The organism is Arthrobacter sp. 35/47, from assembly GCF_000520475.1.
Lineage (GTDB): Bacteria > Actinomycetota > Actinomycetes > Actinomycetales > Micrococcaceae > Arthrobacter_D > Arthrobacter_D subterraneus.
In genome coordinates this window covers 136792-194462 of the sequence record NZ_KI914582.1, presented here as the reverse complement: position 1 = coordinate 194462, position 57671 = coordinate 136792, and the positions used below count along the sequence as shown (strand labels likewise).

The following is a 57671-nucleotide window of genomic DNA, read 5'->3' as shown; positions in this document are numbered from 1 at the left end:
TCCGCCAGGAGCTTCGCCGAATGAATCGAACAGTGACGGCTCAGCTGACCGCCCGCACACGAGCCGGTACGTCAATGGCTTTCTCGGTGGCGGTTGCGCGCAATGACGGGTATACGGCGCTTGCTGAAACGCTGGAGATCACAGCGAATGGCGAGGCGGTGGAACCGGCAGTAGTCGAGGACCTGCACGGCGGGCTTCTCCATACGCTGACGCTGGAGGAACCGGCCACGCTTGAGCTGAACTACCGAGCCGAGGTCTCAGGGACAGCCACCGCAGCCGAGCGAACCGAGGCTGATCTCATCCGGTACGTGCGCCCCAGCCGGTACTGCGAATCGGACAGGCTGCTGCCGACCTCGTACGGGCTGTTCGGCAGCCTGCAGGGTACAGAGTTGCTGCAGGCCGTCCGCGAATGGGTGAGCGGAAACATCAGTTATGTGTCCGGATCTTCCCGCCATACCGACGGCGCCACGGACACGCTGCTGGCCCGCCGGGGCGTCTGCCGGGACTATGCCCACCTGGTCATTTCGCTGCTGCGCGCCAAGGACGTCCCGGCACGCCTGGTGTCGGTGTATGCGCCGGGCCTGACGCCGATGGATTTCCATGCAGTAGTGGAGGCGTGGGTGGACGGCGCCTGGCATGTCGTGGACGCAACCGGCCTGGCTCCGCGGACCAACCTGCTGCGCATCGCCACCGGGCGTGACGCCTCGGACACGGCGTTCCTTTCCACGGTCGGCGGTAGCCTCACCCTGGACACGATCAAGGTCACCGCCACCGCAGATATCCTGCACGACGACGACGGCACCTCACCGGTGCAGCTCGGCTAGCGTCTGGCGGAGCGGCCAGTAGGAGGAGAGACGGCACCTCACCGGTCCAGCTCGGCTAGCGTCCGGCGGAGGGACAGCTACATCGAGGGGTGAGTACCGCCGTCGTCCTCCAGACCAGCCCTGATTTTCGAGGTCAGGGCAAGCAGCTGCTCCATTTCTTCCTCGTTCAGGAGCGGGCCCAGCAGGGCGTGGATGCTGCGGACGTGAGCCGAACCGATTTCGCGCTGCAGGCGGCGCCCTTCGTCGGTCAAAGCGAGAAGGACGCCGCGCTGGTCATCGGGAGCCTGCCTGCGTTGAATCAGCCCTTTGTGCTCCAGGCGTTCCGCCATACGGCTCAGGCTCGGCTGGCTGATCAACAGGTGGCTGTTCAGTTCATTCAACCGGGTCCAGCCGGTGGGACAGCGGCTGAGGTTGAAGAGGACGTCGTACTCGCCGATCGCAAGCGCCGCGAAGGAGGGGTCCCGGCGCAGCCTGCGCATCACCGCCACCTGCGCCCGGAAGAGAGACTCCCAGGCATCGGCGGTGAGACGCAGCGGCGTGGCTGGAGACTCAGGCATTGGCGGACACCGCAGCCTTCCGGTTCTCGAACGTCGGGGGAGCAGGCACTGAAGCGGGAGTGCGCTCGGCGAACTCCTTGCGCAGGGTCGGCAGGACGTCGGATCCGAACAGGTCCAGCTGTTCCAGCACCGTCTTCAGGGGAAGGCCTGCGTGGTCCACCAGGAAGAGCTGACGCTGATAATCGCCGAAGAACTCACGGAAAGTCAGCGTCTTGTCGATCAGCTCCTGCGGGCTGCCCACCGTCAGCGGGGTCTGCGAGGTGAAGTCCTCCAGCGACGGACCGTGACCGTAGACCGGCGCGTTGTCGAAGTAGGGACGGAACTCGTTGACGGCGTCCTGTGAGTTGGGGCGGATGAAGAACTGGCCTCCCAGCCCGACGATGGCCTGCTCAGACGTCCCGTGGCCGTAGTGCGCATACCGTTCACGGTAGAGCGAAATGAGCTGCTGGTAGTGCTCCTTGGGCCAGAAGATGTTGTTGGCGAAGTATCCGTCCCCGTAGTAGGCGGCGATTTCCGCGACCTGTGGAGTGCGGATGGAACCGTGCCAGACAAATGGTGCAACGCCGTCGAGCGGTCGCGGCGTGGAGGTGAAGTTGTTCAGGGGAGTGCGGTGCTTGCCTTCCCAGGTGACCACGTCCTCGTCCCAGAGCCGGCGCAGCAGGTGGTAGTTCTCCACAGTGAGGTCAACGCTGTCCTGCGGGTTCTTGCCGAACCAGGGATAGACAGGCGCCGTGTTCCCGCGCCCCAGGATCAGGTCCACACGGCCGTCGGCGAGATGCTGCAGCATCGCGTAGTCTTCTGCGATCTTGACGGGGTCATTGGTGGTGATCAGCGTCGTCGAAGTGGAGAGGATGATGCGGGAGGTCTGCGCCGCAACGTATCCCAGCATGGTGGTCGGGGAGCTGGGCACAAACGGGCGGTTGTGGTGCTCGCCTGTTGCGAAGACATCCATTCCGACGTCCTCGGCGTGCTTGGCGATGGTCACCATGGCCTTGATGCGTTCGTGTTCCGTGGGTGCTGTGCCGGTGGTGGGGTCAACAGTTACGTCGCCGACGCTGAAGATACCGATCTGCATGGGATTCCTCCTCCTAGAAGTACATGCATTTGCATCTACTGTACTCCGTAACCAACCTTCTCGGGGATTTGTTCCCACGTTTCCGGTGCCTCATTGCGCTTCTCCCGCCGTCCCTCGACCAGCCGGTACAGTACCGGAACCAGCACCAGCGTCAGCAGTGTGGAGGAAACAAGACCGCCGATAACGACGACGGCAAGCGGCTGGGAGATGAACCCGCCTTCTCCGGTCAGCCCCAAGGCCATCGGCGTGAGCGCGAAGACCGTCGCCAGCGCCGTCATGAGAATGGGACGGAGGCGTTGCCGGGCGCCGCGTGTAATTGCCTCCGCGACGCTGAGCCCGGGCGAACCGTTCCGGGGTTGCCGGTACTGGTTGATCAGGTCAATCAGGACGATCGCGTTGGTCACCACAATCCCCACCAGCATGAGCATCCCGATCAGTGACGGCAGCCCCAGCGGAATCCCGGTGATCACCAGCAGTGCGATCGCGCCGGTCGCGGCAAACGGCACCGAGACCAGGAGGATCAGCGGCTGGATCAGGCTCTTGAACGTTGCCACCATGATGACGTACACAATCGCAACCGCCGCCCAGAGGGCAAGGAACAGCTGCCCGAAGGAGTCGGCCTGCTGTTCGGCAGCGCCCCCGAGCGTGGCGGTTGCACCGGCGGGCAGGCTTACGCCGTCCAGCCGTTCCGTGACCGCGGCGGTCAGGGCGCCAAGATTGTCGCCCGACGGCGTGATCGAGACCTGCGCGGTCCGCTCGCCGTTGGAGCTTGTGATCGTCAGGGGAACCTGCACCTCCTCCACGGTCGCGACATCCGTGAGCGGAACCGGCCCTGCCGGGGTGGGCAGCGAAAGATCCCGCAGCTGCTCCAGGCTGGAGATTTCGGTTCCTTCACCGATCAGGATGGGGTAGTCGGTGGCTTCAAGCCGCACGGTGCCGCCGGGAATGGCGCTGACGTTTCCTCCCAGCAGCGCGCCGATCTGCCCCTCGCTCAGGCCCGCGCGCACGGCGGCGGCACGGTCCACGCTCACCTGGACCTGCGGCTGCGCCGCGGCCAGATTGGATGTGACATCCCGAGCGCCGGGGACACCCTGCAGGGCAGCGACGACGGCGTCAGTTGCTTCGGCGAGGATGTCCGGCTCCGGAGCGGTGATGTTAATATCCACGGTGCTCGACGTGCCGAACCCGCCCTGCTGAGTGGACAGGGAGATCTCTCCTGCCTCCTCAAGTTGATTGAGCGCCGCGCGGACCTCGTTCTGCAGCTCCTGCTGGTCGGCGTCTTCCTCGGTGGTCACCGTGAACTGTGCCGTGGCGGCGCCGGCGGAGAAACGCGCTCCAAGTGCACCCGATGCGTTACCGACAGTCACCTGGACGTCGCGGATGTCCTCGAAACGGGCGAGGACCGCTTCCACCCGTTCCGCTTCGGCAACAGTGTTCTCCAGGCTTGAGCCGGGCTGCTGGCGCTGGCTGATGCTGAAACTGTTCTGCCCGGTGTTGCCCAACAGATTTGTCTGCATGAACGGCACCAGCGCCACAGTGCCCGCCAGCACCAGGACTCCCGCCACGACGGTCCAGACCGGACGGTGCTGGGTCACGCGAAGGATGGGAAGGTACCCGCGCTGCAGCCAGGACCGCTGCTCCTTCTCCTCCGCCAGGTAGCGCTGCCCGGCGGCACCGGCGGCACCGGCGGCACCGGCGGCACCTGCGGCACCTGCGGCACCGGTTGCCGGGTCCGAGGGGTCGGCCGCAGGAATCGTCCGGGGGAGGAACCAGTACGCCAGCACCGGGACGATGGTCAGCGAAACGGCCAGCGACGCGAGCAGCGCGATGGTGACCGTCAGGGCAAACGGACGGAACAGCTCGCCGGCGAGGTCCCCGACAAAGGCGATCGGAGCGAAGACAGCCACCGTCGTGAGGGTGGAGGCGGTGATCGCACCGGCGACCTCGCGGATGGCGGTCAGGATTGCGGAGCGTTTGTCTTCCCCGTAACTGAGGTGCCGCTTGATGTTCTCGATGACCACGATGGAATCGTCCACCACGCGGCCGATCGCAATGGTGAGCGCACCCAGCGTCAGGATGTTGAGGGAGTAGCCGGTTGCCCACAGCCCGATGAACGTGATCAGCAGCGACAGCGGTATGGACACCGCCGTCACCAGGGTGGAGCGGGCGGAGAGGAGGAACACCAGAATGACGACGACGGCGAATCCCAGTCCCAGCAGGCCCTCAGTGGTGAGGTCGGCAATGGAACGTTCGATGAACGGCGCCTGGTCAAAAATGACTGTAATGGCCGCGCCGTTCCCCAACTCGGCCTCAAGCTCGGGAAGGAGGGCCGTGACCGCGTTGGAGAGCGTCACCGTATCTGCCGAGGGGACCTTCGTCACGGTGAGGGCCAGCGTCTCGACGCCGTTGGTGCGTGTGACCGAGGTGGCGTCATCGTCGGCTATGGACACCTCGGCGATGGAGCCAAGAGTGACCGCGCCGCCGGAACCGGATCCGGGATCGGGATCGGACGGGAGGATAGGCAGGGCACGGATGTCATCGAGCGACGTGATGGGGCTGCCCGCCTGGATCGTCAGGGACCGTTCGCCTTCTTCCAGTGTGCCGATCGGGAACAGTTCGCCGTTGTTTTCCAGGGCGTCGACGATGTCGCCGGTTGCGAGCCCTTCTGCCACGAGGTCATCCTCTCGGGGCAGGATGGAAATATGCTGCCCGGCGCCGCCGGTGACCTCGGCGCTGCGAACCCCCTCGACCTTCTGGAGCCGCGGCACGGTAAGCCGGCTCAGCTCCTCGCCCAGCTCACTCAGCGGCTGGTCGGAAGAGACGGCCATGAAGACGACAGGCAGGTCATTGATGCTGCCGGCCAGCGACTGGGGTTCAACGTCCTCCGGAAGCAGGGGCCGCACCGTCGAGATGGCGCGGTCCACCTGGCCGCGGGCACGGTCCAGATCCGTGCCGTACGCGAACATGAGACTGACGGTCGAGACGCCGCTGCGCGAGGTTGCGGAGGACGACTCCAGTCCTTCAACCCCGCTCAGCGCACTCTCCAGCGGCTCGCTGACCTGCTTGTCCAGATACTCCGGGCTGGCACCGGGGAGCGAGGACACGACGGTGATCTGCGGGAACTCCAGCGACGGGATGAGCTCCTGTTTCAGGGAACCCATGGTGATGACACCGAACACCGCCGCGAAGACGGTGATGAGAGCAATCAGTGCACGGTTCCCCAGGGACAGCTGAGCCAAACGGAACATCAGTTCTGCCTTCTGCGGGCAGCCAGTCCTGGCGGCGCCGCGGTCTATGTGAGTCCGAGTACCCTGTCAGTCATTGACTGGATGTCATCGGCAAGGGACTCGTTCTCGTTGAGCTTGGTGCCGTAGCCGGGAATCATTTCCTTCAGCTTCGGCTCCCAGGCAGCGATCTGCCCGGGGAAGCAGCGACGCATCAGCTCGATCATGATCGGTGCTGCTGTCGACGCTCCCGGGGAGGCTCCCAGCAGGGCACCGACCGTGCCGTCTGCCGAGGTGATCACCTCGGTGCCGAACTGGAGGACGCCGCCCTTGCCGGGAGCTTTCTTGATGACCTGTACACGCTGTCCCGCGGTGATCAGTTCCCACCGGTTCCCGTCAGCTGACGGGACAAACTCGTTGAGGTATTCATTCTTCGCCTCCCGCTTCTTGAGCACCTCGCTGATGAGGTACCTCGTGAGCGGGATGTTGTCCTTGCCGACGGCGAGCATGGGCAGGAGGTTGGACGGACGGATTGTCATCGGGAGGTCCAGCAGCGAGCCGCGCTTCAGGAACTTGGTTGAGAAACCCGCATACGGACCGAACAGGAGGGACCGCTCACCGTTGACGTAGCGGGTGTCCAGGTGCGGGACGGACATGGGAGGGGCACCCACTGAAGCCTGTCCATAGACCTTGGCGTTGTGCTGGCTCACTGTGTCCGGGTTGGTGCAGCGCAGGAACTGGCCCGACACCGGGAATCCGGCGAAACCGCGGCCCTCGGGAATGCCGCTCTTCTGGAGGAGATGCAGCGCCCCGCCGCCTGCGCCGATGAACACGAAGCGCGTGTTCACGGTGTGTTCCTGGCCGGTGGCCCGGTTGCGGACGGTGACATCCCAGCGGTTCTGGGATGTCTTGGAGAGGTCGGTGACGTCGTGTCCGTAGCGCAGGTCGACGTCGTTCTCGCCGAGGTAGGTTGTGAGACCGCGGGTGAGTGCACCGAAGTCCACGTCGGTGCCTCCAGCGACCCGCGACGCGGCGACAGGCTGCGAGGCAGGCCGCTCCTTCATCAGCAGCGGCGCCCATCCGGCGATCGCGGAGTGGTCGGTAGCGAATTCGATCGACTTGAAGAGCGGCTGCGCGCGAAGAGCCTCGTAGCGGCGCCGCAGGTACTCCACGTTGCCCTCGCCCCACACAAAGCTCATGTGCGGGACGGCGTTGATGAAGCTGCCCGGATCGCCGAGATGGCCGTTGGACACCATGTGCGCCCAGAACTGCCGTGAGACCTGGAACTGTTCGTTGATGGCAACCGCCTTGGCGGGATCCACCGAACCGTCCTTGGCCGCCGGCGAGTAGTTCAGTTCGCAGAGTGCGGCATGCCCGGTCCCGGCGTTGTTCCAGGGGTCCGAGCTTTCCAGCCCTGCACGGTCCAGACGCTCGAAGAGGGCGATGCTCCAGTCAGGCTGCAGCTGCTTGAGGAACGCCCCGAGGGTGGCGCTCATGATTCCGCCGCCAATTAGAACGACGTCGGTGTGGTTCGCGGGCTTTCCCGCCTGGCTGTCAGCAGTCACGATGGTCTCCAATAGCAAGGGCGCTAGCCCTAGAAGCGTAGCCTCTGGGGCAGACGTTCCGTAAATTGGAAGACCTTGCCGGAGGGGTGATTCTGGTCCCACTGGAGAACCGCCACGCGGACGGTTCAGCTTCCGGCAGGGGCGGTGGGCTGCTCGACGTCGGCAAGGTCAATATGGTTGAACACTTCGTGCATGACGGGGCTTACGGGGTAGCTGAGCACCCGCGGAGACACCACCGCAGCGGAGATCGGGAAGGCCAGCGGAACCGCCGGAATGTCGACGGAGATGCTCTCGCTGATGTCCCGGTAGGCGGCCGCGCGCTCGTCACCGTTGGGCAGGGTGACAGCGCGGGCGATCTTGCTGAAGAGCTGGTTGTCGCGGTAGGCGAATTCCTCGCTGTAACCGCCGAACAGGGCACCGGCGAAGTTGTCCGGATCCTGGTAGCTTCCGCTCCATCCAAGAAGGTGGAACGCGCGGTTGTCATCCTGCTGGACGGTTTGGAGGTAGCCGTCCGACCATGCGGTGGGCACGGGCTGGATATTGAAACCGGCTGCTGTGAGCTGGCGGCTCAGTTCGGCGTATACCTTCTCCGGTGACGAAAGGTACGGCCGCGCCACGTTGCGCGGATAGTGGAAGGGGAGGGGTTCGCCGTCGTATCCGGCCTCCTCCAGGAGGTCCCGCGCGATCTCGGGGCTGTACTCATACTCTGCAACCTCCTCGCTGGTTACCCCCAGTTTGGGAGGCAGGAACTGGTTGGCCGGACTGGTTCCGTTGAGGAAGCGCCCCTCGATGAGTGCAGGCTTGTCGATCGCGTGGGCGACCGCCTGCCGGAAGAGCTCATCGTCGACGCCGGGGAAGTCCTGGTTCATGCCGAGGTAGAGGACCGAGTAGGGATCCCGTTGCAGGATCTGCTGCCCCTCGCGCGCGAGCTCCGCGGCGTTGTCCACCGTCACCAGATCGTAGCCGTCGATTTCTCCGCTGAGCAGGGCGCGCAGCCGTGCATCGGTATGGGGAATGGTACGGAACGTCACCGTCTGGATTTCACCGGGAACGCCCCAATAGTCCTCGAACGCGCTGAGGGTCACTTCGCCGTCGGACCACGTTTCGAAAGTGAACGGACCGGTTCCCACCGGGCTCAGCGCGAATTCGGACAGGTTCCGGCCGTCCCGTTCCACCGTCAGCTCGTTGGCGTTGAGCTCCGCGAGGGCCTTCGGAGACGCCATGCCGAACGCGGGCAGCGCGAGCGCGGGGATGAACGACGTCATGACTCCGGACAGCCGGATGAGGACCTCGTGCTCGCCAAGCGGCTGGCAGGATTCATACACGGACTCCTCCGGTGAATCGGAGAAGGCGTTGAAGACGGACTCGAAGGCGATGGTCGAATCCAGGACCCTGGTGTCGGCAGGCATGGTGTACCAGCGCTCGAAGTTGGCGCAGACGGCCTCGGCGTTGAAAGGCTCGCCGTCGTGGAAAAGAACGTCCTCGCGCAGCTGGAAGGCGTAGGCCCGGCCCTCATTGCGTTCCTCCCAGGAGGTCGCGAGGAGCGGTGCGGGCTCGGATGTGAGCGGGTCGATCCCGACCAGGCCCTCGAGCATCTGCCGGGTGATCCGGTATGACTCGGTGTCAGCCACCAGAGCCGGATCAAGACCGGTGGGATTGGCCGCTGTCCCAAAGGTGAACGTACCGGTGGTGGTATCTCCCACGGGCACAGGTGATTCGGCTGCTGTGGTGGGCGCCGGCGTCGTCGCTGTGGGCATCGGTGTGGCCGCGCTGCATGCGGTGAGTCCAAGGACAGCTGTCGCAGCAACCGCCCGGAGGGCAAGCCCCGTCAGCGGACGACGGCGGTGCGTGGGGCTCGCTGGCATGGTCTCCTCGGGGCGCGCCTGGAGTAGGCAGGAACTGCGGACGGAAGCTTCAGTCTAAGCCACGAGGCTGGACGGACGCTGATGACGGTTCCGGAGCGGGCAGTGGGAGAACGAGAAAAAAGGCGGGTATCCGCACCTGGGTGCAGATACCCGCCCGTGTCCCTGATTCCGATTAGAGGAGTCGAATCAAGGAGCCTGTTGGCCTGATGGGGCCGATATGGACCGTATTACTGGGCCGGGGGCATCAGGATGGAGTCGATGAGGTAGACCGTGGCGTTGGCGGTCTGGACGCCGCCGCAGATCACAGCAGCGTTCTCTTCGCCGACGGTGATGGAATCGCCTTCGCCCTCAACAGTTACCTCGGCTCCATTGACCGTGGTGTGGGTGCCGGCGACCTCGTCAGGGCTCAGCTGGCCGGGAACCACGTGGTAGGTGAGGATGCCGGTGAGGAGGTCGGCGTCGGTCTGGAGGGCCTCGACGGTTGCGGCATCGAGGGCGCCGAACGCTTCGTCGACCGGTGCAAAGACGGTGAACTCGTCACCGTTCAGGGTGTCCACGAGGTCAACATCTGGGTTCAGCTCGCCGGAGACAGCCGCGGTCAGCTGGGTCAGGAGCGGGTTGTTGGACGCGGCCACAGCTACCGGATCCTGGGCCATGCCGGCCACTGAGCCGTCGCCGTCGGGAACCTGCTCGGCGTAGCCTTCGCAACCGGGGCCGACGAGGTTGGCGGCGGGGTCCATGGCCTCGTCCGTCATCTCTTCGGTCATCTCGGGAGCCGAGGACTCCGTGGTGCTCGACTCTGTGGTTTCCGCTGCACCCGGTGCTGCTTCCTCGCCACCGCCGCATGCTGCCAGGCCAAACATGGCGACAGTTGCGACACCGAGTACGGAAAGGTTCCTGCGCTTCAGAAGTTCCATTTCATTTCTCCTTCAAACAATTCGACCCCCACGGCGAACGCGATGGTCTTTTACCGGACGAACACATCGTGTCGATGTCTCACGGTTAGTTCGGGTGGGAAATGGGAGTGGATTGGTGGAGTTTGAAAAAAGATTGCTGCAGACCCGATACGGCCTGAAACAGAATGGCTCCCGGCCAGGGCCGGGAGCCATTCTGATGGTGCGCAAGGGGGGACTCGAACCCCCACGTCCGAAGACACTGGAACCTAAATCCAGCGCGTCTGCCAATTTCGCCACTCGCGCGTGGGGTACGCCTGCAGGCTGGGCCGTGCGACGCACCCTCCATTGTACTCAGGTCGCTGAAGCCCCCGCGCTGGATTACTTCAGTGAGTTTCGACGGTCAGACGGTCAGCTGATCCCCAGGTCGCGGCGCAGTTTAGCGACGTGGCCGGTCGCCCTGACGTTGTACTGGGCAAGCGCTACGTGCCCGGCGCCGTCCACCACCACCGTGGAGCGGATCAGGCCCTCATAGGTTTTGCCGTAATTCTTCTTCTCTCCCCAGGCACCCCAGGCGTCAGCCACTGCGTGGTCCGGGTCGGAAAGCAGCGGGAAGGTAAGAGTTTCCTTGTCGCTGAACGAGCGGAGCTTTGCCTCCGCGTCAGGCGAGATGCCGATGACCCGGTACCCGGCAGCGGCGAGCGAGGCAAGACTGTCCCGGAAATCGCAGGCCTGAGTGGTGCAGCCAGGGGTGGCAGCCGCCGGATAGAAGTAGACGACCACGTTCTCGCCCGCAAAGTCACCAAGCGAAACTGCGGAACCATCAGCGGAGGTGAGTGTGAAGTCCGGTGCGCGGTCTCCGGGCTGGAGTCGTTCAGACATGGGCGCCTCTCTGTCAGGTCGAATGTGTGGGTCTGAGCCGGAACTTCGACACTTCGACGAAGCTACGGATCGAGCCGTAGCAATCATATGGGGATTGATGTCACGGCCCCCACGGGACTCCACGGGATTCCACGCGTCCACTGGACTGCACGGCCTCTACGGGGTTCCACAGCACCAAGGGGACCCCACGGGACTTCACCAGTGGTGCGGTTCCCGCAGCTGGAAGTATCCCGCCAACGGAGTGAGCGGGGTGCCGCTGAAGATAGGTCCAGCAACCGGCGGGCAAAGAAAAACTCCCGCCGGGCCAGTGCCTGACGGGAGTTGTTTCTTCAGAAGTGCACCCCCCGGGACTCGAACCCGGAACCCATTGATTAAGAGTCAATTGCTCTGCCAGTTGAGCTAGAGGTGCCTGCGGAAATCCGGCCTGACCGCCTTCCGCAACAGCACTAAACTCTACCAGCAGTCTGACGGAAAATTGAAATCGGGGCACCGCATGTGAGCTACTGCATTTCGACGCGAAGAATCCGCGAACCGCCAGTCTCATTGGTGGCGATCAACAGCCCGCCGTCCTCGCCGGCGATGGTGTCCCGCAGGCGGCCATAGGCGCCGTCGAAAAAGCTTGCGGGCTCTCCTGCAGACCCGTCAGCCAGCGGGACCCGCCAGAGCCGCTCTCCGCGAAGACCGCCGATATAGGCGACGTCCCCGACAATGGCCATCCCACTGGGAGACGACGTTGCCGTGGATGGCCAGACAACCCGCGCGTCAAGGAATCGCTCCTCACCCGGAGCCCCGGTGACAAGAGGCCACCCATAGTTCCCTCCGGGCACAATGAGGTTCAGTTCGTCGTCCCGGTCCGGGCCGAACTCGCTTGCCCAGAGACGGCCTGTGGAGTCCCATGCCAGACCCTGCACGTTCCGGTGCCCCAGTGAGTACACGGCGGAATCGAAGGGATTCCCGGGTGCGGGTGCGCCGTCCGCAGTCACGCGAAGGATCTTTCCGCCGAGGCTTGCGGGATCCTGGGCAAGCGAGGCGTTGGATGCATCACCGGTGCCGATGTAGAGGTACCCGTCCGGACCGAATTTGATGCGCCCTCCATTGTGGATGTTCGCCCGCGGAATGCCGGTCAGCACCGCTGCTGTTTCACCCAGCCCGTTCCCGTCGTAGGACATGCTCACTACACGGTTGTCGGTGGGACTTGTGTAGTAGAGATACAGCCTCGGAACATCGGAAAAATCGGGCGGTACCGCCACTCCGAGCAGCCCGCCCTCGCCGCCCGAAGACAGCGCATCCTCCACCACGCCGATGACTTCCACCCGGCCGTCGACGAGACGCTTCACCTCGGCAGTGTCCCGCTCGGTGATGATGAGTGTTCCGTCCGGCAGCAGCGCCATCGCCCACGGGACTCCGAGGCCTGCCGCCGATTCTGCCGTCACGGCCGGATCAGGCAGTTCGGACGGTTCCGGTGCAGGAGTAGGCGCGGCCGGACCGGACCCGTCCGTTGCGGATGGGGCGGCATCGGGCTGCTCAACGACGGGGGCAGGTTCAGGACCGCCTTCGCAACCGGTCACACCGGCGAGAAGGCAAAAAATTGCCGCCATACCCGCGCAGCGCCGACCGGCTGAGCGATATCGACGCCGGATGACGGCCCGCACCCCAGGAGGGCCGGCGGACATCGGAGGGAGAGGAAGCAACGCCCCTTGTGATGAGCCCCTGCCGCCGTCCCGCTTTCCGTGCCCCGCGGCCCGCATGACCGACACGTTACGACGACGGAATACAGCTGTCCATAGGCGTTGACTCGTGGATGATGCGCGTAGGAGGTACAAAAGAGTCATTTGGTGATGCGCGCGTAGCAGTGTGTGAAGCCTGGACGCGGGTCCCGCTACGCTGATCGCATGACAGCTCCTGCCATCCGAACCGTGACAGTGCCCGACCACGACCTTCTTCAGGCCCTGCAGCCGGCCCCGGAAGGGATCACCCTCGCTGTGTGGGACTTCAAAAGTGCACCCGACGGCGCCGATCTTCAGGACGTCGAGATGGCGGTGCTGCCGTATATGGACAGGGGTGATCTCACCGAGCCGCTGCAGTCAGCACCGTCGCTGAAGCTGGTGCAGACACAGTCAACCGGCTACGAAGGAGTGCCCCAGATGGCGGGGGAAGGGGTCGCCGTGTGCAGCGCGGCGGGAGTCCATGCCGCTGCCACCGCCGAGATGGCCGTGGGACTCGCCATCGCATCGCTTCGCGGTATCGATGTGGCAGTGCTCAATCAGCGCGAGGGCGTATGGAAGCCTGCACGCTTCAAGGGGCTTGCGGACCGCCGGGTACTGCTGCTCGGAGTAGGCGGAATCGGTGAGGAAATCGCAAAGCGGCTGGACGCGTTCGAGGTGGAGCTCACCAGGGTCGGGAGCACCGCCCGCAGCGATGAGCGCGGACACGTGCACAGCAGTGATGACCTGGTTGAACTGGCCGCCCGTCATGACGTCCTCATCATCATCACGCCGCTGTCGGACTCCACACGCGGGCTGGTCGGCAGGGAAGTGCTCGCGGCGCTGCCGGATGGTGCGCTGGTGATCAACGTGGCAAGGGGCCCGGTCGTGGACTCGGACGCGCTGACCGCTGAAGTGGTCAGCGGGCGGCTGCACGCCGCCGTCGACGTCTTTGACCCGGAACCGATCCCTGCCGGCCATCCGCTCTGGACGGCGAAGAACGCAATCATCACCCCTCACAATGGCGGCAATACCGGAGCGTTCTGGCCGCGTATCGTGCGGCTGCTGCGGCGGCAGCTGGAGGCGCTCGCCGAAGGACGGGAGCCGGAGAATCTGGTAGTGCGCGGAGCCTGGGGCGACGGACGCACCGACGGCTAGCTGTGATGTCCGGGGAGGTTGTCCCGCCGGGAAGCGGCCCCGGTTAGGCCATGGCGACGAAGGCCTGCATGAACAGTTTGAAGTCGGTGTAGTCGTCCGATTGTTCGAGGTGCAGCTCCCTGCCGGGCGTGGGACTGAAAGTCACCTCCGGCTGGACTCCGAAACGGAATGTCCTGCCCGTATTGGTGCCCACCTCGTAATCTCCGTCCGCGAGCTGAACGGCATGGGAGAGGTTGGTCATGTTCAGCTCCACGGGTACTCCGCCGCCTGTGAGGGTCTGCCCGTTGACGGGGGCCACCATGATCTCGGCCGGTTGCCAGCGGTAGCCGATGACGTAGTACTTGGGCCTGTTGACCCGGACACCCGCGGCGTCCCGGCCCTCCCGGCGTTCGTTCGAGGCGAAGATCAGGTTGTAGTCGCCGTAATTGAGGATCTGCGAATCGAAAATTCCCCGCAGAATGTTTTTCAGGGCGTCGCTTCCAGGCTCGTCGGGGTGAGCGTGCGACAACTGGGGGGTCATGTTCCGGCCTGGGTAGGGAATGTGCCCGCGGGAGGCTGGTTGGTGTGCAGCTGCCGAGGCGGCCGCAGGTCCGCGCCGACTACCCTACCCGAAAGAGGCGGCGGCAGTCCCTCCAGCAATGTGCCGCCCGTAACGTGGTGGTGTGAGGCACCGAACACGCCACGAGGGTTGTAACAGGTGGGTCACACGCACGGGGCGCTGCTGCGGCGGGCCTAGACTTTCACCCATGAGCGTGGATAGCGAAGCCAAAGCAACACCAGACATCAAGCCGAGAAGCCGTGCCGTCACAGACGGTATGGAGCGAGCGCCTGCCCGCGGCATGCTGCGGGCAGTGGGGATGGGGGATGACGATTTCGTCAAGCCCCAGATCGGCGTCGCCAGTTCGTGGAATGAGATCACCCCCTGCAATCTCTCCCTGAACCGTCTCGCCCAGGGCGCCAAGGAAGGCGTACACGCGGCCGGGGGTTTCCCGATGCAGTTCGGCACCATTTCGGTCTCCGACGGCATCTCCATGGGCCATGAAGGCATGCACTTTTCCCTGGTCTCCCGTGAAGTGATCGCCGACTCGGTGGAGACCGTCATGGAAGCCGAGCGAATTGACGGCTCGGTCCTGCTGGCAGGCTGCGACAAGTCCTTGCCGGGCATGCTGATGGCGGCGGCCCGCCTGGATTTGGCGAGTGTCTTCCTGTACGCCGGATCCATCATGCCCGGGTGGGTGAAACTGGAAGACGGCACCGAGAAGGAAGTCACGCTCATCGACGCCTTCGAAGCCGTCGGAGCGTGCGCAGCGGGAAAGATGTCCCGCGGGGACCTGGACCGCATCGAACGTGCAATCTGTCCCGGTGAGGGCGCCTGCGGCGGCATGTACACCGCCAACACCATGGCCTGCATCGGGGAAGCCCTCGGGATGTCGCTGCCCGGCTCTGCCGCACCGCCGTCAGCTGACCGGCGTCGTGACGAATTCGCCCGGAAGTCCGGCGAGGCCGTGGTCAACCTGCTGCGCCTCGGCATCACGGCGCGCGACATCATGACCAAAAAGGCCTTCGAGAACGCCATCGCCGTCACCATGGCATTCGGCGGTTCGACGAACGCCGTCCTGCACCTGCTCGCGATTGCGCGTGAGGCCGACGTCGACCTCACGCTCGACGACTTCAACCGCATCGGCGACCGCGTCCCGCATCTGGGGGATCTGAAGCCCTTCGGTCGTTATGTCATGACTGACGTGGACAAGATCGGCGGCGTGCCCGTCATCATGCGTGCGCTTCTTGACGCCGGTCTCCTCCATGGGGACGTTCTCACCGTCACGGGCAAGACCCTCGCCGAGAACCTGGAGTCCATCAATCCGCCGGACCTCGACGGCAAGATTCTGCGGGCAATGGACAACCCGATCCACAAGACCGGCGGCCTGACCATCCTGCGCGGTTCACTTGCTCCCGAGGGAGCAGTCGTGAAGTCCGCCGGCTTTGACGCCGAGGTCTTCGAGGGCACGGCCCGGGTCTATGAGCGGGAGCAGGGGGCCCTCCAGGCGCTCGCCGCCGGTGAAGTGAAGGCTGGCGACGTCGTCGTCATCCGCTATGAGGGGCCCAAGGGTGGTCCGGGCATGCGCGAGATGCTGGCCATCACCGGCGCGATCAAGGGCGCCGGCCTCGGCAAGGATGTACTCCTGCTGACGGACGGCCGGTTCTCCGGTGGTACCACCGGCCTGTGTATCGGGCACGTCGCTCCGGAAGCCGTGGACGCCGGTCCGATCGCGTTTGTCCAGGACGGCGACCGCATCCGCGTGGACATCCCGAACAAGACCTTCGACCTGCTGGTGGAGCCGGAGGAACTTGAGCGCCGCAAGATCGGCTGGGAGCCGCTTCCTGCTCGCTACACCAGGGGAGTCCTGGCAAAGTACGCGAAGCTGGTGCACTCAGCGTCTGAGGGTGCCTACTGCGGGTAGTTCTTTCCGCATCACCGCAGATGACGACGGCGGCGCCCAGCCGCCGTCGTCCGCTTCAGTTAGTGTCCAATAACTGGAACTGCTGTCTCATATAATGAGACAGCACGCGGTCCGGTTGACACTCTTCGCGGGGGAGTGAAAACTACAGGTATGCAGCTCGTATCCGTAGTCCTAGTTACCAAGCGCGTGGCCTAAAAGCCCCGACTGGTACGTCTACGTCACGCGCAAACCCCTCGCAGAGCCCACCAGGCTGAGGGGTTTTTTTGTTCCCACCGAACAATCCCGCGCAGAACATTTTGTGCAGCGAATACGCTGTGCCGGATACAAAGGAAGTTCAAGGATGTCCAAGGGATCGCCCATCAGCCCAGCGCTGATGGCAGCCAAGCAGCCCACTCCGGCGGCACCGGTCCACCAGTCGGGCAGGGACGCGGCAGCTTCTGCCGCCCACCCCAACCCCGTCCTGGGACCGAACCGGGTGGTTCCACCCACCCAGATGACCGGTTCCGAAGCGATCGTCCGGTCCCTTGAGGAACTTGGCGTGGATGACATCTTCGGTCTTCCGGGGGGTGCAATCCTTCCCACCTATGACCCGCTGATGGCCTCGAGCAAGCTCCGGCACATCCTCGTCCGCCACGAGCAGGGCGCCGGCCATGCAGCTCAGGGATACGCGATGGTGACCGGCCGCCCGGGTGTGTGCATCGCGACTTCCGGACCCGGCGCCACCAACCTGGTCACAGCGATTGCCGATGCGCACATGGACTCGGTGCCCATGGTCGCCATCACCGGTCAGGTTTCCAGTGCAGTCATCGGGTCGGACGCTTTCCAGGAAGCGGACATCGTCGGTATCACCATGCCGATCACCAAGCATTCCTACCTTGTGACCAAGTCCCAGGACATCCCGCGCGTCCTGGCCGAGGCTTTCCATATTGCATCCACGGGACGGCCCGGGCCTGTGCTGGTGGACATCGCCAAGGACGCCCAAGTGGGCCCCATGACCTTCTCCTGGCCGCCGAAAATCGATATTCCTGGCTACCGCACGGTGGTGCGCGGGCACTCCAAGCAGGTACGTGAAGCGGCCCGGCTCATCATGGCCTCGGAGCGTCCGGTGTTCTACGTGGGCGGCGGAGTCATCAAGGCACACGCCTCCGCTGAGCTGTTGGAACTGGCCGAGCTCCTCGGCGCGCCGGTGGTCACCACCCTGATGGCGCGCGGCGTCTTCCCGGACTCGCATCCGCAGCACGTCGGTATGCCGGGCATGCACGGTTCGGTCTCCGCTGTGACCGCGCTTCAGCAGTCAGACCTCCTGATCACACTGGGTGCGCGATTCGATGACCGGGTCACCGGCGTCCTGTCGAGCTTTGCACCCGGGGCCAAGGTCATCCACGCGGACATTGACCCGGCTGAGATCTCCAAGAACCGCACCGCTGACGTGCCGATCGTCGGGTCGGTGAAGGAAATCATCCCGGAGTTCACGGCTGCCCTGAGCGAGCAGTTCGCCGCCAACGGCGCACCGGATTTCAGTGCATGGTGGACCGTGCTGAACCGCCTCCGCGAAAGCTACCCGATCGGGTTCACCCAGCCCGAGGACGGACTCTCCGCTCCGCAGCACGTCATCCAGCGCATCGGTGAACTGACAGGTCCGGAAGCGGTGTACGCCGCCGGCGTCGGCCAGCACCAGATGTGGGCAGCCCAGTTCATCAAGTACGAGCGACCCCACGCCTGGCTGAACTCAGGAGGCCTGGGCACCATGGGTTACGCCGTTCCGGCAGCCATGGGCGCGAAGGTCGGCAACCCGGACCGCGTGGTGTGGGCGATCGACGGCGACGGCTGCTTCCAGATGACCAATCAGGAACTCGCCACCTGCGTCATCAACAACATCCCCATCAAGGTCGCGGTGATCAACAATTCATCCCTCGGGATGGTGCGGCAGTGGCAGACGCTCTTCTATGAGGGCCGCTACTCCAACACTGACCTGAACACGGGCCACAACACGGTCCGGGTTCCCGACTTCGTCAAGCTGGCCGACGCCTACGGCTGCGCCGGGCTGCGGTGCGAGCGGGACGAGGACATCGATGCCACAATCCAGCAGGCTCTCGAGATCAACGACCGCCCCGTCGTCGTCGATTTTGTGGTCAGCCGTGACTCGATGGTCTGGCCGATGGTGCCCTCAGGCGTCAGCAACGACCTCATCCAGATTGCCCGCAACATGACCCCGGACTGGGAGCAGGAGGACTAACAATGGCCCGTCATACCCTTTCCGTCCTGGTCGAGGACGTCCCCGGCGTTCTGACCCGCGTCGCGAGCCTTTTCGCGCGGCGCGCCTTCAACATCAACTCACTTGCCGTCGGCCCCACCGAAGTGACCGGAATGTCCCGGATCACCGTTGTGGTCGAGGCTGAGGGTGACCTGCTGGAGCAGGTCACCAAACAACTGAACAAGCTCATCAACGTCATCAAGATCGTCGAGCTCGTTCCCGAATCGTCCGTGCAGCGCGACCACATCCTGGTCAAGGTCCGCGCGGACGCCGCAACACGGCTGCAGGTAACCCAGGCAGCAGATTTGTTCCGTGCTTCAGTGGTTGACGTGTCCACCGACTCGCTGATCATCGAAGCCACCGGCACCGCCGAAAAGCTCTCCGCACTCCTGTCAGTGCTGGAGCCGTTCGGTGTCCGGGAGATAGTGCAGTCAGGGACGCTGGCAATCAGCCGCGGCGCAAAGTCCATGAGTGACCGGGCGCTGCGCAGCGCCTAGCCCGCCGCGCAAAGACCCATTCAGTACCCGAAATCCAAGCTTGTTCACGACCGGTGAGCAGCAGAATCACATCACAGGAGAAACACAAGTGACCGAGTTGTTTTACGACGACGATGCAGACCTTTCGATCATCCAGGGCCGCACCGTGGCTGTCATCGGGTACGGCAGCCAGGGCCACGCTCACGCGCTGAGCCTTCGCGATTCCGGCGTCGACGTCCGCGTCGGCCTGAAGGAGGGCTCCAAGTCCCGTGCCAAGGCAGAAGCCGAGGGCCTCCGGGTCCTGAACGTTGCCGACGCCGTAGCGGAGTCGGACCTCGTCATGGTGCTGACCCCCGACCAGGTCCAGCGGCACGTCTACGCCGAGGACATTGCTCCCAACCTGCAGGCCGGCGACGCGCTCTTCTTCGGCCACGGGTTCAACATCCGCTACGGCTACATCCAGCCGCCGGCCGATGTTGATGTTGCGCTTGTTGCGCCCAAGGGACCGGGCCACATCGTGCGCCGCGAGTTCGAAGCCGGCCGCGGCGTTCCGGACCTCATCGCCGTTGAGCAGAACCCGTCCGGCAAGGCACGTGAACTGGCCCTGTCCTACGCCAAGGCCATCGGCGGAACCCGCGCCGGCGTCATCGAGACCACCTTCACCGAGGAGACCGAGACCGACCTGTTCGGTGAGCAGGCAGTCCTCTGCGGCGGCGCATCCCAGCTCATCCAGTACGGCTTCGAAACCCTCACCGAGGCCGGTTACAAGCCTGAGGTCGCCTACTTCGAGGTGCTCCACGAGCTCAAGCTGATCGTCGACCTGATGGTTGAGGGCGGCATCGCCAAGCAGCGCTGGAGTGTCTCGGATACCGCGGAGTACGGCGATTATGTCTCCGGCCCGCGCGTCATCGACCCGAGCGTGAAGGAGAACATGAAGGCGGTCCTGGCTGACATCCAGTCCGGTGCCTTCGCGAAGCGCTTCATTGATGACCAGGACGCCGGAGCACCGGAGTTCGCCGAGCTTCGCAAGAAGGGTGAAGACCACCCGATCGAGGCCACCGGCCGCGAACTGCGCAAGCTGTTCTCCTGGATCAAGACCAACGACGACTACACCGAGGGCTCGGTAGCGCGCTAGCACCGCCATACCTTCACCCACCGGCCGAGGTCACCCCTGAAGTCTGGTCATCCCCTTGCGGGGTGGCCCGGGCGGGCGGGGTGGCTTCGGCCGCTATAGGTTGTGGCACCAGTCTCACCTGTGCCCGGATAACGGGTAACAAAGTGGGCGTCCCGGCAGGCCAAACTAGACTTGCAGAGACCCGACCAAACCGCTCGACCGATACTCTGCCCAACGCATCGCGAAGGATCACCCGTGCAAAAACCAGTAGTTCTCCTTGCTGAGGAACTCTCGCCCGCAACCGTGGATGCCCTCGGACCCGACTTTGAGATCCGTCAGACCGACGGAGCCGACCGGTCCAGACTGCTGGGAGCCCTCGCGGATGTGGACGCGATCCTCGTGCGATCGGCAACCCAGGTGGACGCTGAGGCTATTGCTGCAGCCCCCAATCTTAAGGTCATCGCCCGTGCGGGCGTAGGCCTGGATAACGTTGACATCAAGGCGGCCACGCAGGCCGGCGTGATGGTTGTCAACGCCCCGACCTCGAACATCATTTCCGCTGCCGAGCTGACGGTCGGCCACATCCTGAGCCTCGCGCGTCACATCCCGCAGGCCAGCGGGGCACTCAAGGGCGGCGAGTGGAAGCGCTCAAAGTACTCGGGTACCGAACTCTACGAGAAGAAGATCGGAATCATCGGCCTGGGCCGGATCGGCGCGCTGGTTGCGGCACGCCTCCAGGGGTTCGGCACCGACATTCTGGCCTATGACCCGTACGTGACCTCCGCGCGCGCTGCCCAGCTCGGCGTGCAGCTTGTCACGCTCGACGAGCTGTACGCCGAATCCGATTTCATCACCATCCACATGCCTAAGACGCCGGAGACCGTCGGCATGCTCGGCGCTGCCGCCTTCCAGAAGATGAAAAGCAGCGCCTACGTGGTGAATGTGGCCCGTGGTGGGCTCGTCGATGAGGAAGCGCTCTACACCGCGCTGAAGGAAGGGCAGATTGCGGGCGCAGGCGTGGACGTCTTCGTCAAGGAACCCAGCACCGACCTTCCGTTCTTCGACATGGACAACGTTGTGGTGACCCCCCACCTCGGAGCCTCCACCGCCGAAGCGCAGGAAAAGGCTGGCATTTCCGTCGCCAAGTCTGTCCGCCTTGCACTGGCCGGTGAACTTGTGCCCGACGCCGTCAACGTGGCCGGCGGTGTGATCGCATCTGATGTGCGTCCCGGCATCCCGCTGATGGAGAAGCTGGGCCGGATCTTCACCGCGCTGACTCATGATTCGCTCACCCAGATCGAGGTCGAGGTTGCGGGAGAGATCGCCTCACTCGATGTGAAGGCGCTGGAGCTGGCGGCGCTGAAGGGAGTGTTCACCGACGTCGTGTCCGAGCAGGTCTCCTACGTCAACGCTCCGGTCCTTGCAGAACAGCGGGGCATCAACACGCGCCTCGTGACAACAGACCAGTCAGATGAGTACCGCAATGTCCTGACCATTCGCGGCGCTCTGTCCGACGGCTCGCAGATCTCGGTTGCAGGCACGCTCACGGGGCCAAAGCAGATCCAGAAGCTCGTGGGGGTCAACGGCTACGACCTGGAGATCCCCATCAGCGAGCACCTCGTGGTGATCCTCTACCAGGACCGCCCCGGTGTGATCGGCACGCTCGGCCGGGTGCTGGGGGAGCACGGCATCAACATTGCGGGCATGCAGGTCGCGCGCAACAAGGAGGGCGGCCAGGCGCTGTCCCTGCTCACCGTCGACAGCTCGGTCCCGCAGGAAGTCCTCGAAAGCCTGAAGGAAGCCATCGGCGCCTCCGTTGCGCGGGAGGTGGACCTGCAGGACTAGTTCTGCCTCCGTCGTGAAGGGCGGCGGCCGTGAAGGGCGGCGGCCGCACCAGGTGTGCGGGCGCCGTCGTTCGTTTAACGACGACGACGGTGGCAGGCGGTCATTCTGAGGGCGCCGTGGGCCACACCACGGTGGCCCGGATCTCGTCGGCGGGCAGGGGCCCGAACTCCCGGGAATCAATGGAGGCCGCGCGGTTGTCGCCCATCACGAAGACGTGCCCGTCCGGCACCGTGACGGGGCCGAAGTAGGTCCCGTCGATGCGGGAGTGATCAACAAACGGTTCGGGTACAGCCACGCCGTCGACGACAAGGCGGGCGTCCTCAATGGCGACTGTCTGCCCGCCCACAGCCACGACCCGCTTGAGCACCGTTCCAGGCCCCGCCGGATTGGCGAATGAGACGAGGGAGCCCGAAACAGGTTCGGCGTGCCGGTAGAGCAGCACCACGCTCCCCTCGGGAATGGTCGGCTCCATGCTCGACGATGAGACCCAGAGAGGCTCAAGAACCCAGAGCCGGAGCACCACCAGCACCGCCGACACCGCAAGAACGGCGATCACTGATAGATGCCGCCGACGCCGGGAAGCCAGCGGCGGCACGGCAGCCGTTCCGGTGCCGCTAGCCATACGATCGCTCGCCCATGGTCCGCCTCTCCATCTCTTTGTTACTTGATCCTCCGCCCGCCTGCTTGGGGAAACCATGAACCCTCCAAGGAATTCATAACGCTCGTACGGGACTCTTGCGGCACCGGCGGAAGTCCGTCGGATTCGGTCTTGGGAGGAATTATGGGAAGGGCGCACCACTCGTCGGAGGAGTACCGGGCTGCACAGACGCAGCCGTCAGGGTTCCGATTCCGGCGCACACTCGCAGCACTCACATCACTGGTAATGCTCACAGGCGTCGGCCTGCCCCTTGTCGCGGCTCCCGCGCAGGCGGCGCCGGTGGGGCAGGGATTTGACGTCACACCATCGGACCTGGCGTTCATCCTGAAGCAGATCAAGATTGCCGAGGCACACGTACGCAACACCACTTCGGAGACCGGTCCCTGTGGGGCGCTTGTGGGGTCCGGACCTGACCAGGTTCCAGGTCCGCTAGTGTCCTGGGGCTTGCGCACCGTGGACGGATCCTGCAACAACCTCCAGCCCGAACGGGAAGACTTCGGCGCATCCAACCGGGCATTTCCACGCATGACCAATCCCGAGTTCCACGCGGCCGAAGATGGCACAATCATTCGTCAGCCGGGTCAGACCACCTACGACGGCACGGGGCACGTGGTTGATTCGCAGCCACGGGTGATCAGCAACCTCATCGTGGACCAGACATCCACGAATCCCGCCGCCGTAGCCGCCGCACAGTATCCCGTCCGCAGCCAGGGCAACGAAGGCGTTGTCCCCTGTGACGCAGATGGGCTTCCCGAGGGATGCGTGCCGGCCGGCGAGACGCTGTTCATTCCCAACATCACCACTGACGTGGGTCTTTCACCCCCGTACAACTCCCTTTTCACCATCTTCGGCCAGTTCTTCGACCATGGTCTCGACCTAGTGAACAAGTCAGGAAGCTCCGTATTTATCCCACTCAAGGCGGACGACCCACTGATCGCCGGCCCTGACGGCGTCATCGGAACGGACGACGACGTTCCCGCCCAGCAGCGTTTCATGGTCCTGACCCGCGCTACCAACCAGCCCGGTCCCGACGGGGTGCTCGGCACCGCCGACGACATCCGCGAGGCAACCAACCGCACCAATCCCTACATCGATCAGTCCCAGACCTACAGCTCCGACCCCTCGCATCAGGTGTTCCTGAGGGAGTACGCAAACAACGCGGAAGGTAAGCCGGTATCCACCGGGCGGCTCCTGGAGTCCGCCGACGGCGGCATGGGAACCTGGGCAATGCTGAAGGCACAGGCGGAAACAAAGTTGGGCCTGAAGCTCGCTGACTCAGATGCGCTGAGCATCCCGATGATCGCCGTTGACCCGTACGGGAAGTTCATCCCGGGGCCGGCCCACGGCCTGCCCCAGTACGTCACTGCTGAAGGCCTTGTCGAAGGCAACGTGGCCGTACCGGTGCCGGTACCCAGCAACGGACTGCGCATCAACGAGGCCTTCCTCGATGACATTGCCCACAACGCCGTGCCGAAGCCGGGTCTTCTTCCTGACGAGGACACTGTGATCAATCCGCCGGGTGCCCCGTCAAAAACTCACTATGACGATGAGATGCTGAACGTGCATGTGGTCGCCGGCGATGGCCGCGCAAACGAGAACGTCGCGCTCACCATGATCCACCAGGTGTTTCACTCCGAACATAACCGCCTCGTTGACGACATCAAGCAAACGCTTGAATCGGACACCTCTTCCCGTGGCGTCGCAGCTCTGGCCGAATGGAAGAGCGTTGCAGGCGCTGCCGGCTGGAACGGCGAGCGCGTTTTCCAGGCCGCCCGGTTCGTGACAGAAATGGAATACCAGCACCTGGCGGTCGAGGAGTTCGCACGGAAAGTGCAGCCGCTCATCGAACCATTCGGTACCTATCACGATGATGTGGATCCGGCCATCACCGCAGAGTTCGCCCACTCTGTCTACCGCTTTGGGCACTCGATGCTGACTGACACCGTCTCGCGGACCAATGCCGACGGCTCAACAAACGACATTCCACTGCTGCAGGCCTTCCTCAACCCTCCGGAATATTTCAACGGCGGCACGGCAGGCAAGCTGACCTCCAAGGATGCGGCAGGTGCAATCGCGATGGGAATGTCTGACCAGGTCGGCAACGAACTTGATGAATTCACTACGGATACACTGCGCAACGCCCTGCTGGGACTGCCGCTGGACCTGGCCGCAATCAACATCGCACGAGGCCGCGAAACCGGCATACCGTCACTGAACAACCTGCGCAAGCAGCTGTACAACACCACCAATGACAGTCAGCTGAAGCCCTACACCAACTGGATTGACTTCGGGCTGAACCTGAAGCATCCTCAGTCACTGATCAACTTCGTCGCTGCGTACGGTCTGCACCCCACCATCACCGGAGCGAGTACTGCTGCTGACAAGCGGGCCGCGGCCACGTTGCTGGTCAACCCGCCCATTGACGCCGCCGAAGGATCCATACCGGCCGATGCACAGGATTTCATGGGTTCTACCGGCACATGGGCCAATGACGGGGGAGCATCGAAGACTGGTCTCGACAGGGTGGACCTGTGGGTGGGCGGACTCGCCGAGCGCACCAACCTGTTCGGTGGGCTGCTCGGATCGACCTTCAATTACGTCTTCGAGCAGCAGATGCTCGATCTCCAGAACGGTGACCGTTTCTACTACCTGATCCGTACAGGAGGAATGAACCTTCTGGGTCAGCTGGAAGGCAATTCCTTCGCGGAAATCATCATGCGCAACACCAATGCGCACAGCTTGAAGGCGGACGTGTTCTCTACGTCGGACTGCAAATTTGAGCTGAGCCGGCTGCAGTTCTCCGGAACGACGGTCCTGGATGACCCGCTGTCGGAATGCAACGAGGAAGCTCTCCTGATCCGCATGCCCGACGGTACGATCCGTTACCGGACGATGAATACGGTGGACCCGGCGGGGCTCAACGGTCAAAGTGTCTATAACGGAACCGCGGAAGCCGACCGCATCTGGGCCGGCGTCGACAATGACACGATTTTCGGTAACGGCGGCAATGACATCCTCGAAGGCAACGACGGCGCGGATACCATTTTCGGCGGCGAGGGTGACGACATCATCACCGATTCCGCCGGTGACGATGTTCTCCTCGGCGGTCCCGGCCACGACGCCCTGGACGGGGGCCCGGGGCTCGACCTGATCCTGGGCGGGGCAGGAAAAGATTTCATCAACGGCGGAGCCAACACCAACGACGTCTTCGGCGGCGAAGGTGACGACTTCATCATCGCCGGCGGCGGCAACGACATGGCGCGCGGTGACGCAGGAAGCGACTGGATCCAGGGCGGAGAGGGTGCAGACCTGCTCATGGGTGACAGTGGAGCTCCGTTCTTCGACGATCCGAACGATCCTGGCCATGACGTCCTGATCGGTGGGAACGGCGACGATGACTACGACGCTGAGGGCGGTGACGACATTATGCTCGCCGACGCCGGCATCGAGCGGAACGCCGGCGCAGCCGGGTTCGACTGGTCAATCCACCAGCTTGATCCGCTAGCTGCGGACGCCGACCTGACACTCAACCTGCTGGGCGTCCCGCTCCCCGCAGCCGTCCTTCGGGACAGGTATTCCGAGGTGGAGGCACTGTCCGGCGCACACCGCAACGACATACTCCGCGGGGACAACGCAGTGCCGCGGCTGGTCGAGGGCGAAGGGTTCTCCGGCCACAACTGGCTCGACGCCGACGGCGTAGACCGCATCCAGGGGCTCGCAGAGCTGCTCCCGGCAGGTGCCACAGACAACGGCAAGGTCTGGGGTGAGGGAAACATCATCCTGGGCGGCGGCGGTAGCGACATCCTTGAAGGCCGCGGGGGCAACGATATCCTCGACGGTGACAAGGAACTGCGGGTGCGGCTGAGCGTCCGGAGCGACGTGAATGATCCCGCTACCGAGATCGGCACAACCACCGGAATGGACAAGCCCTACCTGGCGGGGAGCTCACGCACGCTTCAGGCTGCGGTCTTCGCCGGTGAAGTGAACCCCGGAAACATCGTCATTGTCCGGGAGATCGTCGACGGTGGGAAACCGGGCGACGTGGACGCGGCCATCTTCTCGGATCTCGAGCAGAACTACACGGTGACCACCGTCCCCACCGGCGCTGTCCTGGGCTCCCCGGGCAGTGTGACCACCGTGACCCACCTCGGCGACGATCCGGACGCCCTGCCGGCGCTCGGCGTCGGCGATGGTGTGGACACCCTTCGGAACATCGAAAAGCTGCTCTTCGCGGACTCCCAGGCACCCGGAGTGCCCGAGGTCGCTGCGGCAACGGCCGGTGACCGCTCGGCCACAGTGGAGTGGGGTGCGCCGATTTCTCCGGTCACCACCTACGAGGTCCGTACCGTGGATGCCAACGGCGCAACGGTCGGCACGCTTCGCCAGGTGTCCGGCAATGAAACCAGCACGGTGGTGACGGGCCTGGTCAACGGGCAGGCATACCGGTTCCAGGTGCGCGCAGCCAATGAACTGGGAACCAGCGCCTTCTCGCCGCTGTCCGCAGCGGTGACTCCCGACGTCGTCCCCGCCGCTCCGACTAATGTCGCCGGCGCGGGAGGCGACGGGACGGTCAGCCTCTCCTGGTCGGCTCCGGCCGCCAACGGAGGCACGGCAGTCACCGGGTACAAGGTGCAGGTGCTCGTCGGAGAAGCCCTGGTTCAAACCATTCCTCTCACCGGGACGGCAACAACGACGGACATCTCCGGACTTGCCAACGGCACGGCCTACACCTTCAGGATGCTGGCGGTCAATGCACATGGCGAGGGTGCACTTTCGGCTCTGTCCGCTCCCGTGACGCCACAGGGCGTTCCGGGCACTCCCGCAATCGGCGAGCTTACGCCGGGTGATGCATCGGTGACCGTCCGCTGGACGCCGCCCGAGTCCGACGGCGGCTCGCCCATCACCGGATATGCGGTCCAGGTGGTCGGTCCCGACGGTCAGCCGGTCGGCGCACTGAGGACGGCCGGCGCAAGCGCGACCAGCCTTGTAGTCACCGGCCTGGGCAACGGCACCGCCTACCGGTTCCAGGTGCGCGCAGCCAACGCACTGGGCAGCGGCGGTTTCTCGCCCCTGTCCGGCCCGGTAACGCCCACCCGGGCGGAGTTGAAGGAGGATTTCAACGGTGACGGCGTCGCTGACCTGGTTGCCCGTGACAGCAACGGAAGGCTGTGGCTGTACCCCGGGAACGGGACGGGAAGCCTGCAAGCCCGGTCGCTGATGGGAACGGGCTGGCAGGGGATGCGCAGCATCATCGCCACCCGCGACTTCAACGGTGACGGTCGCGCAGACGTCATCGCCTATGACTCCAGCGGGCGGCTGTGGCTCTACCGCGGCAATAACGCCGGCGGGCTGCTGAACGGACTCCAGATCGGCAACGGCTGGGCAGGCTTCACGCTGACCGCTCCCGGTGACTTCAACGGTGACGGCAGGTCCGACCTGCTGGCCCGGGACTCCTCGGGCAGGTTGTGGCTGTACCCCGGAAACGGAGTCGGCGGGTTCGCCTCGCGCAGCCAGGCCGGCAGCGGCTGGAGCGGATTCCAGATGACCAGCACCGGTGACTTCAACGGAGACAGCCGCTCTGACCTCATCGCCTCCGACAGTGGCGGCCGGCTGTGGCTGTACCCGGGGAACGGAACCGGCGGGTTCGGATCCCGGTCGCAGTTCGGCAACGGCTGGACCGGCTACACCCTGGTCGGCATCGGTGACCTCACCGGCGACTCGCAGTCCGACCTGGTGGCCCGCGACTCCGCGGGCGGGCTGTGGCTCTACCCGGGCACGGGTACGGGGAGGGTTGGCACCCGCGCACAGATCGGCAACGGGTGGAGCAGCTACCTGATCGCCTGATCCCGTAGGGAATTGCACAGGGGAAGGACCATGGCGGATTACCCGCCATGGTCCTTCCCCTGTGGGTGGGGAGCAGGTACACAATGCAGCAATGCCGCGATGCAGCAATGCCGCGTTCCGGAGGGGATAAATCGGTGCTGACAAAAAAGGGTTCCTGCCCCATGAGGCAGGAACCCGGTGAAAGGTCATCCAACCCGCCGTCCCTATCAGCCGGCGGGTGGCACTCCTACGCTGCGGACATCGCCCGGAGCAGGAACGAGTTGATGACGTGGGTGGCTTCCCGAAGGGACTGGCGGACAATCTGCGGTGCTGCTTCGGCCGCCGGTGTTGGCGTCCTGCTGAGCTGGCCGTGGAGAACAAGCAGTGCAGAGAGAACGTCGGAGAGTTCTCCTTCATTCTCCGCGGTAGCCTGCAGGAGCCGCGCGTGTGCTGCCTTCAGCCCCGGACCCGGCGCACAGCCAAGTTCCCGGACCATGGCCCTGCGGCACTTCTCATAGCACTGCAGGCCCTCGGCGTACCGTCCCGTACGCTCGAGGCCGGCAATCCGGGCCTCCCAGGCACGTTCGTTCAGAGGATCCATCGTCAGGGCCTTCTGGGCCCAGTCGATGGACTCGGAGACGGCTCCCAGCGCTGCCGCCGTTTCTGCCGCAAGAACCGTCGCTTCGAGCACGCGGGAATTGTGAAGCTCGCGCTCATCCTCCGCCCACGCCGGCAGCAGCTCGTCGCCGAGCAGCGGGGCCGTTGCGAAGCCCAGCGCTTCCTGAAGAAGCTGCAGCGCGGTTTCCGGTGCGCTCTGCTGGGCCAGGCGCAGAAGCTGGTCAAAGCGGAAGACATCAAGATCCACCATGGCCCCGTCCATCACATAACCGCCGGTGGTGGTACGCAGGGGGCCGAGTTTGCCGCTGCCCGGCTGGATGTTCCGGCGCAGGACGCTGACGTAGCTTTCAAGCGTCGGGAGAGCCTCTGCCGGCGCATGTCCCTCCCAGAGGACCTCGATGAGGCGATCCTTGGAGACAGGGGTACCCAGGCTCAGGAGGAGGATCTCCAGAATCTGGCGCGGCTTTGGTCCACCGAGGGTCCGGGCGTTGAGTACGGTATCGCCGCGCCGGATCCGCAGCGAGCCGATCAGCTGGACCGTCAGGAAGGCAGGCACACCCGGTGCGTCCACAGGGGACCCGGAATGTGAGGGTGAGAAGGTATCTGACTGCAACATGGCGAGACCTCGTCCTTTGTGCTTCGAATGATGAGATCAACGCTAGGGACGTCCGAAACACCGATCACGAGTAGGGTCTACCCGAAAATATGCCCCCGAACCTTCCGGATTCAGGGGCACTACTCGAATGTTCACAGGTATTGGTCCGGGTAGGTACCTGAGTAGCGTGCGGCGCTACTCAGGTGCGCTCATTGACCCGCGGTGTGGTGTTCGGTTCCGAGAGAGAGGCGGGTTTCGCCGCCGTCACTGAGTACCAGCGCAAGCGCCTGGTTCGGAATCTCGAAGACCAGGGTGGCGTCAATGCTTTCGCCCTGCTGCGCCGTATGGCTGGACGGCGATGCCCAGACGACCCGGGGTTCGCCGGTGCCCAGGCCGTCAATGAAGTAGTCGGAGGCCCGGAAGCTGATGCCGTCCGGTTCGAGGGCGGTCAGTTCGAGGAGCACACGGACGCGGTGTGCGCCGTCGGGCACCGCAGCTTCCAGGGCGGCGCCGTTGGCCGGAGGCTCCCAGCCGTCCGATTCCAGGGGCAGGATTCCATTGATGCGGGCGATTCCTCCGTCGACAGTGTCAGAGGCGCCGAGCAGGACGGGCGGTTCCTCCTCCACGCTGTTGGTCAGCAGCCATGCCGCCCCGCCCGCCATCCCCGCAACCAGCACGGCGGGGACCAGAATCCGGTGGCGGGGAACGGTGCGGCGGGGGATGACGCGGCGGTCGTCAAGTTGCTGTGCCATGCAAGTAGTGTTGTCGGACCACCATGGGAAAACCATGATTGCCTGGCCTGGAACGCAATGATGCGACAACCAACCGGTGGCAGGGTAACTTTCTAGGGTGAGTTCTGCGCAGAAGCCCCCGTTCTACATCACCACAGCCATCACCTATCCCAACGGCGTGCCCCATATCGGGCATGCGTACGAGTATGTGGCCACAGACGCCATCGCGCGGTTCAAGCGCCTGGACGGATACGACGTCATGTTCCTGACGGGCACCGATGAACACGGCATGAAGATCGCCCAGACCGCCGAAAAAGAGGGCATCACCCCCAAGGAACTGGTGGACCGGAATGCGGCCGTCTACCAGGCGGCGCACGCTGACCTCGCCATCACCTACGACCGCTTCATCCGCACCACCGATGAGGACCACTACGCCGCGTCGCAGGACCTCTGGCGCCGCATGGAAGCCAACGGGGACATCTATCTCGACAAGTACGCAGGCTGGTACTCGGTGCGGGACGAGGCGTATTACACGGAGGAAGAGACGGAACTCCGCGAGGACGGCATCCGCTACTCGACCGATACCGACACCGAGGTGACGTGGACGGAGGAAGAGAGCTACTTCTTCCGCCTTTCCAGCTACCAGGACCGCCTGCTCGCCCTCTATGCTGACCAGCCCGAGTTCGGCGCACCGCAGTCCCGCTTCAACGAGGTCATCAGCTTTGTGAAGCGCGGCCTCGATGACCTCTCGATCAGCCGCACCACGTTCGACTGGGGAGTGCCTGTACCCGGCAACCCCAAACACGTCATGTACGTGTGGGTGGACGCGCTGACCAACTATCTTACCGGCGTCGGATATCCGGACACGGAATCGGAGCAGTTCCGCAAGTACTGGCCCGCGGACGTGCACGTGATCGGCAAGGACATTTCCCGTTTCCACGCCATCTACTGGCCCGCCTTCCTGATGTCCGCGGGAATCGAACTGCCGAAACGCATCATGATTCACGGTTTCCTGCATAACAAGGGTGTCAAGATGTCGAAGTCGCTCGGCAACGTCATCGCGCCCAAGGACTGGATGGATCAGTACGGCCGGGACCAGATCCGCTTCTTCCTGCTGCGCGAGGTGCCTTTCGGCGCGGACGGATCCTACAGCCATGAGGCGATCGTCTCCCGCATGAACTCGGACCTGGCGAACAACCTGGGGAACCTTGCGCAGCGGTCGCTGTCAATGGTGGCGAAGAACTGCGATGGACTGGTGCCTGCGCCGTCGTCGTTGTCCGACGCCGACCAGCAGATGCTGGCGGCCGCCAACACACTCCTGGATTCCTGCAGGGCCGCGTTCGGGAAGCAGGAGCTGTCCCGCGCGCTCGAGGCGATCTGGACGGTACTGGGTGATACCAATGCCTATTTCGCCGAGCAGCAGCCGTGGGTCCTGCGGAAGACGGACCTGGACCGGATGAACACGGTGCTCTACGTGACCCTTGAGGTCCTGCGGATTGTGTCCATCCTGGTGCAGCCAGTGATGCCCGACGGCGCCGCGAAGCTCCTCACTGCACTGGGGCAGGGGACAGGCGATGACGACGACGCCCGGCGCTTCAGTGCAATCACCACGCCGTTGGTGCCCGGAATCGCGCTGCCGGCGCCGACGCCGATCTTCCCGAAGTACGAGGAGCCTGCCGACGCGTGACCGATGTGGCAGGACACGCCGGTTTAGGTCTACCAAACGGGGTGTGTCCTGCCGAATCACCGGGTGGAACGGTGCAGGTCAGGCGCGGAAACGCTCCGCAGCAGTGGAACACATGATGGCCGCGATCTCCTGCTGCTGGCCCCGGGCACGCTCCGCAAGGTGGGAAAGGCGTTCCCGGTCGTACTTGGGGAATGACCAGCCGTCATCAAGCAGCGCCAGCAGCGTTTCCCACAGAGCCTCCTTGCCGCGAACCAGGCTCTGAAGCGCTTCGAGCTCCAGCTGGGCGCCCGGGCCGTTCTCGCCTCCGCGTATATTGAGCGGATTTATCCGGGCGACGGCCGCACCCGCCTGGGCGAGGAGCATTTTCGCTGCGTTCGGCGTGTGCCCCTGCGCTTCGAGTGAAGCCAGCAGTTCCGAGCGCTCACCGGAAATCTCCTCATGCAGATGTGTGAGGGTTTCCCCATGGGGCGTACCCTCCCAGGTGTCCGCGGCTTCTTTGAAGAGCCGAACACCGCTGGTTGCGCCGAGCAGATGGTCCTCAAGGTAGCGGAACAGCCATTGCCGTTCTTCCTTGGTGGGTGTCCTCACATGGCCTCCTGGTTTCACTACAGTCCACGTCCGCGGACCGTGAAGTAATCTTTGCAGGTCAGGGCGGTCGGGCCAACGTTCCCACGCGCAGGCTACCGCCGGCGTCTCAATATACGAAACGGAATTGTCCGGGATGCGGGATGGTTGCCTAGGCTGATCCCATGACTTCAAAAAGCATCAATGTGGCAGTGATTCCCGGGGACGGCATCGGACCGGAGGTCATCGCCGAGGCAGTGAAAGTACTCCGGGCAGCGACGGCCGCTGTGGACACCGAACTCAGCCTCACCGAATACAAACTCGGAGCCGAGCACTGGCTGGCAACGGGTGAAACGCTGTCAGCCGAAACGCTGGAACAGCTGCGCAGCCATGACGCCATCCTCTTCGGCGCAGTGGGAGCGGCCCCGGGGGATACCCGCATTCCCTCGGGCCTCATCGAGCGCGAGATGCTGCTGAAGCTGCGCTTCAGCCTCGACCACTACGTCAACCTCCGCCCCTCGAAGCTCTATCCCGGCGTGCCGAGTCCCCTGGCGAATCCGGGTGCAATCGACTTTGTGGTGGTGCGCGAAGGCACCGAAGGCCCGTACGTCGGTAACGGCGGGGCGCTGCGCACGGGAACACCGCATGAGATCGCCACGGAAGTTTCGGTGAACACGGCCCACGGTGTCGAGCGGCTGGTCAGGGACGGATTCCGCCGGGCGAACGAGCGCAGCAGGAAGCATCTCACGCTTGTCCACAAGCACAACGTACTGGTGCACGCCGGGCACCTCTGGAAGCGCACCGTCGAAGCTGTGGCAGCGGAGTACCCCGAGGTCACCCACGACTACCTCCATGTCGATGCGGCCATGATCTTCCTGGTCACGGACCCCTCCCGGTTCGACGTCATTGTCACCGACAACCTGTTCGGCGACATCATCACCGATCTCGCCGCGGCAGTGACCGGCGGCATCGGTCTTGCCGCGTCCGGGAACATCAACATGGACCATACCGCGCCGTCGATGTTCGAACCGGTCCACGGCTCGGCACCGGATATCGCCGGGCAGCAGAAGGCGGATCCGACGGCAGCGATTCTCTCTGCCGCGCTGCTGCTTCAGCATCTGGGTCTGGCCGGGCAGGCGGCACGCATCGAACAGGCGGTGGAACACGACGTCGCTACCAGGGCGGGCGCGACTCGCACCACCGCGGAAATCGGCGATGCCATTGCGGCGGCGATATCCTAAGCTGGTTAGGACCCATTAACTCGACCAACCGTCAGAGTGCATCCCGGAAGGGACCACCGTAGGCGCCCCTGTCCGTCGTTTGAGGCGACGGCAAGGTAACCGTGGAGGAATCATGACAGCTACGCAGCTGGAATTTGCCCAGTACCCATCCGCGAACCCCACCTCGGAGGCTGACCGGGCGGCAATTCTCGCCAACCCCGGCTTCGGCAACCACTTCACCGACCACACCGTGGTGGTCGACTTCACCGTCGATGCACAGGGCGAGGGCGGCTGGGGTAACGCCCGGCTGGAAGCTTACGGGCCCATCTCCATGGACCCGGCCGCCGCAGTACTGCACTACGGCCAGGAAATCTTCGAGGGCATGAAGGCATACCGCCATGCCGATGGTTCCATCTGGACCTTCCGTCCGGAGGCCAACGCCGCGCGGCTCAACCGCTCGGCCGCCCGGCTTGCGTTGCCGCAGCTGCCTGAAGAAGTCTTTCTGGAGTCGTTGCGCCAGCTCGTGGGAGCTGACCGCGAGTGGGTCCCGAGCCGCGACGGTGAGAGCCTCTACCTGCGTCCGTTCATGATCGCCACCGAAGCCTTCCTCGGTGTCCGCCCTGCACGCGAGGTGTCCTACCGCGTCATTGCCTCACCCGCGGCGAACTACTTCGGCGGTGAACTGGCTCCGGTCTCCATCTGGGTCTCCAGGAACTACGCCCGCGCAGGCCGCGGCGGCACCGGCGCGGCGAAGTGCGGCGGCAACTATGCGGCTTCGCTCGCAGCGCAGCTGGAGGCGGAGGCGCACAACTGCAAGCAGGTGCTCTTCCTCGACCAGTTCAACAACAACGCCGTGGAGGAACTCGGCGGGATGAACGTCTTCTTCGTCTTCAGGGACGGCACGCTGGTGACGCCCGCACTGAGTGGAACCATTCTTGAAGGCATCACCCGCTCCTCGATCATCCAGCTTGCCAGGGACCGCGGACTGGATGTGCAGGAACGGGTCATCACCCTGGATGAGTGGCGTGACGGCGTGGGCAGCGGCGACATCACCGAGGTCTTTGCCTGCGGTACTGCGGCGGTGATCACCCCGATCGGCGAGCTCAAGGACGGCGACGAGGTGATCAGCGCGCCTGATCCTTCGGCCGGTGAGGTCACCATGTCCCTCCGGGAGCAGCTGCTTGGAATCCAGACGGGCAAGGTTGAGGATCCCCACGGCTGGATGACCCGTCTCGTGTAGCGGCACCCCCCGCCAAAAGCCCGCTACGGTTGCCCGGTTCCTTCGGTGGAGCCGGGCAACAGTCGTCTCAGCTGTCGCTTCCCGCGGTGCCGTCGTTGGCCTGACCGCCCGAGAGTACGTCGTCCTGACCTAGGGGGAGCGCACTGCGGGAGCGCAGCAGTGCAGTGATGTCGGGCTCGGGAAGCGGCTTGCTGAAGTAGAAGCCCTGCCCGCTCAGTTCGCCCAGTGACCGAAGGAACTGTGCCTGTTCCCGCGTCTCGATCCCTTCGAAGACGGCACCCAGACCGGCCGCCTGGATGAGCTGGTACACGGCTGCCACGAACCGCGGCTGCCACGTCCCTTCGGCCGGCTCCTGCAGGATGGAACGGTCAACCTTCACCATGTCGACCGGCAGCTTGCGCAGGTAACTGATCGATGAGTATCCCGTTCCAAAGTCGTCGATCTCGATCGACACTCCGAGCTGCTTGAAGCTGAGCAGGGAGTAGGTTTCCACCTCACCACCGCTGACCAGCGCCGATTCCGTGATCTCGATGACCAGGGCAGGCGGCGGCACGGACATCCGCTTGAGCAGGCTGCGGACGAAGTCGACCATGTCGAGCTGGCGCAGCTCGACCGCCGAGATGTTGACCCGCATCTGGAAGTCGTCCGGGACAAGCAGCGCAGCCCGCCAGATCGCGAACTGCTGGAGCGCCGTCGTCATGACCCACCGGTCGAGTTCCGAAATGGCTCCGATCTCTTCGGCGAGTGGGATGAAGGATTCGGGAGAGATCATTCCCCGGCTCGGGTGCTCCCACCGGACGAGGACCTCCACGCCGTTGACCGACCCGTCGCTCAGGTTGACCACCGGCTGGTAGTGAACGCAGAGCTGGTCGGTTCCGATGGCGTCGCGCAGTTCCGAGGCCATGAGGGTACGAAGCTGCCGTTCATAGAGCATGACCGGTTCGAAGGTCCGAATGGTGCTGCGGCCCTCGTTCTTTGCCGCATACATGGCCGTATCGGCCTCATGCAGCAGCGCGTCGGCGGTATGTTCACCGGTGGCAAGGCGGAGCCCGATGCTTGCGCGCGGCTGCACGCTGAACTCCTCAACGTCGATACTCTGGGCGAGAACCTCGAGCGCCCGGTTGGCCACGCCGAGGGCGATCTCCATGGTGGCCTCCGTCACCAGGATGGCGAACTCGTCCCCTCCGAGCCGCGCCACGGTGTCCGTGGCCCGGACCACGCTCCGGAGGCGCTCCGCAACCTCGCGCAGGACGTCGTCACCGGCGTCGTGGCCGAACCGGTCATTGATGTTCTTGAAGGAATCCAGGTCAAGCAGGAGGAGCGCCGGCGGGGCTGAGCCGCTGCGCTGCGCGTTCAGCGACTTCTCGATGTCCTCAATGAGGTCCACCCGGTTGGACAGCCCGGTGAGCGCGTCCGTCATGGCCATGCGCTTCATGTCCAGGTGCGCCTGGTGAAGCATTGCGGTGCGGTTTTCCACGCGCTTTTCGAACTGCCGGTAGACCAGCTCAAGCTCTTCTGCGAGAAGGTTGACTCCGGTGATGACGGCGTCCACGTCATCGCGCGCAGCGGAGGGAGTCATCCGGCTGCTGAGGTCTCCCCGCGACAGGCGAACGATGCCGTCAACCAGCATCGCCAGGCGGGGATCACCGTCCTCAGCCGTCATGCGCGGGTCCAAGCAGCCAGGCGAGAGCAGCGTCTTCATTCCCGAAGTAGCGGGTAGGGCAGGGTGCCGGCTCACCACCGATGAGGAAGTTCGCAAGGACCCTGTCCACCGCGCTGCCGCCCACCACTGCAATCGAGGAGGCCGTGCGGGAACGGCTCAGGACGGCGCGGGCTCCGCGGCTGAGCGAGGCTACGCCGGTGATGACAAGGAGGATGGGCTGCGGGACGCCCCCTGCTTCTGCGCGGGCCTGGGCCGCGAACCGGTCCGCGATGTCCGCGGTGATGTGCTCGCCCTGCGGGAGGACCAGGCGGATGACCGAAACGGGCGCAGGCGCATCCGGTGCCTCTGTGGGCGTCAGCCAGCCTGCATTCATACCGAGCGTCGCTTTCCTTGCAGTGAGCGCCGCATTGGAGCCCAGATCCCGTTCACGAAAACTGCTTCGAAACTACCGTACAGAGATACGACGACGACGGTCATTGCCCTGGCGCATGTCGCGGTTCAAACGGCGGTCGCCGTGGTACAGGATCGCCTCCCAGTCAGCTTCCTCGGGCCGCTTCTCGATGACGGGCGACCGCCGTTGCCTCGGTTTCCGCGGTGGGACGTAGAGCCAGTTCAGGATGCCCAGCACTATGTCCACGACCGAGTTCTTCAGACCGATGTAGGCGCGGATCGCGTAGAACGCCAGCAGGGCGTTCAGCATTGCGAAGGCAGCGTTGCCCCAGTTTTCGCTGAGGAGATCACGCCAGAAGGTGAACAGGGAGTACGCCACGATCAGGAACGGAACCACAACGTAGAGGGCAGGAGCGGCTGTCCGGTCCTTGACCTTCGGCGTCCGTACGAACGGGATCTTCTCACCGGTGAATGCCTGCTGTACGGATTTCAGCACACCGGCCAGGTTCACAGGCAGGAGCACGATGTTGAAACCGTAAATCCTGAAGATGTCACTGAAACGGTGGCCGCAATCGCGAAGGTCGCTGCCCATGGCGAGGAAGTACGGTAGCGCCGTGATGAAGACCAACGGGCTCAGGAGCCGGCTGTCGTAGGGGTAGCCCAGGAGGAACAGAAGGCCGAAACTCGCCCACGCAATCGAGGCCATGTAGTTCACGCGAAGAATGATCTCGCGGACGAGGATGCGTTCCCGCCGGTGCTTCCGCTCCCGCAGCTGGTTCCAGAGTTTGGGGAGGATGAGCAGCCCGCCGTTTGCCCACCGCCGTCGCTGAACCACCAGGGAACCGAAATCGGGCGGCGTGGCGCTGTAACTGAGGCGCTCGGGATAGTTGACCAGGGTCCAGCCATGTGTGCCGAGGTCGACGCTGGATTCGGTGTCCTCAATGACGGTGCGGTCCTGGATATAGGTCTTGATATCAAACCCGCCGACGTTCTCAACCTCGACGATGTCTTCGATCGCCCGCTTGCGGATCACAGCGTTTGCTCCCACCCAGAAGGTGGCCCCGAAATAGGTCATGCCCTGGTGGAGGATGTGCTGAATGTCCGTGGTGGCGCCCGCAACCCGTTCAATGCGGGTCGGTGCTCCGCGGAACGACGAGTACGGGGTTTGGGTTACGGCGACCCGCTCGTTTCCCGGGGCTTCCAGCAGATGGACCAGCCGGAGGCAATAGTCGCGCAGGAGGAGGGAGTCGGCGTCGAGCGTGAGGAGGTACGTCGAATCCGGAACCACCAGGTCATCGACGTGGTGTTGTACTGCGGGGCGCAGTACAACACCGTTGGCTGCCTTCTCCTTATGCCAGCGGCTGCCCATGAGGGAGATGTAGGCATTGAGGTTCATCGCCTTGTTTGCCTCGTGCGAGAGCGAGGAGTAAAGCTTGCGCTCGAACGTGTTCATGGATGCGGTGAAGATGCGGGCAAGGCGCTGGTAGAGCTCGACCATGCGGTCAGGCTCGGGAGCACTGTGCTGGGACAGCGCGGCGCCCAGCGCCAGGATCGTCAGCCGCAGTTCCCGAGCGAGGCCCATCAGTACAAGATCCACGAAGAACTCGTCCACGTGGTCGTCGACTGCCTCGTTTTCGGCCATCGTTTCCAGCCATACGGCTGCGGCCTCGTACTCGGCGATCAGCCGTGGGAGTTCATCACCTGCCGGGGCATTCGCTGCAATGCGGCCCCGGTAGTCGTCGAGGGCAGTGTTGAACCGCATCGACGGTTCGAGCAACGTGCTCTCTATTTCGGCTGCCAGGGCTCGTGTGGCTTCCAGCCGCGCCAGAATCGCCGGGTCAGTCGGGTGAGGCGGGTCATCGAGCAGGAGGGTCACCCGCAGATTCGGAAATTCCTGCAGGGCGGCGGACCAGAGGGTTGCGCGGACCACGTCGGGTTCTTCGGCGTAGGAGGGCACCAGGACCGTGATGCTCTCCTCGTACCGGGCGAAGTGCCTATCCAGTTCACCGCGGGGGACGCGACGGTGGTCGCGGAAACGATAGAGCGCTCCCTGCCGCGCGAGCAGGTACATCAGCGCGGAAAACGTCAGGAAGGTGACCACCACGAGGTAGAAGATGGCCTCCAGCTGGAACCGGAAGCCGAGCGACGGATTCTCGGAGAGCTCCCGAAGGATTGTCGAGACAACATAGGCTACCCAGCCGAGGATGGTGACAACGATGCCAAGGCGTCCCAGCGCGATCTTCCGCCGTGTTGGCTGTGGATGGACGATCGACAGCGGCTCGGACCTTTTCTCCGATCCCCACTGCCGGCGCCGCGTCGCTGTGCCCGACGTTGTGGCTGTTCCTACCGGTGATTCCGGTAGGGCAACTTCCTGGTTCATTCCGCCCCGCCCCCATACGCTCATGGACATTCCGCACGGAATGTCCGGTCAAATGCGGCTGCTGCAGGTGACGGTCCTGGCTGCCAACGGTGTACATCCGCGCCCTGCTGAGGTGACGGCCCAGCAAAAGGGTGAAGGGTGTGACGGACGAAACAGTACACCATTTTGATTCCGGTGCCTTTCACCGTTACGATACGCTCACCGTTCCCGTCCGAACGGTCTCGTATCTGGGGGACCCATGTCCAAACGTTTTCCCGGCCGCAGGCTTTCGTCTGTCCGTCTCACCGTCCTGGTCGCCGTCGTCGGAGCGCTGGTAGCGTCAACTTTTGTGGGCTGGAACCGCTTTGAGGACGTGCGCGCCGCCGCCAACGGGGGCTCGTGGTTTGCGGGGTATGTGGACGCCACGGCGACACCCTTTTATCCGTTCGAGCAGCCCGCATCTGCGCAAGGCAAGAGCGTGGTGCTGTCCTTCATCGTTGCGGATCCAAAGGAAAAATGCAGGCCCTCCTGGGGAGCCGCCTACACCATGGATGAAGCACAGTCGCAGCTGGACCTCGACCGGCGGATTGCGCGCCTGCTGCAGGGCGGTGGGGAGGTTGCCGTGTCATTCGGAGGCTTGATCAACGACGAGCTGGCCCGGACCTGCACCGATGTGCGGCAACTGACGAGGGCGTACCGGTCGGTCGTCGAACGCTACGATCTCACCACCATCGACCTGGACATCGAGGGTGAGGATCTCGCCGACTCCGAAGCGGGCGCCCGAAGGGCCGAGGCAATTGCCGCGCTGCAGGAGGAACGCCGCGCCGGCGGCAAGACTTTGAACGTGTGGCTCACTGTGCCCGTAGCACCGTCAGGGCTGACAGTGCAGGGCACCGACGCTGTGACCGCGATGCTTGAAGGCGGCGTCGACCTCGCCGGAGTGAACGTCATGACGATGGACTACGGGGGAAGCCGGGAAGCCGGGGTATCACAGCTGGTTGCGTCGATCGCCGCGGCGCGTGCAACCCACTCCCAGCTGGGCATCCTGTATGACCGGGCTGGCATCAGCCTCGGGCCTCAGACGCTGTGGAGGAAGATCGGGCTGACACCGATGATCGGCCAGAATGATGTCCCCGCGGAGGTCTTCGATCTCGATGCTGCCGCAGCGTTCAATACGTTCGCCCTGGAATCGGGGGTGGGCCGGATGTCGATGTGGTCCCTCAACCGTGACGCCACCTGCAGTGACAACTACGGCGACGTGAGCATCGTGTCCGACAGCTGCAGCGGCATCGAACAGGACGGGATGCTTTTTGCAGACATCCTCGGGGCCGGTTTCGAGGGACGGGCAGCAACCCTGAACTCGGCGCCAACCACCGCGGAGCCCACTCCGGAACCGGTAGTCGATGATCCTGAGACCAGCCCCTATCCAATCTGGGCGGAGGAATCCACCTATGTGGTGGACGACCGGGTTGTCTGGAGGGGCAAGGTCTATTCGGCCAAGTACTGGACGAGTGGAGATGTGCCGGACAATCCGGTGCTCCAGGCTGCCGAGACCCCCTGGACGCTGATCGGGCCCGTGCTGCCGGGGGAGCGGCCGCTGCCCGTTGTCACCGCACCGGCCGGGACGTACCCGGGATGGGATGCGGAGAAGGTCTATGAGAAAGGCGACCGCATTCTGTTTGACGGGCATGTCTTTGAGGCGAAGTGGTGGAACCGGAGCGACAGTCCCGAAGCGGCCCTGCAGACGGCTGACTCCTCACCGTGGCGAAAGTTCTCCAACGAGGAAGTCCAGGAAGTCCTGGAGGAACTAAAGCCCTGAGGGTTCCTTCAGGATTCTGCGGCACGCCCGGAGACTATGCCCCGGACCTACGCACAGCATCGTCAATCAACGCGCCTACATGGGCTTCCCTGTCGGGAGCGCCCGATTGCCGGAACAATTCCTGGCTTTTCTCGAGCTGGAACAGGCTCTCGAGCGGATCTCCGAGGCGGTCCAGGGCCTGCCCGAGAAGCAGGTAGGCCTCGGCGGCCGTTTGGCTGGCCATTAGCGAGGATGCCTCGCAGATCGGTTTGAGCCGCTCAACGGCGGCGTCAACCTGGCCCGTGAGAAGCAGCCAGTGCGCTCGTGTGAGGGACAGCTCCAGTTTGTCGCGTTCGCTTCCCCCGACAATCGATGCCGCAAGTTCCGCCCGTTCAATGCATTCGAGTGTCTCGGGCTCCACCACTCCGCCGGCCAGGCGAAGTGCGGCGGATGCACGGTTGAAGCGTGCCCACAGATCGAGGTCGTTCGACGGCGAAAGATGACTGGCCGCGCGTCGGTGGTACTCAGTGCCGGCTTGGGTGTCCCGCCTGAGATAGGCCACGTTGCCGATCACCCAGTACGCCTTGCCCGCAGTCTGTGAATTCACCTCCGGGGTGATGAGTTCCGCCAGCCGAAGGCATTCCTCCCAGGCATCATCAACCTGGTCGCTTTCCGCGAGGGCTGCAATGAGGGCGTGCTGGGCGCGGATCCTGAGATCAGGTGATCCGGTGGCCTGTTCTGCGGCTTCGACGGCCCGCCGGGCTTCAACCATGGCCGCTTCCAGGTTGCCCCGCCCAATCAGGGTGTCAGCAAGGAAGGTGGACACCCGGGCGGCGAGGTCAGGATAACGCTGGGTCAGCGGGTGCGCGCGCAGGGCTTCCGAGGTCGAGGCGGCTTCCTCGAACCGCCCCTCCTTCTTCAGGCACTCCAGCTGCAGGAACGCCATGTTCCACGACGCGTTCTCGTCACCGTTCGCGTCCGCGGCACCGCGGGCCTGCCCGGCAAATTCCCGGGCGGCCCGATAATCCCGCTGGGCCCAGGCATCCCGGGCGCGTAGTTCCAGGAACACGTGCTGCCCGGGTTCGTGAGTCTGGTTCATGGCCTCGTTCCAATGATTGCTGGGAGCGGTCCGTTGCGGATCATATTGTCAGAACCGTCTGCACCATTGTGGGTGCTGAGACCCAGGAAGTCCCGGATTTTCCCTAGCCCGAGTGAAAACTGCGGAAAAGATGACAAAAAAGTCACCCATTGGCCCGCTCTGCTCCATATACTGAAGACGCTGTGCAGCGCGGAAAGCAAATGGTCTTTCTGCGTCCATCCAAGTGACAAGGGCAAATCATGAAAAAGGTCTCCGCAACTCTCTTGCTGACTGCGTTGCTTCTGGTTGGGGGCGGCACAGCTGCTCATGCCGCCAAGAGTGGTAACTGGCCGGACTCGGGTACAACTACTGCGAAGAGCGGTAACTGGCCGGACAGCACCCGCTCCACTGTGTAACGAGTGCGTTCCCACTGATCCTGGCTTTGAGGGTCAGCAAGGGCCCGGCGTCGGACGCTTGTCTGATGCCGGGCCCTTTTGTGCTGGATGCTAGGAACGGAGCCTGGTGACCAGCTCACGCACATGCGCGGCCCGGTCAGGTGCTCCGGCCTCGATGAAACACTGTTCACTCAGGTCGAAATGGGCCAGGGCTTGGAGCTCCTCGCCCCGTGCAGACAGCGCCTGGGCAAGCAGCAGGTTCGCTTCCCCCTCGGTTTGCCGGGACAGCACCGACCCGTCCGCGCAGATGGGCCGTAGCCGTTCAACAGCAGCGTTGAGCTGGCTTGTGAGGAATAGCCAGTGTGCGCGCGTCAGGGAGAGCTGAAGCCGGTCCCGTTCGGTGCCGCCCACAATGGAGCTGGCTACTTCGGCCCTTTCGATGCACTCGAGTGTCTCCGCATCGACCACGCCGGCGGCGAGTCGCCGGGAAGCGGACGCGCGGTTGAACCGTGCCCACAGGTCCAGATCATTGTTCGGGGTGAGATGCTCCGCCGCAAGGCGGTGGAACCTCGTGCCGTCGTCGACCTGGTGGCGCATGAACGCAACATTCCCGATAACCCAGTACGCCTTGCCCGCAGTCTGGGTATGGATGGCCGGTGTGATGTGGGTGGAGAGATCCAGGCACGTGCTCCAGGCTTCGTCCAGGCGGCCGCTTTCCGCAAGCGCAGCGATAAGCGCATGGTGGGCCTCGATCTGGAGCTCTGGAGCATCACGCACCGAAGCCGCACTCCTCACCGCAATGGTTGCACTGTCCACTGCCTGATCGAGATGCCCAAGCCCCTGCTGGCAGACGGCGGCAAGGGTGTGGACGCGCGCCTTCAGGGCATCGGATTCGAGGGTGAGATGGCTGGTGCCCAGCGCCTCAGCGTATTGGAGGGATTGATCGAGCGATCCTTCCTCACGGAGGCACTCCGCCTGGAGGAAAGTCATATTCCACCAGGCGTGATGATCGTCCGCAGCAGCGGCGAGTTCGACGGCGGACCCCGCCAGACGCCTGGCAGTACCGTAGTCTCGCTGACTCCAGGCCTCACGTGCGCGCAGCTCCACCATGATCAGGTCGCCCGAACGATGCGCTGCCACGCTTCCGCCTTGTCTGAGGTTGCGTCGAAACGGCAATGCGGTCCGTGCGGTTCCGACGTGCTGTTCCTTGAGTTTATGCCGAAAGGTCCGGTTGGGACAGACGCCGCAACCGGAGAGCGATCAGCTGCATGCGCTGCAGGGAAGATGTTGCCCCGGGGTGTTGCATATCACACTTCCTACGTATACTGAATCATCTGACATAGGTCAGTCCGCGATTCTTCGTTGAAGGAACCCGACATGAAAAGACTCTCCGCAGTTCTCCTGCTGACGGCGGCGCTCGCACTGGGCGGGGGGTCGGCAGCTGTCGCCAAAGACGCAGCGCCCGCACTGAAGTCGGGTGTGGTCACCTACGGCATCCTTATTGACGACTGGCCCCACTGACAGGTCCTGAACGCACCCCCTTACCGTGCGGAGGCGGGCGTCCCGCGCTGCCTGGGTGTTAGCTGGCCTGCATGGTATCCGGCGGGTGTACTAGCCTTGGTCCATGCGTATCGCCCGGTTTGTGCTCAATGATGATCCAGCGTTCGGCCTTGTAGAGGGTCCTGAAGGGGAAGAGGAAGTAGCCGTCATCAGCGGTGACCCGTTCTACGGCGGTGTTCAACCCACGGGGGTGCGGCACGCGCTGGAAGAAGTCCGGCTTCTTGCACCCGTGATCCCACGCAGCAAAGTCATCGGCATCGGTCGAAACTATGCCGATCACGCTGCCGAACTGGGTAACGAGGTGCCGCCCGCACCGCTGATGTTCCTCAAGCCGAACACCTCGGTCATCGGCCCCGGTGACCCGGTGGTCCTGCCGTCCTTCTCCGAGGAAATCTCGTATGAGTCGGAGCTCGCCGTGATCATTGGACGGATCTGCAAGGACGTACCGGTAGAGCGCGTTGATGATGTCATCTTTGGGTACACCTGCGCCAATGACCTCACTGCACGGGACATCCAGAAGACGGACAACCAGTGGGCCAGAGCAAAAGGGTTTGACACCTCCTGCCCAATCGGGCCGTGGATCGAGACGGAACTCGATACGGAAAACCTTGCTGTGCGCGGACGCCTCGACGGGGAGCTCAAACAGGACGGTTCCACCAACCAGATGATCTGGGGCGTCAGGGATCTGGTGTCCTACGTGTCGCAGGCGTTCACCCTCCTGCCGGGAGACATCATCCTTACGGGCACTCCCGCAGGGGTGGGCCTCATCAGTGAAGGACAGCGTTACGAGGTGGAAATCGAGGGCATCGGGCGGTTGTCCAACCCGGTCCGCCGCTAGGGACCCTGCCGCCAGGGATCCTGCCGGTGGGCTCACCGCCGGACAGTAGACTGGGCTCCATCATGACTACTGCTTCCCTCCCCACCGTCACACCCGAAACTCCGGTACGGGTTCGCTTCTGCCCTTCCCCCACAGGCGTGCCGCACGTCGGTCTGATCAGGACCGCCCTATTCAACTGGGCGTATGCCAGGCATACCGGCGGAACAATGGTGTTTCGAATCGAGGACACTGACGCGGCCCGCGACAGCGAGGAAAGCTACGAGCAGCTTCTCGACGCACTGAAGTGGCTGGGGATTGACTGGGATGAAGGCGTTGAGGTCGGCGGACCGCACGGACCCTACCGTCAGTCGCAGCGAAGCGGGATCTACCAGGATGTCATTGCCCGGCTGGTCGCGGCAGGCCACCTCTACGAGTCATACTCGACCCCTGATGAGGTGGAGGAGCGGCACAGAAGCGCAGGCCGTGACGTCAAGCTCGGGTACGACAACTACGACCGGGACCTCACCGACGAACAGAAGGCGACCTACAAGGCCGCAGGAAAGCCCGCTGTGCTGCGTCTACGGATGCCGGATGAGGATATTACGTTCACCGATCTGGTCCGGGGCGAGATCACCTTCGCCGCCGGCAGCGTTCCGGACTTCGCGGTAGTCCGCGCGAACGGCGCGCCGCTCTATACGCTGGTCAACCCGGTGGACGACGCCCTCATGGGTATCACCCATGTGCTGCGCGGCGAGGACCTGCTGTCTTCAACGCCACGACAGGTGGCACTGTACCGGGCACTGATCGACATTGGCGTAGCGCGGCATATGCCACTCTTCGGTCACTTGCCCTATGTCATGGGACAGGGCAACAAGAAGCTCTCCAAGCGCGATCCCGAGTCCAATCTGTTCCTGCACCGGGAGCGCGGGTTCATCCCTGAAGGGCTGCTCAACTATCTCTCGCTGCTGGGCTGGTCGCTGAGCGCTGATGAGGACATCTTCACGGTGGATGAGCTTGTCGCGAAGTTCGACGTGCAGGACGTGCTCGCCAACCCCGCCCGCTTCGATGTGAAGAAGGCGGAGGCGATCAACGGATCCCACGTGCGACTGCTGGACCCGGAGGACTTCCGGATGCGGCTGCTCCCATACCTGCAGTCGGCCGGACTGATCAAGCAAACCCTCGGTCCACGCGAGCTCGCGATCCTCACGGAAGCTGCGCCGCTGATCCAGGAACGGATCACCCTCCTCGGTGAGGCCCCGGAGATGATCGGCTTCCTGTTCCGCCCGGACAGCGAGATCGAGATCGCCGAAGACGCCCGCAAGGCATTGCCGGGGAACTATAAGGAGGTTCTCGCCGCTGCGCTCCGCGCCCTCGAGGAGGCGGAATGGACTGCGGAGTCCCTTCAGGCCGCCCTGCGCGCTGTGCTCGTGGATGAGCTGGGGCTCAAGCCCCGGGTAGCCTTCGGGCCTGTCCGCACTGCCGTTTCCGGGCGGAGGATTTCACCTCCCCTGTTCGAGTCCATGGTGATCCTCGGCAGGGAATCGTCCCTGGCCCGTGTGAGGGCATTGTATGAAGAGTGAGTCCGGCGCCCCGATCCAGGGCGTCCTGTTCGACATCGATGACACCCTCGTGGACCTTGAGACTGCGATGGGCAGGACTCTGCACCACGTCGGCGCGGATACACTGGCGCATCTGACCGAGGCGGAGTGGGCAGAGTATAAGCAGTTGTACACCCAGGATCCGCACGGCTACTACGACGAATACCTGGCCGGAAAGCTGAGTTTTGTGGAGCAACGGCTCCACCGGGCACGGCATGCGCAGGCCGCCTTCCTTGCTGAACCCCTTGAGGGTGAGGCTGCGGTGCGGTGGAACAACGCGTATGAAGCCATCCTGCCGCTGCATTTCGAACCGTACGACGACGTCATCCCTGTCCTCGACGAGCTGGACCGCCAGGGCATTCCTTACGGTGCCGTCAGCAATAACGTGCACGACTATCAGCGCGCCAAGCTCGACAAGGCCGGTCTGCAGCGGGTCGCCGCGCTCGTCGGCATTGATGCGGTGGGCGTCGCCAAGCCCGATCCGGCGATCTACCTCGAGGGTGCGCGCCGTCTGGGCACGGAACCGTCACGGACCCTGTACGTGGGCGACAATCCGGTACTCGACGCCCAGGGGGCGGATGCGGCAGGGCTGGTTGGCGTGTGGCTGGACCGTCGGGGCGGGCAGGAAAACACGAGTGTCCGCCGTCGGATCACCACTCTGACCGACGTTTTGCGCATCATGCAGGGAATCCGGTAAAGTCGTATCTCGGCGCGGACGGGGTTGACCTGCTGCGAAGCAGGGAAAAGCCGCCGGAAAGTGCCATTGGGGTATGGTGTAATTGGCAACACATTGGTTTCTGGTACCAACATTCTAGGTTCGAGTCCTGGTACCCCAGCGCTGTATATACGGCATGAGTTGAGCAGATTGCCCGGCATAAATCGGGTAGCGGCTCAATTTGGCCCACAGCATCGGATGTGAAACAATCATCTAGCTCGTTTGGCGGGAAAACCGCCAGGCAGCACAGTACTGGCCCCATCGTATAGCGGCCTAGTACGCCGCCCTCTCACGGCGGTAACGCGGGTTCGAATCCCGCTGGGGTCACAAAGGTTCCGCCTCAACCGCTTCGGTTGGGGCGGAATTTCGTTTAACCGGCCCGCCTCCCCGATATCCCTGAGAAGTCCCGCGGAACTGGCATGATGGGACCATGGATGCCTCGCTGCCGGACGCCGATGCTGCGGGGCTCGTCAATCTGCTGGGCAATGTCCGCGAAACGCTTGGGCGCCTGACCTTCCCCCTGGAATCTCCGGGAGCCGCCGACGCCCGGCGGGAGACTCTAGCGGCCGCGGCCCAGCTCGATGATTACATCCTGCCCCGCATCGAGAGCCTCGACGCACCGCTGCTCGCCGTGGTCGGTGGTTCCACCGGGGCGGGTAAATCCACCCTGGTCAATGCGTTGGTGGGACACCCGGTGACCCGGTCCGGTGCAATAAGGCCCACCACACGCCAGCCGATCCTGCTGCACCATCCCGCAGAGGGGCACTGGTTCGCTGATGACCGCGTGCTGCCGACGCTGAGCCGGCAGCGCGCCGTCGTCGTCGGTGCGGATGCACAGGCCGTGCCGGCCTCGCAGATCGCGCTGGCGGACGAGTCCGGCAGCGCAGCCCAGCTGCTGCTGCAGCCTGACGCGACAATTCCGCAGGGACTGGCCCTGCTGGATGCACCGGATATTGATTCGATCGCTGATGGGAACCGCCGTCTCGCCTCCCAACTGCTGGCGGCGGCTGACCTGTGGCTGTTCGTCACCACCGCCAACCGCTATGCCGACGCCGTTCCCTGGCATCTGTTGCGGGAAGCGGCCCAGCGGGACATCCTGCTCGCCGTCGTTCTTGACAGGGTTCCGCACGGCGTGGAGGAGGAAATCCGGGCCGACCTGCACGCGCTGCTCGCTGCTGAGCAGCTGGGGCACGCGCCGATCTTCGTCATACCCGAGGAGCAGCTCGACGGGCTGGGCATGCTTCCCGCCGAGAGCGTGGACCCGCTCCGCCGCTGGCTCGGGGCTATCTCCGCGGATGCCGAGGGACGGCGGGACATCGCACGGCGCACTCTCGAAGGAGCGTTGCGCGCACTTGGCCGCCGGGTGGAGAAGGTGGCGGACGCTGTTGACGATCAGGCCGAAACGGCCGGACGCCTGGAGGAAGCAGCCCGTTTGTCCTACGCCGCCGCGCTCGAAGCCGTGCTTGAGTCGACCAAGGACGGCACCCTGCTTCGTGGCGAGGTACTGGCGCGCTGGCAGGACTTCGTCGGCACGGGCGAGTTCATGCGCGGCCTCGAATCCAGGGTCGGCCGGATCCGGGACCGTATCGGCGGTTACCTCACGGGCAAGCCGCCGCGCGCGGTCACTGTTGAAACCGCCATCGAGAGCGGGCTGCAGACCGTGATCGTGGAGGAAGCCGCCAAGGCCGCTGACCAGACCGAACGCCAGTGGCGCGCCGAGCCCGCGGGGCGCGCGCTCCTGGCCCCGGGCGAACCCGTGATGTCGCCCGGGTTCACGGACACCGTTGCGCGTGAAATCCGCGCCTGGCAGAAGGACCTGCTTGATCTCGTCCGGTCCGAAGGCGCTGACAAGCGGTTCGCGGCGCGGATGCTCTCGTTCGGTGTCAACGGCGTGGCCGTCGCCCTGATGATCGTGGTGTTTGCATCCACGGCAGGCCTGACCGGAGGTGAGGTTCTCATCGCGGGAGGTTCCGCCGTCGTCGGGCAGAAGCTACTGGAAGCGATCTTCGGCGAAGATGCCGTGCGGCGGCTCACCAGGACGGCCCGCAGGCAGCTGCAGCAGCGTTGCGAGACGCTCATGGACGCGGAACGGGAGCGCTTCACGGACCGTCTGCGCGTGCTCGCGGACGAGCCGTCATCGGAACACCTGCGCGCTCTGGCCGTCAGCCTGACCGAGCGCCGTTCCGTGGCGGAGGACCTCCGGAAGAATGATCAGGCGCCGGAGGACGGTACGTGAGCCGTCACCGCGGGGCGGCGTCATCGTCCCGCCTCCAGGAACGCCTCGAGGCCGTCAACGAGGCACGCGAACTCGCCGAGGGCCGGGTCGATGAAGACCAACTCGGCGCCGTCTATGACGTCCTCGACCGCGCGAGCTCACGCAGGTCGCTCTCCGCGGCGCATACCGTCGTCGGAATCTTCGGACCGACGGGCAGCGGAAAGTCATCGCTGCTGAATGCGCTGACGGGGACGGACCTTGCGCGCGTCGCAGCCCGCCGGCCTACTACCGCTGAACCACTGGCCGTGATCTGGGGCGAGGAGGGCAGCGCGGACCTCCTCGACTGGCTCCAGGTGCAGAAGCGGCACGTCATGCCCGACGGCGCGCCGCTGCTGGTTCCCGCGCGCAACGGGCACCGGGGGAACCGGAACGAGGGTGTCGAGGGTGGACTGATCCTGCTCGACCTGCCCGATTTCGATTCGACCGCGCTCGGCCATCGCGCCATCGTGGAGCGGCTCGCGGGCCAGGTGGACGTGCTGCTCTGGGTCACGGACCCGCAGAAGTATGCCGACGCTGCGCTGCACCGGGAGTTCCTGGCACCGCTGGCAACCCATGAGTCCGTCATCCTGGTGGCGCTGAACCAGTCCGACAGGCTCTCCGAGGCCGACCTCACACAGGTGAACCGGTCGCTGAAGGGGATCCTCGCTGCCGAAGGACACGGTTCCGCGGTGGTGCACGCTGTTTCCGCCGTCACCGGGAGGGGTCTGGACGGCCTCGCGGAGGAAATCCGCGCTATCGTTCGCCGCAAGGAAGCCGCAACCGGGCGGCTGTCCGCGGACGTCGACGTAGCGGTCGAATCCCTCCGCTGGTTCACCGGACCCGAACTGGCGGGCCCGTCAAAGGCAACCCGCACCGCGCTGGCCCACCGCCTGGCCGGGGCGACCGGCACCGATGCGGTGATTGACGCCGTCGTACGTTCCTACCGCAGGGATGCCCACTCCGTCACCGGGTGGCTGGTGACGCGCTGGCTCGGAAAACTCCGTGCCGACCCGCTACGGCGGCTGAACCTCCGGCGCAGCGACGTGGGGAACTTCGTGGGCCGAACCTCCCTGCCGGAACCCGGACCCGCCCAGCGCGCTTCCGTCGACCGGGCGCTGCGCACCTTCGGTGAGGAGCTTTCCTCCGGCGCGGTGGAGCCATGGCGCACGGCCATCAGGGATGCCGCGAGGAGCCCTGAGCCGGAACTGCTCGAGCGGCTGGATGAAGCCGTTGCCCGCACTGACTTCCAGTCAGGGTCCCGCGCCTGGTGGTGGCCGGTTGCGGGAGTGCTGCAATGGCTCTTCCTCGCCGCCATGGTGGTTGGTATCGGTTGGCTCGCCCTGCTGGCGGTCCTGGCGTTCCTGCAGTTCCCGGTGCCCGAGTCCCCGACCGTCGAAGGGATCCCGGTCCCGACCCTGCTGGCACTCGGGGGAGTGGCTGCCGGTATTGCACTCGGCATTCTGTGCGCGGCGCTGGCGCGGCTTGGAGCGCGCAGGCGCGGAAAGCGCGTACGACGCCGGCTGGTTGGGTCGATCGGCGAGACCACGGAGGCGGTGGCCGTCGGGCCCGTGGCGGCGGAGATAGACCGCTACAACGGCTTTGTGCGCGCCGTGCACACCGCGGGTGCACGCCGGTAGTCACTCCCGAAGAGCTGCGAGTACCTTGAGAACGGTCCGCAGGTTGCGGGTGGTTGTTGTGCTGCGGATCCGTGCGCGGTTGGAGAAGGCATTGAGCGGGCTGTCCAGTGTGCCGCCCTTGGGTGCCTGCCAGACGAGCGCTGTTGAGTCCAGGGCCTGGACCGGCTCGCCGGCAGAACGAGCAAACTCAAGCATTTCGTCCAGGGCTGCCGGATCCGAAAAGAGCGTGAGGTAGGTATGCGTGGCGGGATCGTCCGGAGGGAAGGAACACTGCGCAACAATGCCCTCCAGCGTGCGGAACTCCAGCACCACCACCCAGGCGTCATATCCGAACCGCTCCCGGAGGAGCTGTTCGCTGTGGGACTTCAGCTCATCAGCGGTGAGGCCGCTGGTGCAGACCACATTCCCGGAGGCGAGCAGGGTCTTCACTCCTGAGACGGGGAGGGACTCGAATGCCTGTCGGAGCTCCGCCGACCTGATCGTGATGCCGCCGACATTCACGCCCCTGAGGAACACCGCGTATCTGGCCATGGCCACAGCGTAACGCCGTCATCCCCCAAATTTTGTGCAGATTTGGCGGCTTCGAGGGCTGGAAAGCCGCCAGAGGTGCGCGAAATTTCCGCTACTCGGCGGACTTGCTGACCGCATTGGTCAGCTGCTGCGCGGCGTTCACCACAACCTCGGCATGGATCCGTCCGGGTTGGCGGGTCAGGCGCTCGATGGGACCGGAGATTGAAACTGCAGCGATGACACGCCCCGACGGTCCGCGCACCGGAGCAGACACCGAGGCCACGCCGGCCTCCCGTTCCCCGAGGCTCTGTGCCCAGCCACGACGCCGCACCCCGGCCAGGACAGTAGGCGTAAAACGCGCGTTCTGCAGGCCCTTGAGCAGCCGGTCATGGTCCTCCCAGGCGAGAAGACACTGTGCGGCCGAGCCGGCTCGCATGGACAGCTGTGTTCCCACCGGGATGGTGTCGCGGAGACCGATCGGACGTTCCGCGGATGCAACACAGACACGGGCATCACCCTGCCGCCGGAAGAGCTGCGCGCTCTCGCCGGTCGCATCCCGCAGCTGGAGGAGGACCGGTCCTGCGGAGGCGATCAGCCGGTCCTCGCCGGCGGCGGACGCAAGTTCAACAAGCCGGCTTCCCAGCACAAAGCGGCCCTGCATGTCCCTGCTGACCAGACGGTGGTGGACAAGAGCCAGGGCAAGCCGATGCACGGTAGGGCGCGCCAGGCCGGTGGAAGTCACGAGCTGGGCGAGCGTCGTGGGACCGGCCTCCAGCGCGGCGAGTACAAGAGCCGCTTTATCAATGACGCCGACGCCACTAGAATTGTCCATAACTTGATATTGCCGTCTCATTATCTGAGACGCAAGTGATTGGGGTGGCGCGCACTGAAGCCCGCCTGCTTCAGTTATTGGAAGATCCACACGAAGGCACGCGGAGGAACCGGCCATGGGCAAGACGCTCGCAGAGAAAGTCTGGGAATCGCATATTGTGCGCAGGGGGGAGGTCGTCAACGGCCAGGCCGAACCCGACCTGCTCTACATCGATCTGCACCTCGTTCACGAGGTGACCTCGCCGCAGGCCTTTGAGGGACTTCGCCTGGCCGGCAGGAAGCTTCGGCGGCCTGACCTGACGATCGCCACCGAGGACCACAACACCCCGACTATCAACATCGACCGTCCCATCGCCGATCCCACCAGCCGCACGCAGATCGAGACTCTCCGCGCGAACTGCAGGGAGTTCGGCGTCCGGCTGCACTCCCTGGGGGACGCCGAGCAGGGGATCGTGCACATCATCGGCCCGCAGCTCGGCCTGACCCAGCCCGGCATGACAGTGGTCTGCGGTGATTCGCACACCTCGACCCACGGCGCCTTCGGCTCACTGGCCATGGGCATCGGCACCTCGGAGGTGGAGCATGTCATGGCCACCCAGACGCTACCGCTGACACCGTTCAAGACCATGGCAATCAATGTCGAGGGAACCCTCAAGCCAGCTGTAACGTCCAAGGACATCATCCTCGCCGTGATCGCCAAGATCGGCACCGGCGGAGGCCAGGGCTACGTCCTGGAGTACCGCGGCTCGGCGATCAGGGCACTGTCCATGGACGCGCGCATGACCATCTGCAACATGTCCATCGAGGCTGGGGCACGCGCCGGAATGGTTGCTCCGGACGAGACAACGTTCGAGTACCTGCTGGGCCGCCCTCATGCACCGCAGGGAGCTGACTGGGATGCCGCCGTCGAGTACTGGCGGACACTGCGGACGGATGACGACGCCACCTTTGATGCGGAGGTCTTCCTCGACGCCAATGAGCTCGAGCCCTTCGTCACCTGGGGAACCAACCCGGGCCAGGGCGTGTCGCTCAGCCAGTCCGTGCCGGCTCCCGAGGACTTCGCTGACGAGAATGAAAAGGCGGCCTGCAAGCGCGCGCTCGAGTACATGGCCCTCGAGGCCGGTACGCCGATGAAGGACATCCGGGTGGACACTGTCTTCCTCGGTTCCTGCACCAACAGCCGCGTTGAGGACCTGCGGCTCGCCGCGGACATCATCCGCGGACGGCAGAAGGATCCCAACATCCGCATGATGGTGGTGCCCGGATCCGCCCGCGTGCGTCTTGAGGCGGAAGCTGAGGGTCTGGACAAGGTTTTCAAGGATTTCGGCGCCGAATGGCGTTTCGCCGGATGCTCAATGTGCCTGGGCATGAACCCGGACCAACTGGCGCCGGGAGAGCGGTGTGCGTCCACATCGAACCGCAACTTCGAGGGGCGGCAGGGCAAGGGCGGTCGCACGCACCTCGTCTCGCCGGTGGTGGCTGCCGCCACCGCGGTGCGCGGCACCCTCAGTTCCCCTTCAGACCTGGACCCCGTACCGCCGGCAGCGGCACTGCCCTCCGACGACGGCACCACCAGCCACGCTGCCTGACACTTTGCACGAGGGGCACACCCTCATAAGGAGCACCATGGAAAAGATCACCACCCATACCGGCATCGGCGTTCCGCTGCGGCAGAGCAATGTGGACACCGACCAGATCATCCCTGCGGTCTACCTCAAGCGGATCACGCGGACCGGTTTCGAGGACGCCCTGTTCGCCGCCTGGCGGAAGGACGAAAACTTCATCCTGAACCGGGAACCGTTCAACCGCGGGTCAGTGCTGGTCGCCGGACCCGACTTCGCCACGGGCTCCTCCCGGGAACACGCAGTATGGGCGCTGAAGGACTTCGGTTTCAGGGCGGTACTTTCCTCCCGTTTCGCCGACATCTTCCGCGGGAACTCGGGCAAGCAGGGCCTCGTCGCCGCGCAGGTGGCCCAGGACGACATCGAGCTGATCTGGAAGGAACTGGAAAACCATCCGGGCACCGAGATCACCGTTGACCTCGAGGCTCGCCTGGTGACGTGCGGCTCCATCGTCGCCCCCTTCCAGACTGACGACTACACGCGGTGGCGCCTCCTGGAAGGTCTCGATGACATCGGACTGACCCTGCGCCATGAGGAGGCCATCACCGCGTACGAAGCCACGCGACCCGGATTCAAACCCACCACACTGCCCGCCCGCACCTAGCCTGGCCGCCCGCGCAGGCAACGTACTGCGGGTAACGCACTGCAGGCAGGCCGGTGCAAGCAAGATCACGCACAGCGGGCGGAATGCCGGGCGGAACCGCGCTGTTTGCACCCTCTGAGGGGCCGTACCGGCCCCCGTCCGGTCCAACACGGCCCCGTGCGGCCGGCGTCGGTATTTCAGTCTGGTAACAGTAGCTCCTATGCTTAGCAGGAGTCTTATCTGCTGTTGGGGCTTACACGTTGAAGGAAATAGGTGTTCATGGGTAGCGTTCTGACAATCCGTGGTGGTGTCCCTCTCGCAGGCAAGGTGACCGTCCGCGGCGCCAAGAACCTGGTGCCGAAGGCTATGGTCGCGGCGCTGCTGGGAAGCGCACCGTCGGTGCTGAGGAACGTCCCTGAAATCAAGGACGTCGATGTCGTCACCAGCCTGCTGAAGCTGCACGGCGTCGAGGTGACCAAGGATCCCGTGACCGGTGATCTGACCATGGACCCGGCCAACGCCATGATGGCGGCGTCCAAGGACATCGACGCCCACGCCGGGGACTCCAGGATTCCCATCCTTTTCTGCGGCCCGCTCATGCACAGCATCGGCGAGGCATTCATTCCCGACCTCGGCGGATGCAAGATCGGTGACCGCCCGATCGACTACCACCTGCAGGTGCTCCGGAACTTCGGTGCCGTCGTGGACAAGCGTCCGGGCGGAATTTCGATTTCGGCTCCCAAGGGGCTCCACGGAGCAAAACTGGAGCTGCCGTACCCCAGCGTCGGAGCCACCGAGCAGGTCCTCCTCACGGCTACCCGCGCCGAGGGCATCACGGAACTGAGCGGTGCCGCCGTCGAGCCGGAGATCATGGACCTCATCGCCGTCCTGCAGAAGATGGGCGCCATCATCACGGTGCAGACCGACAGGACCATCCGGATCGAAGGTGTCGAGGAACTTGGCGGCTTCAACCACAAAGCCATCTCCGACCGCAACGAAACCGCGTCCTGGGCATCGGCGGCGCTGGTCACCCGCGGCGACATCTACGTCGAGGGCGCGCGTCAGCTGGACCTCACAGCATTCCTGAACACCTACCGCAAAATCGGAGGCGCCTTCGACGTCACCGATGACGGCATCCGCTTCTACCACCCGGGCGGCAAGCTTTCACCGCTGGTGCTGGAGACGGATGTCCACCCGGGCTTCATGACGGACTGGCAGCAGCCGCTGGTGGTTGCGCTGACGCAGGCCGAGGGCGTTTCGATCGTCCACGAAACCGTCTACGAGAACCGGTTCGGTTTCACCGATGCGCTGGTGCGTATGGGCGCGAACATCCAGGTGCACCGTGAGTGCCTCGGCAGTGTTCCCTGCCGCTTCGGCCAGCGGAACTTCCTGCACTCAGCAGTCATCTCCGGCCCGGTGCAGCTGCACGGTACGGACATCGACGTACCCGATCTCCGCGGCGGCTTCAGCCACCTCATCGCTGCCCTGGCAGCGAACGGAACCTCCCGGGTAACCGGCATCGAGCTGATCAACCGTGGCTACGAGCGCTTCCAGGACAAGCTCGAGGGCCTCGGAGCGGACTTCGACGTGACGGAATCGGCAGATGCAGGAACAGGCCGCTAGACGCGGCCGTACACCAGCATGACTGAACCCGCCTCGTCCCGCGCCACCTTCGCGGTGCTCGGAGTCATCCTCCGGCCGCTGATGAACGCAATGATGTCGAAGCAGTGGAAGGGCGCCGAGAACCTTCCGCGGAACACCGGCTTTATTGTCTGCCCCAACCACGTGACGGAAATCGACCCCATCGTGATCGGGCACTTTCTCTACAACCACAAGGTGATGCCCCACTTCCTGGCAAAGGCGTCGCTGTTCAAGGTTCCGGTCCTGGGTGCTGTGCTGCGCGCCACCATCCAGGTGCCGGTGGAACGCACGACGGCGGGGGCAAACCGCTCGCTCGATGTCGCCAAAGAGGCTATCGAGGGCGGCGGCGGAATCATCATCTACCCGGAGGGCACCCTCACCCGGGACCCGGACATGTGGCCCATGAAGGGGCGCACCGGGGCGGCGCGTCTGGCACTGCAGACCGGAGCACCGGTTGTCCCTATCGCCCACTGGGGAGCGCATGAGGTCTTTCCGCGGTACGCGAAGCGGCTCTACCTGTTCCCCCGCAAGACGTCCCGGGTGCTCGTCGGCAAGCCGGTGGACCTGTCGGAGTTCAGGGACGGGCCGATCACCCGCACAACCCTCGATGCGGCAACCAACAGGATCATGGATTCGCTGACAGAGCTGGTTGGCGAGCTGCGCGGTGAAACACCGCCGGCTGAGCGCTGGGACCCGACAGTGAAAAACCAGAAGCAGGTGGGCCGGAACTTCGAGTCCCCTGCGGGTGAGGGCCAGTGACGCGTCGGCCTCCGGGCATATGAATTGCAGCGATACACGTCACTGCAAGCCGCCCGATAGCCGGTCGCCTCGTGCTGCGTAAGCCGAACCCCTCGCGCACGATTCGATCGTTCACCGGCATCCGGCAAACGGCGCGGCTTATTTCGCCGACCAACTCGTAATCGCCGACGGGGTCGACTAGCAGTTGCGCTACGTCAGGCTTTTGCTGGTTTCATTCGCGCTAGGGATGCGGCCACCAAGATGAGACAGCAACTTGCAGCAGGTGCTACCCACCAATCACCCGGCTCCGGGCCGCCTTTGAGGGAAAAATTGACTACTGCGTATACCAGTCCAACTAGGTAGCCCAGGAACAGTCCAATCCAGACACCGGAGCTCGAGTAGTTGGAAGGCAGCAAAACGAATGCACCAATCACGGTAAACACGCCAAA

General features: G+C 64.4%; 43 protein-coding genes and 4 tRNA genes. 24 read left to right on the top strand and 23 right to left on the bottom strand.

From position 1 onward, the window contains the following. The first annotated feature begins 20 nt into the window (after positions 1-20). Positions 21-824 carry a transglutaminase-like domain-containing protein gene (locus tag X803_RS0102425; RefSeq protein WP_026543880.1) on the top strand — a complete coding sequence of 268 codons (804 nt, stop codon included), beginning with the start codon at positions 21-23 and terminating at the stop codon, positions 822-824. Positions 825-901: 77 nt separating this feature from the next. Here X803_RS0102425 and X803_RS0102420 read toward each other — a convergent pair whose 3' ends face one another. From X803_RS0102420 to X803_RS17305, 10 genes are all read right to left on the bottom strand, one after another. Continuing rightward, positions 902-1381: a MarR family winged helix-turn-helix transcriptional regulator gene (locus X803_RS0102420; RefSeq protein ID WP_026543879.1), complete on the bottom strand. Its 480-nt coding sequence runs from the start codon at positions 1379-1381 to the stop codon at positions 902-904. After that, positions 1374-2456 carry an LLM class flavin-dependent oxidoreductase gene (locus tag X803_RS0102415; protein WP_026543878.1) on the bottom strand — a complete coding sequence of 361 codons (1083 nt, stop codon included), beginning with the start codon at positions 2454-2456 and terminating at the stop codon, positions 1374-1376. The genes X803_RS0102420 and X803_RS0102415 overlap by 8 nt, the downstream gene beginning before the upstream one ends. Positions 2457-2491: 35 nt before the next feature. Continuing rightward, complete coding sequence (locus X803_RS17310; RefSeq protein ID WP_084033288.1) at positions 2492-5704, bottom strand: efflux RND transporter permease subunit; 3213 nt, start codon at positions 5702-5704, stop codon at positions 2492-2494. 44 nt (positions 5705-5748) lie between these two features. Beyond that, positions 5749-7257: a malate:quinone oxidoreductase gene (locus tag X803_RS0102405; RefSeq protein ID WP_275450933.1), complete on the bottom strand. Its 1509-nt coding sequence runs from the start codon at positions 7255-7257 to the stop codon at positions 5749-5751. A 113-nt stretch (positions 7258-7370) separates the two neighbouring features. Further along, on the bottom strand, positions 7371-9110 hold the full coding sequence (locus tag X803_RS0102400) for an ABC transporter substrate-binding protein (protein WP_026543876.1): 1740 nt from the start codon (positions 9108-9110) through the stop codon (positions 7371-7373). A gap of 227 nt (positions 9111-9337) precedes the next feature. After that, complete coding sequence (locus tag X803_RS0102395; RefSeq protein ID WP_026543875.1) at positions 9338-10027, bottom strand: fasciclin domain-containing protein; 690 nt, start codon at positions 10025-10027, stop codon at positions 9338-9340. A 197-nt stretch (positions 10028-10224) separates the two neighbouring features. Beyond that, positions 10225-10309 (bottom strand) — tRNA-Leu (locus tag X803_RS0102390). A 105-nt stretch (positions 10310-10414) separates the two neighbouring features. Then, positions 10415-10885: a thioredoxin-dependent thiol peroxidase gene (gene bcp / locus X803_RS0102385; RefSeq protein ID WP_026543874.1), complete on the bottom strand. Its 471-nt coding sequence runs from the start codon at positions 10883-10885 to the stop codon at positions 10415-10417. A gap of 336 nt (positions 10886-11221) precedes the next feature. Beyond that, positions 11222-11294: transfer RNA gene (locus tag X803_RS0102380), tRNA-Lys, on the bottom strand. Between the two features lie 91 nt (positions 11295-11385). Then, on the bottom strand, positions 11386-12318 hold the full coding sequence (locus X803_RS17305) for a PQQ-dependent sugar dehydrogenase (protein ID WP_253907375.1): 933 nt from the start codon (positions 12316-12318) through the stop codon (positions 11386-11388). Positions 12319-12777: 459 nt separating this feature from the next. On the opposite strand from X803_RS17305, the gene X803_RS0102370 reads away from it, so the two are divergent. Continuing rightward, positions 12778-13746 carry a 2-hydroxyacid dehydrogenase gene (locus X803_RS0102370; RefSeq protein WP_035777534.1) on the top strand — a complete coding sequence of 323 codons (969 nt, stop codon included), beginning with the start codon at positions 12778-12780 and terminating at the stop codon, positions 13744-13746. Between the two features lie 43 nt (positions 13747-13789). Here X803_RS0102370 and X803_RS0102365 read toward each other — a convergent pair whose 3' ends face one another. Then, positions 13790-14266, bottom strand: a complete 477-nt coding sequence (locus tag X803_RS0102365; protein WP_051470369.1) for a hypothetical protein — start codon at positions 14264-14266, stop codon at positions 13790-13792. A gap of 226 nt (positions 14267-14492) precedes the next feature. On the opposite strand from X803_RS0102365, the gene ilvD reads away from it, so the two are divergent. From ilvD to serA, 5 genes are all read left to right on the top strand, one after another. Beyond that, positions 14493-16208: a dihydroxy-acid dehydratase gene (ilvD, locus tag X803_RS0102360; RefSeq protein WP_026543871.1), complete on the top strand. Its 1716-nt coding sequence runs from the start codon at positions 14493-14495 to the stop codon at positions 16206-16208. A gap of 340 nt (positions 16209-16548) precedes the next feature. Further along, on the top strand, positions 16549-18444 hold the full coding sequence (locus X803_RS0102355; RefSeq protein WP_026543870.1) for an acetolactate synthase large subunit: 1896 nt from the start codon (positions 16549-16551) through the stop codon (positions 18442-18444). 2 nt (positions 18445-18446) lie between these two features. Next, positions 18447-18959, top strand: coding sequence for an acetolactate synthase small subunit (ilvN, locus tag X803_RS0102350; protein ID WP_026543869.1), 513 nt, complete (start codon positions 18447-18449; stop codon positions 18957-18959). An 88-nt stretch (positions 18960-19047) separates the two neighbouring features. Then, positions 19048-20073 carry a ketol-acid reductoisomerase gene (ilvC, locus tag X803_RS0102345; RefSeq protein ID WP_026543868.1) on the top strand — a complete coding sequence of 342 codons (1026 nt, stop codon included), beginning with the start codon at positions 19048-19050 and terminating at the stop codon, positions 20071-20073. A 234-nt stretch (positions 20074-20307) separates the two neighbouring features. Further along, positions 20308-21897: a phosphoglycerate dehydrogenase gene (gene serA / locus X803_RS0102340; protein WP_026543867.1), complete on the top strand. Its 1590-nt coding sequence runs from the start codon at positions 20308-20310 to the stop codon at positions 21895-21897. A 100-nt stretch (positions 21898-21997) separates the two neighbouring features. Here serA and lepB read toward each other — a convergent pair whose 3' ends face one another. Beyond that, positions 21998-22519 carry a signal peptidase I gene (lepB, locus tag X803_RS0102335; protein WP_084033284.1) on the bottom strand — a complete coding sequence of 174 codons (522 nt, stop codon included), beginning with the start codon at positions 22517-22519 and terminating at the stop codon, positions 21998-22000. 261 nt (positions 22520-22780) lie between these two features. Here lepB and X803_RS17300 point away from each other — a divergent pair, with 261 nt between their 5' ends. Next, positions 22781-28399, top strand: coding sequence for a peroxidase family protein (locus tag X803_RS17300; RefSeq protein WP_253907374.1), 5619 nt, complete (start codon positions 22781-22783; stop codon positions 28397-28399). Positions 28400-28625: 226 nt separating this feature from the next. Here X803_RS17300 and X803_RS0102325 read toward each other — a convergent pair whose 3' ends face one another. Together X803_RS0102325 and X803_RS0102320 are read right to left on the bottom strand one after the other, a co-directional pair. After that, a complete protein-coding gene (locus X803_RS0102325) occupies positions 28626-29612 on the bottom strand; it encodes an AfsR/SARP family transcriptional regulator (protein WP_084033280.1) in 987 nt (328 codons plus the stop codon). A gap of 188 nt (positions 29613-29800) precedes the next feature. Beyond that, on the bottom strand, positions 29801-30343 hold the full coding sequence (locus X803_RS0102320) for a hypothetical protein (RefSeq protein WP_051470368.1): 543 nt from the start codon (positions 30341-30343) through the stop codon (positions 29801-29803). A gap of 97 nt (positions 30344-30440) precedes the next feature. On the opposite strand from X803_RS0102320, the gene metG reads away from it, so the two are divergent. Next, on the top strand, positions 30441-32009 hold the full coding sequence (gene metG, locus X803_RS0102315) for a methionine--tRNA ligase (protein ID WP_026543863.1): 1569 nt from the start codon (positions 30441-30443) through the stop codon (positions 32007-32009). Between the two features lie 78 nt (positions 32010-32087). Here the strand turns inward: metG and X803_RS0102310 are convergent, their stop codons facing one another. Then, a complete protein-coding gene (locus tag X803_RS0102310; RefSeq protein WP_026543862.1) occupies positions 32088-32597 on the bottom strand; it encodes a hypothetical protein in 510 nt (169 codons plus the stop codon). Positions 32598-32758: 161 nt separating this feature from the next. Here X803_RS0102310 and X803_RS0102305 point away from each other — a divergent pair, with 161 nt between their 5' ends. Both X803_RS0102305 and X803_RS0102300 read left to right on the top strand, forming a co-directional pair. Continuing rightward, positions 32759-33814 (top strand): 3-isopropylmalate dehydrogenase, encoded by a 1056-nt coding sequence (locus tag X803_RS0102305; RefSeq protein ID WP_026543861.1) that lies wholly within the window; start codon positions 32759-32761, stop codon positions 33812-33814. Between the two features lie 112 nt (positions 33815-33926). After that, positions 33927-35033, top strand: coding sequence for a branched-chain amino acid aminotransferase (locus X803_RS0102300; RefSeq protein WP_026543860.1), 1107 nt, complete (start codon positions 33927-33929; stop codon positions 35031-35033). A 67-nt stretch (positions 35034-35100) separates the two neighbouring features. On the opposite strand, the gene X803_RS17295 is transcribed toward X803_RS0102300, so the two are convergent. From X803_RS17295 to X803_RS0102285, 3 genes are all read right to left on the bottom strand, one after another. After that, the gene (locus tag X803_RS17295; protein ID WP_084033278.1) at positions 35101-36696 is read right to left on the bottom strand and encodes a putative bifunctional diguanylate cyclase/phosphodiesterase; all 1596 of its coding nucleotides are present in this window, start codon (positions 36694-36696) and stop codon (positions 35101-35103) included. After that, positions 36686-37069: a SpoIIAA family protein gene (locus X803_RS0102290; RefSeq protein WP_051470367.1), complete on the bottom strand. Its 384-nt coding sequence runs from the start codon at positions 37067-37069 to the stop codon at positions 36686-36688. The genes X803_RS17295 and X803_RS0102290 overlap by 11 nt, the downstream gene beginning before the upstream one ends. Positions 37070-37141: 72 nt before the next feature. Then, complete coding sequence (locus X803_RS0102285) at positions 37142-39466, bottom strand: glycosyltransferase family 2 protein (RefSeq protein ID WP_156929941.1); 2325 nt, start codon at positions 39464-39466, stop codon at positions 37142-37144. Positions 39467-39704: 238 nt separating this feature from the next. Between X803_RS0102285 and X803_RS0102280 the strand changes: the two genes are divergently transcribed. Continuing rightward, the gene (locus tag X803_RS0102280; protein ID WP_026543857.1) at positions 39705-41264 is read left to right on the top strand and encodes a carbohydrate-binding protein; all 1560 of its coding nucleotides are present in this window, start codon (positions 39705-39707) and stop codon (positions 41262-41264) included. Between the two features lie 34 nt (positions 41265-41298). On the opposite strand, the gene X803_RS17290 is transcribed toward X803_RS0102280, so the two are convergent. Both X803_RS17290 and X803_RS0102270 read right to left on the bottom strand, forming a co-directional pair. Continuing rightward, on the bottom strand, positions 41299-42342 hold the full coding sequence (locus X803_RS17290; protein ID WP_035777531.1) for a hypothetical protein: 1044 nt from the start codon (positions 42340-42342) through the stop codon (positions 41299-41301). A 485-nt stretch (positions 42343-42827) separates the two neighbouring features. Continuing rightward, on the bottom strand, positions 42828-43856 hold the full coding sequence (locus X803_RS0102270; protein WP_026543856.1) for a hypothetical protein: 1029 nt from the start codon (positions 43854-43856) through the stop codon (positions 42828-42830). Between the two features lie 237 nt (positions 43857-44093). Between X803_RS0102270 and X803_RS21725 the strand changes: the two genes are divergently transcribed. From X803_RS21725 to X803_RS0102230, 8 genes are all read left to right on the top strand, one after another. Continuing rightward, positions 44094-44237: a hypothetical protein gene (locus X803_RS21725; protein ID WP_156929938.1), complete on the top strand. Its 144-nt coding sequence runs from the start codon at positions 44094-44096 to the stop codon at positions 44235-44237. 103 nt (positions 44238-44340) lie between these two features. Then, positions 44341-45114, top strand: a complete 774-nt coding sequence (locus X803_RS0102260) for a fumarylacetoacetate hydrolase family protein (RefSeq protein ID WP_026543855.1) — start codon at positions 44341-44343, stop codon at positions 45112-45114. A 62-nt stretch (positions 45115-45176) separates the two neighbouring features. Continuing rightward, on the top strand, positions 45177-46673 hold the full coding sequence (gene gltX, locus X803_RS0102255) for a glutamate--tRNA ligase (RefSeq protein ID WP_026543854.1): 1497 nt from the start codon (positions 45177-45179) through the stop codon (positions 46671-46673). Further along, positions 46663-47388 carry an HAD family hydrolase gene (locus tag X803_RS0102250; protein WP_026543853.1) on the top strand — a complete coding sequence of 242 codons (726 nt, stop codon included), beginning with the start codon at positions 46663-46665 and terminating at the stop codon, positions 47386-47388. Before gltX ends, X803_RS0102250 begins: the two co-directional genes overlap by 11 nt. Before the next feature lie 67 nt (positions 47389-47455). Beyond that, a tRNA-Gln gene (locus X803_RS0102245) sits at positions 47456-47527 on the top strand. A 133-nt stretch (positions 47528-47660) separates the two neighbouring features. Then, positions 47661-47733: transfer RNA gene (locus X803_RS0102240), tRNA-Glu, on the top strand. 103 nt (positions 47734-47836) lie between these two features. Then, positions 47837-49642 (top strand): dynamin family protein, encoded by a 1806-nt coding sequence (locus X803_RS17285; protein WP_035777529.1) that lies wholly within the window; start codon positions 47837-47839, stop codon positions 49640-49642. Beyond that, the gene (locus tag X803_RS0102230; RefSeq protein ID WP_026543852.1) at positions 49639-51297 is read left to right on the top strand and encodes a GTPase family protein; all 1659 of its coding nucleotides are present in this window, start codon (positions 49639-49641) and stop codon (positions 51295-51297) included. Before X803_RS17285 ends, X803_RS0102230 begins: the two co-directional genes overlap by 4 nt. On the opposite strand, the gene X803_RS0102225 is transcribed toward X803_RS0102230, so the two are convergent. Both X803_RS0102225 and X803_RS0102220 read right to left on the bottom strand, forming a co-directional pair. Then, positions 51298-51828, bottom strand: a complete 531-nt coding sequence (locus X803_RS0102225; RefSeq protein WP_026543851.1) for a DUF1697 domain-containing protein — start codon at positions 51826-51828, stop codon at positions 51298-51300. A gap of 91 nt (positions 51829-51919) precedes the next feature. Further along, a complete protein-coding gene (locus X803_RS0102220) occupies positions 51920-52639 on the bottom strand; it encodes an IclR family transcriptional regulator (protein ID WP_026543850.1) in 720 nt (239 codons plus the stop codon). A 115-nt stretch (positions 52640-52754) separates the two neighbouring features. Between X803_RS0102220 and leuC the strand changes: the two genes are divergently transcribed. From leuC to X803_RS0102200, 4 genes are all read left to right on the top strand, one after another. Then, a complete protein-coding gene (leuC, locus tag X803_RS0102215; RefSeq protein WP_026543849.1) occupies positions 52755-54227 on the top strand; it encodes a 3-isopropylmalate dehydratase large subunit in 1473 nt (490 codons plus the stop codon). A gap of 37 nt (positions 54228-54264) precedes the next feature. Next, positions 54265-54864, top strand: coding sequence for a 3-isopropylmalate dehydratase small subunit (leuD, locus tag X803_RS0102210; protein WP_026543848.1), 600 nt, complete (start codon positions 54265-54267; stop codon positions 54862-54864). Positions 54865-55122: 258 nt separating this feature from the next. Then, positions 55123-56466 carry a UDP-N-acetylglucosamine 1-carboxyvinyltransferase gene (gene murA / locus X803_RS0102205; RefSeq protein ID WP_026543847.1) on the top strand — a complete coding sequence of 448 codons (1344 nt, stop codon included), beginning with the start codon at positions 55123-55125 and terminating at the stop codon, positions 56464-56466. Between the two features lie 18 nt (positions 56467-56484). Beyond that, positions 56485-57243 carry a lysophospholipid acyltransferase family protein gene (locus X803_RS0102200; protein WP_026543846.1) on the top strand — a complete coding sequence of 253 codons (759 nt, stop codon included), beginning with the start codon at positions 56485-56487 and terminating at the stop codon, positions 57241-57243. A 194-nt stretch (positions 57244-57437) separates the two neighbouring features. Here the strand turns inward: X803_RS0102200 and X803_RS22485 are convergent. Further along, on the bottom strand, positions 57438-57671 hold a 234-nt coding region (locus X803_RS22485), incomplete at its 5' end, for a hypothetical protein (RefSeq protein ID WP_216699020.1).

Bases quoted from the DNA above. Each gene is read 5' to 3' on its own strand.
- X803_RS17290 (WP_035777531.1), bottom strand. From the start codon at position 42,342: ATGAACCAGACTCACGAACCCGGGCAGCACGTGTTCCTGGAACTACGC.
- X803_RS0102325 (WP_084033280.1), bottom strand. From the start codon at position 29,612: ATGTTGCAGTCAGATACCTTCTCACCCTCACATTCCGGGTCCCCTGTG.
- X803_RS0102400 (WP_026543876.1), bottom strand. From the start codon at position 9,110: ATGCCAGCGAGCCCCACGCACCGCCGTCGTCCGCTGACGGGGCTTGCC.
- X803_RS0102415 (WP_026543878.1), bottom strand. From the start codon at position 2,456: ATGCAGATCGGTATCTTCAGCGTCGGCGACGTAACTGTTGACCCCACC.
- bcp (WP_026543874.1), bottom strand. From the start codon at position 10,885: ATGTCTGAACGACTCCAGCCCGGAGACCGCGCACCGGACTTCACACTC.
- X803_RS0102300 (WP_026543860.1), top strand. From the start codon at position 33,927: ATGACAGCTACGCAGCTGGAATTTGCCCAGTACCCATCCGCGAACCCC.
- X803_RS0102260 (WP_026543855.1), top strand. From the start codon at position 44,341: ATGCGTATCGCCCGGTTTGTGCTCAATGATGATCCAGCGTTCGGCCTT.
- X803_RS17295 (WP_084033278.1), bottom strand. From the start codon at position 36,696: ATGACGGCTGAGGACGGTGATCCCCGCCTGGCGATGCTGGTTGACGGC.
- X803_RS0102420 (WP_026543879.1), bottom strand. From the start codon at position 1,381: ATGCCTGAGTCTCCAGCCACGCCGCTGCGTCTCACCGCCGATGCCTGG.
- X803_RS17300 (WP_253907374.1), top strand. From the start codon at position 22,781: ATGCTCACAGGCGTCGGCCTGCCCCTTGTCGCGGCTCCCGCGCAGGCG.
- X803_RS17310 (WP_084033288.1), bottom strand. From the start codon at position 5,704: ATGTTCCGTTTGGCTCAGCTGTCCCTGGGGAACCGTGCACTGATTGCT.
- X803_RS0102200 (WP_026543846.1), top strand. From the start codon at position 56,485: ATGACTGAACCCGCCTCGTCCCGCGCCACCTTCGCGGTGCTCGGAGTC.
- X803_RS0102355 (WP_026543870.1), top strand. From the start codon at position 16,549: ATGTCCAAGGGATCGCCCATCAGCCCAGCGCTGATGGCAGCCAAGCAG.
- gltX (WP_026543854.1), top strand. From the start codon at position 45,177: ATGACTACTGCTTCCCTCCCCACCGTCACACCCGAAACTCCGGTACGG.
- X803_RS0102395 (WP_026543875.1), bottom strand. From the start codon at position 10,027: ATGGAACTTCTGAAGCGCAGGAACCTTTCCGTACTCGGTGTCGCAACT.
- X803_RS0102305 (WP_026543861.1), top strand. From the start codon at position 32,759: ATGACTTCAAAAAGCATCAATGTGGCAGTGATTCCCGGGGACGGCATC.
- lepB (WP_084033284.1), bottom strand. From the start codon at position 22,519: ATGGCTAGCGGCACCGGAACGGCTGCCGTGCCGCCGCTGGCTTCCCGG.
- leuC (WP_026543849.1), top strand. From the start codon at position 52,755: ATGGGCAAGACGCTCGCAGAGAAAGTCTGGGAATCGCATATTGTGCGC.
- X803_RS0102365 (WP_051470369.1), bottom strand. From the start codon at position 14,266: ATGACCCCCCAGTTGTCGCACGCTCACCCCGACGAGCCTGGAAGCGAC.
- X803_RS0102425 (WP_026543880.1), top strand. From the start codon at position 21: ATGAATCGAACAGTGACGGCTCAGCTGACCGCCCGCACACGAGCCGGT.
- ilvN (WP_026543869.1), top strand. From the start codon at position 18,447: ATGGCCCGTCATACCCTTTCCGTCCTGGTCGAGGACGTCCCCGGCGTT.
- X803_RS0102370 (WP_035777534.1), top strand. From the start codon at position 12,778: ATGACAGCTCCTGCCATCCGAACCGTGACAGTGCCCGACCACGACCTT.
- ilvD (WP_026543871.1), top strand. From the start codon at position 14,493: ATGAGCGTGGATAGCGAAGCCAAAGCAACACCAGACATCAAGCCGAGA.
- leuD (WP_026543848.1), top strand. From the start codon at position 54,265: ATGGAAAAGATCACCACCCATACCGGCATCGGCGTTCCGCTGCGGCAG.
- X803_RS0102285 (WP_156929941.1), bottom strand. From the start codon at position 39,466: ATGAACCAGGAAGTTGCCCTACCGGAATCACCGGTAGGAACAGCCACA.
- X803_RS0102320 (WP_051470368.1), bottom strand. From the start codon at position 30,343: ATGGCACAGCAACTTGACGACCGCCGCGTCATCCCCCGCCGCACCGTT.
- X803_RS0102225 (WP_026543851.1), bottom strand. From the start codon at position 51,828: ATGGCCAGATACGCGGTGTTCCTCAGGGGCGTGAATGTCGGCGGCATC.
- X803_RS0102290 (WP_051470367.1), bottom strand. From the start codon at position 37,069: ATGAATGCAGGCTGGCTGACGCCCACAGAGGCACCGGATGCGCCTGCG.
- X803_RS21725 (WP_156929938.1), top strand. From the start codon at position 44,094: ATGAAAAGACTCTCCGCAGTTCTCCTGCTGACGGCGGCGCTCGCACTG.
- X803_RS0102250 (WP_026543853.1), top strand. From the start codon at position 46,663: ATGAAGAGTGAGTCCGGCGCCCCGATCCAGGGCGTCCTGTTCGACATC.
- X803_RS17285 (WP_035777529.1), top strand. From the start codon at position 47,837: ATGGATGCCTCGCTGCCGGACGCCGATGCTGCGGGGCTCGTCAATCTG.
- X803_RS0102280 (WP_026543857.1), top strand. From the start codon at position 39,705: ATGTCCAAACGTTTTCCCGGCCGCAGGCTTTCGTCTGTCCGTCTCACC.
- X803_RS0102220 (WP_026543850.1), bottom strand. From the start codon at position 52,639: ATGGACAATTCTAGTGGCGTCGGCGTCATTGATAAAGCGGCTCTTGTA.
- murA (WP_026543847.1), top strand. From the start codon at position 55,123: ATGGGTAGCGTTCTGACAATCCGTGGTGGTGTCCCTCTCGCAGGCAAG.